Annotated in this window: 43 protein-coding genes and 1 pseudogene (1 of these 44 running past the window's edge); 28 read left to right on the top strand and 16 right to left on the bottom strand. The window is 63.2% G+C overall.

Translation table 11 applies throughout. The features are described from left to right. From K7B09_RS12145 to K7B09_RS12130, 4 genes are all read left to right on the top strand, one after another. Positions 1-329, top strand: partial view of a P-loop NTPase family protein gene (locus tag K7B09_RS12145; RefSeq protein ID WP_223629729.1) — the 3' portion only. The gene continues 1,531 nt to the left of window position 1, outside the view; only the last 329 of its 1,860 coding nucleotides appear in the window; its start codon lies beyond the left edge, outside the window; the stop codon is at positions 327-329. A gap of 1 nt (position 330) precedes the next feature. Beyond that, positions 331-1,326, top strand: coding sequence for a site-specific tyrosine recombinase XerC (gene xerC / locus K7B09_RS12140; protein WP_223629728.1), 996 nt, complete (start codon positions 331-333; stop codon positions 1,324-1,326). A 795-nt stretch (positions 1,327-2,121) separates the two neighbouring features. Then, positions 2,122-2,892: an RHS repeat-associated core domain-containing protein gene (locus K7B09_RS12135; RefSeq protein ID WP_223629727.1), complete on the top strand. Its 771-nt coding sequence runs from the start codon at positions 2,122-2,124 to the stop codon at positions 2,890-2,892. Continuing rightward, positions 2,889-3,290 carry an Imm32 family immunity protein gene (locus K7B09_RS12130; RefSeq protein ID WP_223629726.1) on the top strand — a complete coding sequence of 134 codons (402 nt, stop codon included), beginning with the start codon at positions 2,889-2,891 and terminating at the stop codon, positions 3,288-3,290. The genes K7B09_RS12135 and K7B09_RS12130 overlap by 4 nt, the downstream gene beginning before the upstream one ends. Positions 3,291-3,559: 269 nt before the next feature. Here the strand turns inward: K7B09_RS12130 and K7B09_RS12125 are convergent, their stop codons facing one another. Next, a complete protein-coding gene (locus tag K7B09_RS12125) occupies positions 3,560-4,519 on the bottom strand; it encodes a hypothetical protein (RefSeq protein ID WP_223629725.1) in 960 nt (319 codons plus the stop codon). A 146-nt stretch (positions 4,520-4,665) separates the two neighbouring features. Here K7B09_RS12125 and K7B09_RS12120 point away from each other — a divergent pair, with 146 nt between their 5' ends. The 4 genes from K7B09_RS12120 to K7B09_RS12105 all read left to right on the top strand — a co-directional run bounded on the left by K7B09_RS12120 (position 4,666) and on the right by K7B09_RS12105 (position 12,212). Beyond that, a complete protein-coding gene (locus tag K7B09_RS12120; RefSeq protein ID WP_223629724.1) occupies positions 4,666-5,370 on the top strand; it encodes a hypothetical protein in 705 nt (234 codons plus the stop codon). A gap of 546 nt (positions 5,371-5,916) precedes the next feature. Further along, positions 5,917-7,758 (top strand): autotransporter assembly complex protein TamA, encoded by a 1,842-nt coding sequence (locus tag K7B09_RS12115; RefSeq protein ID WP_223629723.1) that lies wholly within the window; start codon positions 5,917-5,919, stop codon positions 7,756-7,758. Continuing rightward, the gene (locus tag K7B09_RS13265; RefSeq protein WP_223629722.1) at positions 7,755-11,552 is read left to right on the top strand and encodes a translocation/assembly module TamB domain-containing protein; all 3,798 of its coding nucleotides are present in this window, start codon (positions 7,755-7,757) and stop codon (positions 11,550-11,552) included. Before K7B09_RS12115 ends, K7B09_RS13265 begins: the two co-directional genes overlap by 4 nt. Before the next feature lie 96 nt (positions 11,553-11,648). After that, positions 11,649-12,212, top strand: a complete 564-nt coding sequence (locus K7B09_RS12105) for an ECF-type sigma factor (protein ID WP_223629721.1) — start codon at positions 11,649-11,651, stop codon at positions 12,210-12,212. A gap of 14 nt (positions 12,213-12,226) precedes the next feature. On the opposite strand, the gene K7B09_RS12100 is transcribed toward K7B09_RS12105, so the two are convergent. Beyond that, entirely contained in the window at positions 12,227-13,483 is a 1,257-nt protein-coding gene (locus K7B09_RS12100; RefSeq protein WP_223629720.1) for a sialidase family protein, read from the bottom strand. A gap of 242 nt (positions 13,484-13,725) precedes the next feature. Beyond that, entirely contained in the window at positions 13,726-15,615 is a 1,890-nt protein-coding gene (gene mnmG / locus K7B09_RS12095; RefSeq protein ID WP_223629719.1) for a tRNA uridine-5-carboxymethylaminomethyl(34) synthesis enzyme MnmG, read from the bottom strand. Between the two features lie 538 nt (positions 15,616-16,153). Between mnmG and K7B09_RS12090 the strand changes: the two genes are divergently transcribed. Further along, complete coding sequence (locus tag K7B09_RS12090; RefSeq protein WP_223629718.1) at positions 16,154-17,134, top strand: pyridoxal-phosphate dependent enzyme; 981 nt, start codon at positions 16,154-16,156, stop codon at positions 17,132-17,134. Here K7B09_RS12090 and K7B09_RS12085 read toward each other — a convergent pair. The 3 genes from K7B09_RS12085 to bioH are packed head-to-tail and all read right to left on the bottom strand — an operon-like array spanning position 17,131 to position 19,813. Further along, positions 17,131-18,123: a multidrug resistance efflux transporter family protein gene (locus K7B09_RS12085; RefSeq protein ID WP_223629717.1), complete on the bottom strand. Its 993-nt coding sequence runs from the start codon at positions 18,121-18,123 to the stop codon at positions 17,131-17,133. The genes K7B09_RS12090 and K7B09_RS12085 overlap by 4 nt on opposite strands. After that, positions 18,120-19,028 carry a malonyl-ACP O-methyltransferase BioC gene (gene bioC, locus K7B09_RS12080; RefSeq protein WP_223629716.1) on the bottom strand — a complete coding sequence of 303 codons (909 nt, stop codon included), beginning with the start codon at positions 19,026-19,028 and terminating at the stop codon, positions 18,120-18,122. The genes K7B09_RS12085 and bioC overlap by 4 nt, the downstream gene beginning before the upstream one ends. Then, the gene (gene bioH, locus K7B09_RS12075; RefSeq protein ID WP_223629736.1) at positions 19,028-19,813 is read right to left on the bottom strand and encodes a pimeloyl-ACP methyl ester esterase BioH; all 786 of its coding nucleotides are present in this window, start codon (positions 19,811-19,813) and stop codon (positions 19,028-19,030) included. Before bioH ends, bioC begins: the two co-directional genes overlap by 1 nt. 136 nt (positions 19,814-19,949) lie before the next feature. On the opposite strand from bioH, the gene K7B09_RS12070 reads away from it, so the two are divergent. Beyond that, positions 19,950-21,413 carry an NAD-dependent succinate-semialdehyde dehydrogenase gene (locus K7B09_RS12070; RefSeq protein ID WP_223629715.1) on the top strand — a complete coding sequence of 488 codons (1,464 nt, stop codon included), beginning with the start codon at positions 19,950-19,952 and terminating at the stop codon, positions 21,411-21,413. Here K7B09_RS12070 and bioF read toward each other — a convergent pair. Then, the gene (bioF, locus tag K7B09_RS12065) at positions 21,374-22,567 is read right to left on the bottom strand and encodes an 8-amino-7-oxononanoate synthase (protein ID WP_223629714.1); all 1,194 of its coding nucleotides are present in this window, start codon (positions 22,565-22,567) and stop codon (positions 21,374-21,376) included. The genes K7B09_RS12070 and bioF overlap by 40 nt on opposite strands. Positions 22,568-22,716: 149 nt before the next feature. Beyond that, positions 22,717-23,715, bottom strand: a pseudogene (bioB, locus tag K7B09_RS12060) (biotin synthase BioB); the annotation flags it as partial. A 49-nt stretch (positions 23,716-23,764) separates the two neighbouring features. On the opposite strand from bioB, the gene K7B09_RS12055 reads away from it, so the two are divergent. Further along, positions 23,765-24,490 carry a ComF family protein gene (locus K7B09_RS12055; protein WP_223629713.1) on the top strand — a complete coding sequence of 242 codons (726 nt, stop codon included), beginning with the start codon at positions 23,765-23,767 and terminating at the stop codon, positions 24,488-24,490. 78 nt (positions 24,491-24,568) lie between these two features. Here K7B09_RS12055 and K7B09_RS12050 read toward each other — a convergent pair whose 3' ends face one another. Then, on the bottom strand, positions 24,569-24,787 hold the full coding sequence (locus K7B09_RS12050) for a YdcH family protein (RefSeq protein WP_223629712.1): 219 nt from the start codon (positions 24,785-24,787) through the stop codon (positions 24,569-24,571). Positions 24,788-24,838: 51 nt separating this feature from the next. Here K7B09_RS12050 and ttcA point away from each other — a divergent pair, with 51 nt between their 5' ends. The 3 genes from ttcA to K7B09_RS12035 all read left to right on the top strand — a co-directional run bounded on the left by ttcA (position 24,839) and on the right by K7B09_RS12035 (position 27,738). Further along, entirely contained in the window at positions 24,839-25,801 is a 963-nt protein-coding gene (gene ttcA, locus K7B09_RS12045) for a tRNA 2-thiocytidine(32) synthetase TtcA (protein ID WP_223629711.1), read from the top strand. Between the two features lie 77 nt (positions 25,802-25,878). After that, the gene (locus K7B09_RS12040) at positions 25,879-26,781 is read left to right on the top strand and encodes a recombination-associated protein RdgC (RefSeq protein WP_223629710.1); all 903 of its coding nucleotides are present in this window, start codon (positions 25,879-25,881) and stop codon (positions 26,779-26,781) included. A gap of 36 nt (positions 26,782-26,817) precedes the next feature. Continuing rightward, entirely contained in the window at positions 26,818-27,738 is a 921-nt protein-coding gene (locus K7B09_RS12035) for a lauroyl acyltransferase (RefSeq protein ID WP_223629709.1), read from the top strand. Between the two features lie 20 nt (positions 27,739-27,758). On the opposite strand, the gene K7B09_RS12030 is transcribed toward K7B09_RS12035, so the two are convergent. Genes K7B09_RS12030 through def form a run of 5 tightly spaced genes read right to left on the bottom strand, consistent with a single transcriptional unit; the run spans position 27,759 to position 33,221 of the window. Beyond that, a complete protein-coding gene (locus tag K7B09_RS12030) occupies positions 27,759-28,769 on the bottom strand; it encodes a glycosyltransferase (RefSeq protein WP_223629708.1) in 1,011 nt (336 codons plus the stop codon). A 42-nt stretch (positions 28,770-28,811) separates the two neighbouring features. Beyond that, positions 28,812-30,482, bottom strand: coding sequence for an ArnT family glycosyltransferase (locus K7B09_RS12025; RefSeq protein ID WP_223629707.1), 1,671 nt, complete (start codon positions 30,480-30,482; stop codon positions 28,812-28,814). A gap of 24 nt (positions 30,483-30,506) precedes the next feature. Then, on the bottom strand, positions 30,507-31,790 hold the full coding sequence (rsmB, locus tag K7B09_RS12020) for a 16S rRNA (cytosine(967)-C(5))-methyltransferase RsmB (protein ID WP_223629706.1): 1,284 nt from the start codon (positions 31,788-31,790) through the stop codon (positions 30,507-30,509). After that, complete coding sequence (gene fmt / locus K7B09_RS12015) at positions 31,787-32,704, bottom strand: methionyl-tRNA formyltransferase (RefSeq protein ID WP_223629705.1); 918 nt, start codon at positions 32,702-32,704, stop codon at positions 31,787-31,789. The genes rsmB and fmt overlap by 4 nt, the downstream gene beginning before the upstream one ends. Before the next feature lie 4 nt (positions 32,705-32,708). Continuing rightward, positions 32,709-33,221, bottom strand: coding sequence for a peptide deformylase (def, locus tag K7B09_RS12010; protein WP_223629704.1), 513 nt, complete (start codon positions 33,219-33,221; stop codon positions 32,709-32,711). A 177-nt stretch (positions 33,222-33,398) separates the two neighbouring features. Between def and K7B09_RS12005 the strand changes: the two genes are divergently transcribed. From K7B09_RS12005 to K7B09_RS11950, 12 genes are all read left to right on the top strand, one after another. Continuing rightward, positions 33,399-34,565, top strand: coding sequence for a LysM peptidoglycan-binding domain-containing protein (locus K7B09_RS12005; protein ID WP_223629735.1), 1,167 nt, complete (start codon positions 33,399-33,401; stop codon positions 34,563-34,565). 76 nt (positions 34,566-34,641) lie between these two features. Further along, positions 34,642-35,772, top strand: a complete 1,131-nt coding sequence (gene dprA / locus K7B09_RS12000; protein ID WP_223629703.1) for a DNA-processing protein DprA — start codon at positions 34,642-34,644, stop codon at positions 35,770-35,772. Between the two features lie 48 nt (positions 35,773-35,820). Continuing rightward, a complete protein-coding gene (locus K7B09_RS11995) occupies positions 35,821-36,312 on the top strand; it encodes a DUF494 family protein (protein WP_223629702.1) in 492 nt (163 codons plus the stop codon). A 22-nt stretch (positions 36,313-36,334) separates the two neighbouring features. Further along, entirely contained in the window at positions 36,335-36,964 is a 630-nt protein-coding gene (locus K7B09_RS11990) for a DUF4339 domain-containing protein (protein WP_223629701.1), read from the top strand. Beyond that, positions 36,961-37,788: an RDD family protein gene (locus K7B09_RS11985; protein WP_223629700.1), complete on the top strand. Its 828-nt coding sequence runs from the start codon at positions 36,961-36,963 to the stop codon at positions 37,786-37,788. Before K7B09_RS11990 ends, K7B09_RS11985 begins: the two co-directional genes overlap by 4 nt. A 147-nt stretch (positions 37,789-37,935) precedes the next feature. Further along, entirely contained in the window at positions 37,936-40,518 is a 2,583-nt protein-coding gene (locus K7B09_RS11980; RefSeq protein WP_223629699.1) for a DNA topoisomerase I, read from the top strand. After that, on the top strand, positions 40,515-41,066 hold the full coding sequence (tsaC, locus tag K7B09_RS11975; protein ID WP_223629698.1) for an L-threonylcarbamoyladenylate synthase type 1 TsaC: 552 nt from the start codon (positions 40,515-40,517) through the stop codon (positions 41,064-41,066). The genes K7B09_RS11980 and tsaC overlap by 4 nt, the downstream gene beginning before the upstream one ends. Before the next feature lie 178 nt (positions 41,067-41,244). Continuing rightward, positions 41,245-45,702, top strand: a complete 4,458-nt coding sequence (gene gltB, locus K7B09_RS11970) for a glutamate synthase large subunit (protein ID WP_223629697.1) — start codon at positions 41,245-41,247, stop codon at positions 45,700-45,702. After that, the gene (locus K7B09_RS11965) at positions 45,702-47,183 is read left to right on the top strand and encodes an FAD-dependent oxidoreductase (RefSeq protein WP_223629696.1); all 1,482 of its coding nucleotides are present in this window, start codon (positions 45,702-45,704) and stop codon (positions 47,181-47,183) included. Before gltB ends, K7B09_RS11965 begins: the two co-directional genes overlap by 1 nt. Before the next feature lie 54 nt (positions 47,184-47,237). Next, on the top strand, positions 47,238-47,963 hold the full coding sequence (locus K7B09_RS11960) for a DUF4124 domain-containing protein (protein WP_223629695.1): 726 nt from the start codon (positions 47,238-47,240) through the stop codon (positions 47,961-47,963). Next, a complete protein-coding gene (locus tag K7B09_RS11955) occupies positions 47,929-48,636 on the top strand; it encodes a DUF4124 domain-containing protein (protein WP_223629694.1) in 708 nt (235 codons plus the stop codon). The genes K7B09_RS11960 and K7B09_RS11955 overlap by 35 nt, the downstream gene beginning before the upstream one ends. A gap of 31 nt (positions 48,637-48,667) precedes the next feature. Continuing rightward, positions 48,668-50,461, top strand: a complete 1,794-nt coding sequence (locus K7B09_RS11950) for a monovalent cation:proton antiporter-2 (CPA2) family protein (protein WP_223629693.1) — start codon at positions 48,668-48,670, stop codon at positions 50,459-50,461. A 25-nt stretch (positions 50,462-50,486) separates the two neighbouring features. On the opposite strand, the gene K7B09_RS11945 is transcribed toward K7B09_RS11950, so the two are convergent. Both K7B09_RS11945 and K7B09_RS11940 read right to left on the bottom strand, forming a co-directional pair. Continuing rightward, positions 50,487-53,975: an ankyrin repeat domain-containing protein gene (locus K7B09_RS11945; RefSeq protein ID WP_223629692.1), complete on the bottom strand. Its 3,489-nt coding sequence runs from the start codon at positions 53,973-53,975 to the stop codon at positions 50,487-50,489. After that, positions 53,968-54,237, bottom strand: a complete 270-nt coding sequence (locus K7B09_RS11940; RefSeq protein WP_223629691.1) for a YcgL domain-containing protein — start codon at positions 54,235-54,237, stop codon at positions 53,968-53,970. The genes K7B09_RS11945 and K7B09_RS11940 overlap by 8 nt, the downstream gene beginning before the upstream one ends. 144 nt (positions 54,238-54,381) lie before the next feature. Here K7B09_RS11940 and K7B09_RS11935 point away from each other — a divergent pair, with 144 nt between their 5' ends. Further along, entirely contained in the window at positions 54,382-56,763 is a 2,382-nt protein-coding gene (locus tag K7B09_RS11935) for a S9 family peptidase (protein WP_223629690.1), read from the top strand. Positions 56,764-56,772: 9 nt separating this feature from the next. After that, on the top strand, positions 56,773-57,671 hold an 899-nt coding region (locus tag K7B09_RS11930), incomplete at its 3' end, for an NAD(P)/FAD-dependent oxidoreductase (RefSeq protein ID WP_425507866.1).

Genomic DNA, 57,671 nt, shown 5'->3' with positions numbered 1-57,671 from the left:
ACGGCAGCTTGTACACCTACAGTCTGGCGTTCGATGGCCAGAACGACCGTGCCGAACCGCAGTTGATGGGGCTTGCCGCACCGGAAATCACACCGACCTTGCGGGGTAACGACACGACCTTGCGGGGTAAACCGGCGACCTTGCGGGGTCAGACCTCCGACCTTGCGGGTACCTTGCGGCCACCTTGCGGTGACCTTGCGGGTACCTCGCGGGGTGGTCAAATGACCCGCAAAGCCACGCCCGACGCGGCTTCCAGCGTTCCCGCTGCGGTTGTCGCTGCAAAACCGCGTAGCAGGAAGCTCAACGGCCACACGACGGCGGGCCACTGACATGGCCGGCGTTCGCACCGAGCGACTGCGCCTATTGCTGGCTCCGTCCGATCCGGACGGGCTGGCGGCATGGATGCGTCGCTACCTCGATGCACTGGAGACCCAGCACCGCAGCGTGAACGACGTGCGCACGCGCAGGAGCCGGCTGGCGCACTTCCATGCGTGGTGCATGGAGCGCGGCATCGGCAAGCCGCAGGAGGTGACCCACGCGCATTTGCAACGCTTCCAGCGGCATCTATTCCTGTATCGCAAGGCCAACGGCGCGCCCATCGCGGTCAATGGTCAGCGGGTGGCCCTGTTCACGCTGGAGATGTTCTTCCGTTGGCTGGTGCGGCAGCGCGTCCTGGAGTCGAACCCTGCCGCCGATCTGGAGCTACCCAAGCGCACGGACGACCTGCGCGAGCCGTTGACGCTCGATGAAATGGAAACCGTCCTCGCCTTGCCCGACATCGAGACACCGGACGGCCTGCGGGATCGGGCATGCCTGGAACTGTTCTACGCCACCGGCATCAGGCGCGTGGAGCTGACGAACCTGCATCAATCCGACCTCGACCGCACGCGCGGCACGCTGCATGTGCGGCTGGGCAAGGGCAAGAAGGATCGGTTCGTGCCCATCGGCGAACGCGCTCTTGCATGGGTCACGAAATACGAACGCGAGGCCAGGCCGGCGGTGCTGGTCGATCCCACGGTAAAGCACCTGTTCCTGAATCAGTACGGACAACCCCTCTCTCCTGATGGGTTGAGCTGGCGTGTGCGCGATTACTTCAAGCAGGCCGGGATCACCAAGCGCGGCGCGTGCCACCTGTTCCGGCACACGATGGCGACCGCCATGCTCGACAACGGGGCGGACATCCGCCATGTGCAGGAGATCCTCGGGCACGGGCAGATCACCAGCACGCAGCGGTACACACACGTCTCCATTGCGCGCCTGCATGCCGTGCACGCGGCGACGCACCCGGCGGCGCGGCTCACGCGCGATCCCGACGGCGCGGCTTAACGCTTCGCGTTCAAGCCGACGCCGACAAGCAGCATGCTCGCGCGACCGATCACCCCGTTGCGGCCATCCATGGCCGCTGTCGCGCCACGCGGCCCAACCCGCTGCGCGGGTTGCAGTCCCAACATAACGCCGGATTATGCAAACCGCCGGTCTGTCACGGCGCTTGCGCAAGGGCTGCGCGCCAAAGAGCCGATGCGCAGCAAGCGCCGCGCCAGCCCGTCGCTTCGCATAATCTGCGTTGATGTTGGCTGGCCTGCCGGCGCAGTCGCGCCGGGGCCACGTGGCCCCACCACTCTCGCTCACCGGCGCGGCCGTCCTTGGCCGCGCAGTGCGCGTGCTGCGCACGCCCACTCAAGCCGCGTGCGCGCTGCGCGCACACGCAAGAGCACGTCGCACGTTCGCGTACACGAGGCGGCGCGGCTTAACCGCTACGCGGTTCAAGCCGACGCCGCTTCGTGACATCAGAACAGCAACAGCAAAACGAAAAGCGGGTCAGCAGGACGAGACTGAATCGCCTCTCCACCGCCGCCGCGACCCGTGCGATCCCGCTTCGCCACGCCTCCAAGAGCGTCACCGTTGGGGCTCCGCCCCAACACCCCGGAGTACGCTCCTGGTGGGCCGCAGGCCCACGCTGACTGCGACTGGAAGGAGCGCTCTTCCGCACCGACACGCTGGCCACCGCGAGGCGAGCCGGACACGCGACACCATCCGATCAGCGATCATCCACTCCTGCAAAACCGCTCTTGCTCTTGACCTGCGCGCCCGTCTGGGCGAAAAAGTGCATCAAGGGATTTTTTGAGGATCGTCGAACCCGTGTCAGGGCTGCCAGCACTCGCCAAGCCGCGCCGCATCAAGGCCTCGCACCGTCGGCGGTGGAGAATCGCGTCGGGTCAGAGTGTTCAGCGCTATTACGATCCGCAGATCGGACGCTTCCTCTCCGTCGATCCCGTCACGGCTTACGAGAAGCCGATGACGAACTTCAACCGATACGCCTACGCCTTTAACAATCCGTATCGCTTCACTGACCCGGATGGTCGCGATGGAGCGAACTTCTATACGGGCCAGTACCAGATGGCTCCGCCTGACCCAGCAACGGCAAGGGCTACGATTGGGTTGATCGCTGATTTCTTGCCGGTTATCGGCGATATCAAGGGTGTTGTTGAGGCGATCCAGAATCCCACTGTTATCAATGTGGTTGCCGCTGGCGTGGGCTTCGTTCCTATTGCTGGTGATGTTGCTGGAAAGGCCCTCAAACACGCGGACGAAGCAATATCAATGACTAAAGCCGTGGAAAAAGGGGCCGCGCACGTGGGATCAGATGCCAAGGTTGCTTTGACACCGGCTGGCAATGTGCAGTTCTCTAGTTCCACCGTCGATGCCGCTGGAAACACGGTCACAAAGAACGCTCGTTTTGATGTCAACCCAAATAGTGGTCATGTTCAGAAACAAGGCCCACATCTGAATCTTGAGACTCAAATTAAGTCCCCGTCGGGTCAAGTGACGAAGCTCCCTGACCCTCATACCCCAATCAAGCCAGAAACCATTCGGCGGGGTGACTACGAATGAGTACTCATGCACGAGAGCATATTCATGGCATCAGCGCGGCATGGGATGGAGTTGAGCTGGAGTTGACCATGACTGTCGATGCGATCTCTCGCTTCGCTTCAGTACTATCCGCAGCTGATGGCGACGCGTTCGCAATTGATTCTGTTCTCAATGTCGCACTTTCATTGACGATGATTGTCGTTGAAGTCGCCAATGGGCCTGTAAAGATATCCGTGGCCGACAACACGGTGACTATCAAAGGCGACTCCAGTGCCCTCAAGCAAATCGCGAATAATTTGTTGGGGCTAATAGTTCTCGCAGAAACGAAAGGCGTGTCCCATATGCACTTCGACCACGTATCTGACCAAGATTTAATCAGCAGTGATTCGGCAAGTTTGATTGTAAGTATCGAAGGCTAGCGGCGTCCGGGAAAAAAGGGGCCAGAGTAAATTAGCGTTTGACTCTGATCGCCCATAACAACAAAGCCCGCATCGCTGCGGGCTTTGTTGTTTGTGGGGTTGTGATGTAGAAAAACAGAAAAACAAGGACACGCACCATTCCCCATGAGTAAAACGGCACCCGCGCTGAAGTCCTGAAATCGCATCTCCTTACTTGCTACCAAAGCCCCGAACAAACCTGCGCCCACGCGCCATCCTCCCGTCCGGGCGATGGAACACGCGTCAAATCCTCAACCGGCGTTTGCCAGTTGCCTTGCCAGCCCGATCCCCTTCAACCAGCGTTGTCCCAACCGTTCGGCGGTCGCGATCAGGTCCGTCGCATCGCCCACCACCCGCCAGTAGCCAGAGCCCACCGCCTTGACCCGCATGGCCCAGCGATCCGCATCGTCATGGCAAGCCAGAGCGCGCGGCGCATCGTGCGCCATGCTGTGCTTGCCGGGCCGCAGCTGCCGGCCAGTCCATTCCACCAGGCCCACATACGCGCGCAGGCTGAGGCCCAGCGGGGTGCGGGCTGTCGCCTGCCCCAGCACAGGGCGCAGCGGACGATCCAGGTCGGCAGGCGTCAATGTGGCCAGGCGATGCCGGATGCTGGTGTGGTCGGAGACTGCCAGGGTCTCGGCCATGCCTGCCCGGACGGGGTTCAGATCCACGTAGGCCATGGCCGCCAGCAGCGCCCGTTCGTCGCACAGCACTTGGACTTTGAACCGTCCCTCCCAGAACCGGCCTTTGCAGGCATCCTCAGCATTGGCGGCGCGTGCCAGAGGTTCGGCCAGGCATTTCATCAGCCAGGAGAGATTGCTCAGGCGCTCGCGTAGTACCGTCACATAGTCCGGCTGCTGCATCAGCCGGTCGCGCTTGGCGTCACGGGCGGCCTCGGCGTCCTCGCGCGGGGGGAACAGGCGCACCCAGCGGGTGGCGACTTCGGCATCGGACCATGCAGCAGGCAGCGTTGGATCGAGCTGCAGCACCAGATGCAGGTGGTTGCTCATCACCGCATAGGCGTGGATGGCCACCGCAAAGCAGTCGGAGAGCAGGGAGATGCGTTGCTCGACCCAGGCCTTGCGATGCTCGAAGGATTGACCGGTGTAGCGATCCTGCCCGCACAGGAAGGCGCGGCGCACGCAGCGCTGGACGCAGTGGAAGGTGCCGCCGGTACCGGTGGTGATCAGCTGGGAACGGGCCGTGGTCATGGCACCAGTGTCATAGCGCGTGAATTGCGGCACTATCGGGAAACCCTGATCTGAGGGTCAGTGAAAGGGGGATTGGTGCGTGTCCTTGCTCTCCCGATGGATGGAGGGGCTCATCAGATTCAGGGCAGGGCTCGTACACTTGGCAGATGCCACGCCTGCTGCCCTCCAGCACCGAATCCACGCTCGAACGTCAGATCATCGGCGCAGTCACGCTGCTGCTACATGCTGTCCTCGCTTGGTGCCTACTGCACGTCGCAGGCCAAGGCATGACTGGTACGGGGACCGCAGAACAAGGTGATGGTGGTGCGTTGGTGGTGACGTTCATTGCGGTGCCGCGCAAGGAGACGAACCCGCAGCCGAGCCCCACAGTGCCGGTGCCGCCGGCATCCGAGCCGCCCGCCGAACATCCCGCCACCACGACCTCGCACGCCATCATTCCGAATCGTGACCCGAGCCTTGCGCGCACCCTGAGTACGACCGGCGACTACGTCACTTCAAACATGTCATCGGCGGCATCGAGCCTATCGCCTCCGCCCACGACCTCTACGGCCGGCGCCAGCAGTGCCCAAAGCGGCAGCCCAGACAATGATCTACGCGCCAGCTACCATGCCGCCTTGCGGGCCCGGATCGTCACGACCTGGCAAAGCCTCACGACCCGCGCATTTCCCTCTGGCTGCACCCTGACGCTGAATCAGAGTACAGGCGGTGCGGTCACCTCGAGCTCAGCCAATGGCTGCGCCCTATCCAGCGAAGACCGCCTGCAACTGGAGGCTGCAGCCTTAATGGCGCAGCCATTGCCGTACGCGGGTTATGAGGCGGTGTTTGCGCCTGAGCTCCACCTCTCGCTTTGACATGCCCGAGATCCTATAGACGCTTGGACCTTCGACTATTCTCGGCGCGAGGAATGCACCAACTCCACTCAATCGCAGTAGGCATGGATTATCGCTGAGCGAATACACGCGTTCGACTCACCACCCTGAATGGGCTTCTTCGACGAACTCCTGCATCGCAATGGACAACACGCGCTGCGAATCAACCGAGAGCATGTAGGCGGGCGCACGGCAGTCACGCAACGCGTGTGGCCAGTGTAGTGAGCGGTATAGCGAGTCTCTCCGCGATTGCTTCGCCTGCCTCCCACTGCCGAGAAAGCAATCGGCGAAGTGCGGCGGAGGCTTCAGTTTCAATTGGTAGGAATGATTTGCTCAGGCGCGATCCTGAAGACATTGCATGCGTACTCACCTTAGCTCAGCGCGTTGCTTGCAACTCAACTCCTTGTTTAAATTTGGATTAGTACATTCCTTCATAAGGGCGGCGATGTTTATGCGCAAGACCATCATCGCAGTGCCTGCAATGCCAGCAATGATTGCCAACGCAGCAGTCACCGTTATTCTGGAGACATGCCTGTGGTGATCCCCCGCGTGTTGTCCAGCCTTGTGCTCTGTTTGTTGGCGCTGCCGGTATCGGCGGTCACGGTGACGCGTGTCGATTTGCGGGGCACCAGCGACCAACGACTGCTCGACAACGTGCGCAGTGCGTTGTCTTTGCAAGATGCGGTGGGCAAGCGGTTGACGCACCGGCGGCTGGCGTACCTGTTGCAGCAAGCGGATGCGCAGACGCGGCAGGCCTTGGAGCCGTTTGGCTATTACGCGCCGGTCATTCGCATTCAGCGCAGTGATCGTGCCGACCCGCAGACCGTCGGTGCGCCCGACGATGACCCCGCCGCCGCCGACGCGCCGGAAACGTCGCAGGACGACGTGCTCAGCGTCAGCATCAGCATTGACCCCGGCCTCCCCGTGCAGGTGCGGGGCCGGCAAGTGGTGGTGACCGGTGCCGGTGGCGACGATGCGCAAGTCCGCGCGGCACTGGCGGCATTCGTACCGCACACGGGCGAGGTGCTTGATCACAGCCGCTACGAGGCCAGCAAAACCCGGGTCAACCGGGCGCTGGCGGCACAGGGGTATTTCGATGCCGACTTCATCATCCATCAAGTGCAGGTGACCCGCGCCGAGCACGCCGCCGATATTGACCTGCGCTGGAGCAGCGGGCCGCGCTACCGGTTGGGCGAGGTGGTGTTCACGCAGTCGCCAGCGCCGGTGTTGCGCGACGAGCTGTTGCAAAAACTGGTGGGCTGGACGCCAGGCCAGGCCTATGACGCGGCGCAGTTGGAACGCCTGCGGCGCTCGCTGGTGGCGCTGGACTATTTCGGCTTGGTGGATGTCAGCGCCACCCCGGAAACGGCGCAGGACAAACAGGTGCTGGTGCAGGTCAACCTGACCCCGGCTCCGCGCAGTATTTACAGCTATGGCCTCAGTTACGGCACCCGCAGCGGTGCCGGCTTCAGCACGGGCTTTGAGCGCCGCTATTTGAATCAACGCGGGCACAAGGCGCTGGCGCAAATCGATTGGGGCAACCAGCGCAAAACCGCCACCGTGCAATACCGCATGCCGGCGTTTGCGTGGCGGGACGGCTGGTACACCGCCAGTCTGCAAGCGGCCGATGAACAGACCGACTCACTCGACAATCGCCGCCTGGAATTTGTGGTTAGCCGCAGCGGGCAATACAGCGAACATCTGAATCTGGTGGCCTCTGCGCACGTGCTGCGCGAGCGGTGGTCGTATTTCACCGTCAACCAGCCGGTGGGGCTGTATCAATTTGCCAGCTTCGTGTTTCCGGAACTGCGCGCCGACTACATCGATGTGGACAACCGGATGGCCCCGCGCAGCGGCTTTGGTGCTGGTCTCACGCTGCGCGGTGGCAACGGCAATGCCGCAGGCTTCGTGCAGTTGCATGCCAATGCGCAGTGGTTTCATGGCTTCGATGCCGATAGCCGGCTGATCGTGCGCGGCGAAGCCGGCCGCACTTTCACCGGCGACCTGCTGAATCTGCCACCCAGCCTGCGTTATTTCGCCGGTGGCGATCGCAGCGTGCGCGGTTATGGGTGGCGTGAAATTGGCCCGCGCATTCGCAACAGCCAAGGCGATTTGTATGCCGTGGGTGCCTCCAGTGTGCTGACCACCAGCATCGAATACGAACGCTATTTCAACGGCCCGTGGGGTGCGGCGGTGTTTGTGGATAGCGGCAGTGCATTTGATGGCAGGCGCGCCGACCCGCACACCGGCGTAGGCATCGGCCTGCGTTGGCGCTCGCCGGTCGGGCCGGTGCGGATTGATATTGCACGTGGCCTCAACCGCCCCGAATCGCCCTTCACCCTGCATCTGAATATCGGGGCTGATCTGTGATCCGGCGCGTCGTGTTGCGCGTGGGTGGTATCGCACTGGTGTTGCTGCTGCTGATTTCGGCCGGGGCACTGACGTGGTTGCTGGCGACCGTTGGCGGCCGTGACTTCCTATTGCGACACATCACGGCCCAGTTGCCCGCCGGCAGTACGCTGACGTGGACGCAGGCCGAGGGCCATTTGGCCGGCCCGCTGACTTTGCGGGGCGTGCAGCTGCGCATGCCAATGCAGCGGGATGGTGACTGCGTGGCAACTGCGCAGGCGGCATGCGCAATGGGCACCCTCAAATTGGATGCCGGTACCTTGACGCTGGAGGCGGCGCTGCTGCCGCTGTTGACCCGCAGCGTGCGTGTACACAGCCTGCGTCTTGCTGATGCCAGGCTGGATCTGCCGCGCGACGATTCACCTTTCAAGTTGCCGCGCTGGCCGGATGTCCTGCCCATGCTGGATGTGCCCGTGCATGTGCACGTCGATGCCATCGTCATGGATCGCCTCGCCATCGCTGAAGAAGGCGTGCCGCAAATTCTGTTGCAGCGTGTGCGCGGTGGTGTGCGGCTGGATCCGGGCGCGCTGCATATCGAACAGTTGCGCATCGACAGTGATCGCGGCCAATTCAGTGCGCAGGGTGACTATCGCCCACGCGACAACTTCCGCAGCGATGTGCGTGCCAGCGCCATATTCCCCGCCGCCACCGGGCAAACCGCCGCGCAGTTGCGCGTGTATGCCAGCGGTGACTTGGCCGCACTGGTGGTCACCGTGGATGGCCATGCACCCGCCCCGGTGCACGCCATGCTGCGCTTGCAAGGCGATACCGCCACCCCGCGCTGGCGTTTGCAAGCCAACAGCACCGCGTTGGATTTGGCCGTGCTCGCCGGCCGTGGTGAGACGTCCACCCCCTTGGCCGTGCAACTCACGGCTACCGGTGTGGGGGGCCGCGCGAACGTGCAGGGGCAGCTGCAACAGGATGACTTCAATTTGCGCGTGCTGCCTTCACAGCTCAGTTTGGAAGCCCAAACCTTGCGCGCGCACTCGCTGGTGGCGGAGGTGTTTGATGGACGCATCAGCGCCGATGGCAAGGCCGATCTGCGCGATCCCAAGCACGCCGCGTTGGCGCTGAACATCGCCGCGCGCGGTCTGCGCTGGCGTAGTCGGGATGCGCAAACCACGATCAGCGCGGATGGCGACTTCAAACTGGAAGGCACGCTGGCGCGTTGGCTGGCAACTGGCAAGGCGCAGTTGCAACGCGGCCGCGACCACGCCGTGCTGGAGCTTGATGGGTTGGGTAACCGCGACGGTGTGCAGCTGCGTAATCTGCGCATCAGTATGCCGCAGGGGCGTTTGGATGCCAGTGGGCAACTGGCATGGTCACCGGCATTGCAGTGGACGGCCAAGGCGCAATTGGCGGGTTTTGATCCTGGCTATTTCGCGCCCGATTGGCCGGGTGCGGTGAATGGCGATCTGCAAAGCCATGGCGAACTGCGGACAGGCGCGCGCGGCTTGCTGGCGCAATTGGAGGTCACTCGCTTGGGCGGCAGCTTGCGCAAACGTGCTTTGGCCGGCCAGCTGGATGTGCAAATCGATGGTGACCACTACGCGGGCAATGCCGAGCTGACACTGGGGCAAAGCAAGCTGAGCGCGTACGGCAAATGGGCAGACAGCATCGAACTCGATGCGCGTTTTGACCCCCTGCAATTGCAAGACCTGCTGCCCGATGGGCGCGGCAGTGTGCGCGGCAGCGTGCACCTGCGCGGTGCGCGTGACGCGCCCGATATCACCGCCGAGCTTGTCGGCAATGGGCTGGCATTTGCCGACTATCGGGTCGCGCAGTTGAGCGCCAAGGGGCATCTGCCGTGGCGGCGTGGTTCTGGCGCGCTGGTCATCGACGCCCAAGGCCTGCACGTTGGGCTGCCGCTGCACACGCTGCACGCAGATCTGCGCGGCGCGATGGAGCGTCTGCGATGGGGCATCGATGTCAGCAGTGATAGCGGCAGCCTGAGTGCGCGTGGTGATGCGGGCAAACACGGCACGCGTTGGCAGGGGGGGGTGACGGCACTGCAATTGCAGCCCAGCATCGGCCCAGCATGGGCGTTGCAACACGCTGCGCAGTGGACGTGGGATGGGCGCAGCGCAACGCTGGCCAATGCCTGCTTGCAAGCGGTGGGCGGTGGCGGCGTGTGTGCCGACGCCGACTGGCCACGGCGCGGTGTGCAGTTGGCAGGGCACGCTTTGCCACTGACCTTGCTCACGCCGTATCTGCCCGACCGCAGTGATGGCCAGCCGTGGGCCGTACATGGTGTGCTGTCGCTGAATGCCCATCTTCAACCCGTTGGCGGCACATGGCGCGGCACCGCCACGCTGCGCTCGGACGCCGGCGGCCTGCGCAATCGGCCGCGCGCACGCCGGGATGTGTTCAGCTACCGTGCACTGGCGGTGCAAGCTGCGTTTGACCCGCATCGTGTGGAAGCCACGCTGAGCAGCGGGCTCAATGGCAGCGGTCAACTGGATGCGCACATCGTCACCGGTTTTGATGCTTACGCACCGTTGTCCGGCAATTTGAGACTGGATACTGATGCACTGACTTGGGTTGAATTGTTCTCGCCCGATATCGTGTCGCCCACCGGCAATCTGCATGTGGATGTGCAGTTGGCCGGCACCCGCGCGAAACCGTTGTTGGGTGGGCAGGCACGCCTGCAAAAGTTTTCCACCGAACTCCCCGCGCTGGGCATCAGTCTGCACGAGGGTGACGTGCAATTGCTTGCGCAAGCCGATGGCAGCGCCCGCATCCACGGCCAAGTGGGCGCAGGAACAGGCGTGTTGCAGCTCGATGGTCAGCTGGATTGGCGCAGCGATGACACGCCGCTGCAATTGCAACTGCGCGGCAACAACCTGCTGCTGGCCGATACCCACCAACTGCGCGCAATCGCCAGCCCCGACTTGAGCCTGCGTTATCGCGCCGGGCAGCCCTTACAAATACGCGGCAGCGTCAATGTATCGGAAGCCAACATTCAGCTGGAACGGCTGGATATGGGGGTGTCACCCTCGCCTGATGTCGTGGTGTTGGATCCCGCCGATCCCACCCCTGTGGCCGCCGCCACTGCCTTGGACATGGATCTCAATTTGGTCATGGGCCAGGCCGTGCAACTGGATGGCTATGGCCTGAAAGGCACACTGGGCGGCAGCCTGCGCGTGCGTGCCACGCCCCAGCGCGACATGCTGGGCAGCGGCGCACTCGACATCGCAGGCCGCTACCGCGCTTACGGGCAAAACTTGCAGATCACCCGTGGTCGCCTGCGTTGGTCGAACACACCGGTAGATGACCCCTTGCTGGACATCCGCGCCGAACGCCAGGTGGGGGATGTCACCGCCGGCATCCGCGTGGAAGGCCGCGCCAGTGCACCGCAGGCCAGTGTGTATTCCGACCCGGCCAAGAGCGAGTCCGAAGCGTTGGCCTATCTCACCCTGGGCCGACCATTGTCGGCATTGTCCGGCAATGAAGCGCGCCAACTGGGGGCGGCCAAGGCCGCGTTGAATGCCGGTAGTGGCTTGTTGGCAGCCGAGCTGGGCGCACGCATTGGGCTGGACGATGCCGGCGTGAATGAGTCGCGCGCATTGGGCGGCGATGTGCTCAGCGTGGGCAAATATTTATCGCCCAAACTGTATGTGGGCTATGGCGTTTCACTGCTGGGAACAGGGCAAGTGATGACGCTGAAATATCTGTTGCGCAAAGGCTTCGATATTCAGATCGAATCGTCGACCATCGAAAACCGGGCATCGCTGAACTGGCGCAAGGAAAAATAGCGCCGCAACAACCGGAGCAAGATGCGCGAAATAGCCAACGCATGCGACACTCGTGCACGGGGATTGGCCAGTGTTTGAACAGTGCGGAGTCATGTGATGGCAGCAGTACCTGTGGATGCGCCGGTCACGCAATTGCTGGCGCGTGCCCGCAATGGCGATGCGCAGGCGTTGGGCACCGCTTATAGCGCCGTATACGACGAGCTCAAGCGCGCCGCCCGTGCGCAGCTGCGGCGCATGCGCGATGGCTTTCAAACCACGGCACTGGTGCACGAGGCGTATTTGAAGCTGGCCAACGGTGCGGATCTCAAAGCGGTCGATCGCAATCATTTGCTGGCGTTGTCGGCACGCGCCATGCGTCAGGTTCTGGTGGACGACGCCCGGGCGCGCAAAGCGGACAAGCGCGGCGGCGGGCAGGACGCGCTGACCCTGAGTGCAGCACAAGGCAGTGGCGAGGCGGCTGCGGTAGAAGTGCTGGCACTGGATGAATTGCTCACCGGCCTGCACAGCTTGGACGAGCGCGCCGCGCAGATTGTGGAGCTGCGTTATTTCGGCGGTTATGAAGAATCCGAAATCGCGCGGTTGCTCGACATCAGTGAACGCACCGTGCGCCGCGATTGGCGCAAGGCCCGCGCTTTTTTATTGGCGGAAATGCGGAGTTAAGCCGTCAAGTGGTCTCAGTGCGCCACCCGTGCGCCTTTCAGATGGGCCACGCCATCGACCACGTCGGTCCAGGCCAGCCATACGCCACCGGCATCCACCGCCAGCTTGGGATAGCCGCTGGCCATGCCGCGTGCGCCCAGTTTGGCCACGGCAAAGGTCTGCAAGCGTTTGGAGAGGTCACGGGGGTAGCGTGCCAACTGCAAGGTTTGTCCGTGTGCATCTTCGTGCAGCCAGGCCACCCATACCTGCCTGGCATCAATCCCCACCGCGCTGCGACCCAGGACATGGGCGCCGGCCTCCACAGTGACCGGTGCCAGGAAGCTATCGCCAGCGTCATGACTACGCGCCAATTGCAAATGCGGGGTGCCGCCGGCTTCGCTGTACCACAGCACCACCGCGCTATCGCCGGATGCCGCCAATGCCGGCCCGGCCACGGGGCAGCTTTCCACTTTCCAACCATCGGCATGCACCGGCTTGGGCGCTGTCCAGGCATTGTTTTCAAAGCGCGCCAGCGCAATATCGCGAACCTCGTCTGCGCTGCGGTCACGCCATGCCAGCAAGGGTCCTTTGCGGGTCATTGCCACCGCGGTCTGGCAGCAATCGCAGGTGCGCGCATCCACCACGGCATCGGTGCCGCGCTGCAAATCCAGCGTGAACAGATTGCTGCGCAATTGCATTGCGCCCATCGCGTGCTGTGCTGCAGTGCCCGCGCCCATCGCCGCTTGGTCGCGCCCGTCCAGCCACGCAATGCCGGCACTATTGCTGCCATTCGGCCAGAGTGCGGCAAATCCGTGTTCGGCCGGCTTACCATCGCTGTTGACGCGGGTGATCTGGTCCCAGTTCATGCCGCCGTCTTTTGAGCGCGCCAGCACCGTGTCATAGCCAGAGGGGCTGTCAGGTTGGGTCTGCAACCACTGCATCCACAGTGCGCCATCGGGGGTGGCCAGCAGGTGCGGGGTGTCCCCAGCATTGGCCAGCAGCGCATTGCCCACCGCCACGGTGCGCGGTTGGCTTTGCCAGCCGGTAGCTTCGGTGTACGAGGCAAATTGCAAGGCGTTGCGGCGGCCTTGGGTGCGGTTGATCCAACTCAGCAGCACACGTCCGCCGGATGCGGTTTGCAAGTCCGGAGCCATCGAGCCGGCTTCGGCGGGAAGCACCCAGGTCTGCACGCTGTAGCCGGCATTGGCGGGTTTGCTGGGCGGTGTGTCGCGCTTGCAGCCGGTGAAGGCGGTCAGGGCGATGGCGAGGACGAGCAGGTTGCGAAGTGTCATCGGCAAAGAATACGCCTGTCAGCCCGAAATACCGCTGCGTGAATCGACGTGTCGGGGATGGGGTATTCGCTACGCGGCTCGAACTGCCGCTGCGTGAATCGACGTGCCGGGGATGGGGCATTCACTACCCGGCTCGAACTGCCGCTGCGTGAATCGACATGTCAGGGATGGGGCATTCACTACGCGGCTCGAAATGCCGCTGCGTGAACACCCCATCCCTGACATGCCTGTGTGTCGTTTTTTTACGCCGCCCGTTCGCGGCGGGCGCGTTCCAGGTGCACCAACAGCAGCGAAATCGCCGCTGGCGTCACCCCGGGGATACGCTGCGCTTGGCCCACGGTTTGCGGCTGTACGCGCTGCAGCTTTTGCAGGACTTCGGCGGAGAGGCCGCGCACGTGGGCGTAGTCGAAGTGGGTGGGGATGGTGGTGGCTTCGTTGCGCTGTTGGCGGGCGATCTCATCGCGCTGGCGGTTCAGATAGCCGGCATATTTGGTTTCAATTTCGACTTGTTCGGCCACTTTTGCATCGTCCACGGCGGGGCCGAATTCAGGCACGTGCAGCAGGCGCGAGTAATCGAGTTCCGGGCGGCGCAGCAAATCCAATGCATTGTTTTCACGGCTGACTTCAATCCCAAGGTCGCGTGCCAATGCGGCGCCCAGTGCGTTATTGGGTGCTGCCCACAGGCTGGACAGGCGTGCGGTTTCGGCGGCCACCGCGTCACGCTTGCGTGAAAATGCCTGCCAGCGCGCTTCATCCACCAGGCCCAGTGCATGGCCAATGGGCGTGAGCCGGGTATCGGCATTGTCTTCGCGCAATTGCAGGCGGTACTCGGCGCGGCTGGTGAACATGCGGTATGGCTCGCTGGTGCCGTGGGTGATCAGGTCATCCACCAATACGCCCAGATACGCTTCATCGCGGCGCAGAGTGCAGGCGTCTTGTTGTCGCACAAAGCGCGCCGCATTCACGCCAGCCAACAAGCCTTGCGCAGCGGCCTCTTCGTAGCCGGTGGTGCCGTTGATCTGGCCGGCAAAAAACAGCCCGGCCACCGCCTTGGTTTCCAGTGAGGCTTTGAGCCCGCGTGGATCGAAGAAATCGTATTCGATGGCATATCCGGGGCGGGTGATATGCGCGTGTTCGAAGCCGCGAATGCTGCGTACCAGATCCAATTGCACATCGAATGGCAGCGAAGTACTGATGCCATTGGGGTAGATTTCGGTGACCGACAAGCCTTCGGGCTCGACAAAAATCTGATGGCTGGCCTTCTCGGCAAAACGCACGACCTTGTCTTCAATCGACGGGCAATAGCGCGGACCGATGCCTTCGATCTGGCCGGAATACAACGGGCTGCGATGTAGTGCGTCGCGGATGATTTGGTGGGTGCGCTCGCAGGTATCGGTGATCCAGCAACTCACTTGCGCGGGTTGATCGGCATGGCTGCCCATGAACGACATCACCGGGCGTGGGTCATCGCCGGGCTGTTCGCTCATCACCGAATAATCCAGGGTGCGGCCGTCAATCCGTGGCGGCGTGCCGGTCTTGAGCCGGTCCACCACAAAGCGGCCCTCGCGCAGTTTGTGCGCCAATGCGGTGGCCGGTGCGTCGCCCATGCGCCCGGCGGCGTATTGGGTTTGCCCGATATGGATTTTGCCGGCCAAAAACGTGCCTGCGGTCAGCACGACGGCGGGGGCTGCGAAGGTCAGGCCGGTTTGCGTGATCGCACCGCGCACGGCGTCATTGACGATCACCAGATCATCGACGGCGGCTTGAAATACGGTGAGGTTGGGCTGTGTCTCCACCGTGCGCCGGATGAAGCTGCGATACAGCGCGCGGTCGGCTTGGCAGCGCGTTGCACGCACGGCTGGCCCCTTCGACGCATTGAGCACGCGCCACTGGATGCCGGCCGCATCGGCGGCCTTGCCCATGATGCCGCCGAGCGCGTCGATTTCCTTGACCAGATGGCCTTTCCCAATCCCGCCAATCGCCGGGTTGCAACTCATTGCACCCACGGTTTCGATGTTGTGGGTGAGTAGCAAGGTGCGCGCACCGGTGCGGGCAGAGGCCAGTGCGGCTTCGGTGCCGGCATGGCCGCCACCAATCACGATGACATCGAAGGCGTAGAAGGACGTGTTCATCGGGCAATTATCGCGCGCAAATGCGCCTGGGCTGGGTTTTGAAAAGTTGGCACGCTTCCTGCTTTATCCTCATCAGCACTCGCTGTGGCACGCCGCAAGGTGATGATCGGACTGAACAGGGGCCGATCCTGCGCATAACGAGGACGCTACGAGGGCCGGGTGTCGGGGGACATCCGGCCCTCTTTTTTTATGCGTGCTGCTGTTGTTGGTGCGCTGAAGCTGCACCGCCACTGCGTCTGCAAGTGGTCGTCGCTGACATGCATGGGGGATGCGTGCAGGAAAGTGTCGGTGCCCGCAGGACGGGCGGAACAGGGGGGATCCGGAAAGTCCTGCAAGGCACCGACGCGCGTAGAGTAGCGCGATCTGGCGTGAAGTGACGCAGAAAGTCACAGGCTGGCCCAACTTCGATTCAGCTTGTGCAAGCGATCACGTTTTTGTGTTTTCCGTACGCATCGTCGATGCACCGCATTGAAATTGGCGCCGCGCAGATCTGTGTACAACGCGGCCAATCACCAGCTGGCGCGTTAGCATGCGCTGAATGAATGCTTCCGATAGCCGTGCCCCACTTCCCGCGTTTGCCGATGTGCAAACCGCCGCCGCCCGCATCGCACCGTATGCGCATGTGACGCCCGTGCTGCACTCGCGCGCGCTGGATGCGATGACTGGCGCAAGCCTGTACTTCAAAGCCGAACACTTGCAGCGCGTGGGTGCATTCAAGTTTCGCGGCGCGTGCAATGCGGTGTGGTCACTCACCGCTGCGCAAGCCGCATGTGGGGTGGTGACGCATTCTTCCGGCAATCACGGGGCAGCGCTGGCGCTGGCGGCGCAGCTGCGCGGGATTGCCTGCCATGTGGTGGTACCGGACGGTGCGGTGGCGGCCAAGGTGGCGGCGATAGCGCACTACGGCGCTCAGTTGCATCGCTGCGCAGCGACGCTTGCGGCACGCGAGGCGATGTGTGCGCAGGTGCAAGCCACAACTGGCGGCAACAGCGTGCATCCCTATACCGATCCGCGCGTGATTGCCGGGCAAGGCACCGCCGCATTGGAGTTGTTGACCGCGCAACCAGGGTTGGACGCACTGGTGGTGCCATTGGGGGGTGGTGGTTTGGCGGCAGGTACGGCATTGGCGATGCGCGCACTGGCCCCGCACTGCCGCTTGTATCTGGCCGAACCTGCCGGCGCTGCCGACGGTGCACGATCGTTTGCTGCCGGTGCGCTGGATCACGCGGGGATTCCGGACACCATTTGCGATGGCTTGCGTGGCACGCTGGGCGCGATCAATTTCGAAATCCTGCGTGCCTGCGATGCGCAGGTATTGACGGTGGATGATGTCCAGGCCGTGGCCGCGCTGCGCTTGCTGTGGTCGCGCACCAAACAACTGGTCGAGCCGTCATCGGCCACCGTATTGGCGGCGGTGTTGGCGCACCCCGCAGTCTTCGCGGGGCGCAAGGTGGGCGTTATTTTGTCGGGCGGGAATGTGGATTTGGACGCACTGCCGGGATTGCTGGCGGCCGGCTAACGCCCACGCTCGCTACGCAGTGCTTGCACGTCACGTTGATCCCGCGCCGCTTCGTGTGCCACCACCCAAGCAAACAGTGCAATTCCGGCGACCACCAGCAGTCCGCCGAACAAGGCTTGTCCATGCGGCCACGGTTCGCCAAGGAACATCACCCCCAGCAGTGCGGCAAAGACCACTTCCGATGCCTGCATGGCCTCCACTGCGCCCAGCGCGGTGGGATTGCTGCGAACCATGCCACTGGCATGGAAAAACAGAATGGTGGCGGCCACACCGGAGACCAATGCCACCACAAAGATCGCTTCCATTTGCGCAGCAGGCGGTGGCCCCGTTTGCGTCCATGCCCATAGTGCCAGTGCCCACCATGCCGGTTGGCTGGCCAAGGTCATTCCGAAGACGCGCTGGGTGGCATTGAGGGGTTCACCACGCCGTTCCAAATGCAGCAACAGGCCACGGTTGCCCAGTGGATAAGCAAACGCACTGACCAGTACGCAGGCCAGAGCCAGCCATGCGGAAGGCGTCAAGGTCCCATGCGCATTGCCAAATTGCATCAGTAGCACGCCCGTCACAATCAGCACGCCCACCGTAAATCCAGTACGTGGGATGCGCGCCCGTGCATCGCGATACAACAGGGGCGCAGACAACATGCCCGCCACCGCCGTCATCTGGAAACTGCCGGCCACCAGCCACGACGGGCCACTGGCCGCGGCCGCGCTGAGCAGTCCATAGAACAGGGCAAAGCCGACACTGCTCCAGCCCAGCCATGCACCCGGCGCGGCGCGGAGCGAACGCCACACGGGGGCAATGCCGCCCTGCCAATGCATCAGCGGCAACAGTAGCGGCAGCATGAACAAGTAGCGCAGCGCGGCAGTCCATGCCCAATGCCCGCCACCCACCGCCACCGCGCGGTTGAGCACATAGGTACTGGTGAATAACAATGCTGCCAACAGCGACAGTCCTACCGCACGGAGGACGTGGTGTTGCGCGCTCATCCGCGCCTGCGAATCGGAATGTTCGCGACCGGCACCGCCACCAAATCCGCACCGCCTTCGCGGATCGGCGCACCAGGTTCCGGTGCCCACGCCATCGCGCTGATGATTTCCCACGTGGCCGGCAGTCCCGCCGGTGTGCGATGCGCTTCGTAGGCCGTGGCCGCCGCGGCAAACCGCCCGCGCCCGGTCAGGCTGCTGCGGCGGTTGGTCAGCGCATTGGTGGCGCCCAGTGCGCGCAATTCGTGCATCAGGGCCGTCAGCTGCGGGTAGTGGGTGATGTCTTCCTCGCGATCGACCACCGGCTGAAAGAAGCCGGCGTTGACCAGGGCATCGCCCATCCCGGCGATGTCCACAAACGGGCTGACATGCGGCGCGGCATCGGCGTAGGCAAACGCGTTGCGCAGTTCCCACAAGGTTTCCGGGCCAAACGTTGAGAACAGCAGCAAACCCTGCGGCCTGAGCGCCCGCCGGAAGCCATTGAGCACCGCGCCCAAATCTTCCACCCATTGCAGGCACAAGTTGGAGAAAATCACATCCACACTGCCTTCGGCCAACGGCAGCGCACGCGCATCGGCACACAAGGGCTGCGGCACTTGCACAAACGGGTTCCAGCGTCTGCAGGCGGCGCGGGTGTGCTGCAACATCGGCAGCGCCAAATCCATCGACAGGATCTGTGCTTTGGGCCAGCGTTTTTGCAGCGCCACGCTGGCCGCACCGGTGCCGCAGCCCAAGTCCAACACCCGCTGTGGCGGCTTGCGCGCCAGTGCCGGGTCATCCAGATAATCCAGTGACTCCAGCAATCGTGCCTGTGCATTGCGCTGCACATGGGCGGCGGCGTCATAACTGGCGGCCGCACGCGAAAATGCACGCCGCACTTGCTTGGCATCAAATAGCGAATCGTTCATCAGGCGTGCTTCAATGACGCGTGGCCGGCGCTTGCAAGAAACGCCATCAATGCGTCTGCCACTGTATTTGCATGGGTCAGGAATGGCGCATGCCCGGCATGTTCTATGGGTACGAATTGCGCCAACCGGGACTGCGCCGCACTGGCCTGCATCGCCGCTGGGTTGACCAAGCGGTCGCGTCGGCCAGCGAGCCACAGGCTGGGCACCGCCAGTGCCGGCAATGCGTCACGCAAATCACTCTGCTCCAGCAGCTGCAAGCCTTCCGCCAACACCCGTGGTGACGGTTCGCCGCGCGTCAGCACCGCATCGCGCAGCAGCTTGAGTTCTTCGCGCATATGGTCAGAGCCAAACGCTTCCAGTGCGATGAAGCGGTCAATCGTGGCGCGCCAATCACTGCGCAGGCCGGCTTCGAAACCGGTGAACACGTCACGCGCCATGCCGTGTGGCCAAGTGTCACTCAGCACAAACTTGGGGGTGGCGCACAGCATCGCCAGTGCCGGCACACGCGCCGGTTGCGTGGCCGCTGCATGCAGTGCCAACAACCCCCCTAGCGACCAACCACACCACGGCGCAGCTGGCACCACCGCCAGCACCGCCTGCACGCAGGCATCCAGCTGCAAAGGCACACCGCAATCCCGGCTATGCCCGTGGCCGGGCAGATCCACCACGTGCAAGGTGTGGTGTTCACGCAGTGCTTGCACCAACGGCGCGAAAATACCGCCGTGCATCGCCCAGCCGTGCAGCAGGATCAGGGGGGGGCCGTGGCCTGTGATGTCAACGGACAGCTGGGTCATGATGTGGTTTTGCGTTGTGGCCAAAGGCGCAACAGCGTAGATAGCCGATGACGGTAAACGCGCATTATCGCAAGAACCCCGTGCTGCTTGCCGAGTACAGGATGAATCCATGCATGGAGAAGATGTGATGACCACACTGCCATTGACCGATCCGCAGTTGTTGCGCAACCAGGCACTGGTTGCGGGCCAATGGTGTGCGGCCGCGACCGGCGGTACCTGCGAAGTACGCAACCCCGCCACAGGCGCGCTGCTGGGCACGGTGCCAGACATGGGTGCGGATGAAACCCGGCGTGCCATCGATGCCGCGCATGCGGCGTTCCCGGCGTGGGCAAACATGACCGCCAGGGAGCGCGCGCACGTGCTGCGCCGCATGTTCGACCTGATGCTGCACCATCAGGATGATCTGGCCGTGTTGATGACCGCCGAGCAGGGCAAGCCGCTTGCGGAGGCGAAGGGCGAAGTGCTGTATTCGGCTGGCTTTCTGGAATGGTTTGGCGAACAAGCCAAGCGCATGGACGGCGACACGATTCCCGGCCACGCCGGTGACAATCGCATCCTCACGTTGCGCCAGCCGGTGGGTGTGGTGGCGGCCATCACACCGTGGAATTTCCCTTCGGCCATGCTTGGCCGCAAATTGGGCCCGGCGCTGGCAGCGGGGTGCACGGTGGTGTGCAAGCCGGCGATGCAAACCCCGTTTTCGGCGCTGGCGCTGGGCGTGATTGCCGAGCGCGCTGGCCTGCCGCCGGGCGTGCTGAATATCGTCACTGGCCAGGATGCGGCGGCAATTGGCACGCAAATGACAGCACACCCGAAGGTGCGCAAGCTCAGCTTCACCGGCTCAACGGCGGTGGGCAAACGCTTGATGGCACAGTGCGCCGAGGGCATGAAGCGGGTGTCGCTGGAACTGGGCGGCAATGCGCCATTCATCGTGTTCGAGGATGCGGATTTGGATGCCGCGGTGGCCGGTGCGATTGCCAGCAAATACCGCAACACCGGGCAAACCTGCGTCTGCGCGAACCGCTTGTTCGTGCAGGACGCGGTGTACGCCGCATTTGCGGAAAAACTGGTGGCCGCTGTGCGCGCACTGCGCGTAGGCGATGGCTTGCAAGGCCCCACCGAGCAAGGACCGTTGATCGACGCCAAGGCTTTGGCGAAAGTCGAGCAGCATGTTGCCGATGCCACGGCAAAAGGCGCGCGCATTGCCACCGGCGGTAAGCGCCACGCGCTGGGCGGCACCTTCTTCGAACCGACCGTGCTCCTCGACGTTGCTGATCACATGTTGGTCGCGCAGGAGGAAACCTTCGGCCCGGTTGCGCCACTGTTCCGTTTCAACACCGAAGCGGACGTCATCGCAATGGCCAATGCCACCGAGTATGGGTTGGCCAGCTATTTCTACACGCGTGACCTGGCGCGCAGTTGGCGCGTAGCCGAAGCACTGGAATGCGGCATGGTCGGCATCAACACCGGGCTGATCTCGACCGAAGTGGCGCCGTTTGGCGGCGTCAAGCAATCCGGTATGGGCCGCGAAGGCTCGAAGTACGGCCTCGACGATTACACCGAGCTGAAATATATCTGCGTGGGTGGGGTATAGCTGCGCGCCAACGCATCCAGCAAGCCGTCAATCTGCTGCGTGGTATGCGCGGCTGACAAGGTGATGCGCAGCCGTGCGCTGCCTTCCGGCACGGTGGGTGGGCGGATCGCACTGGCCCAATAGCCGGCTGCTTCCAAGGCTGCAGACAGCGTCAGCGCATCGGCATCCGCACCCATCAGCAGTGGTTGGATGGCGGTGTCTGACGCCATCAGCGGCAAGCCCAACTGCGCCGCAGCCCGGCGGAACTGGGCGATATTGGCGTGCAGCTGTGCTCGCAAGGCATCGCCCTGTGCCGACTGCACCACCTGCACGGCGGCGCGCGTGGCGGCGGCTTGCATCGGTGGCAGCGCGGTGGTGTAGATGCCGGGGCGTGCGGTTTGCAACAAGTGTTCGATGAGCTCGTCTGTGCCCACCACTGCCGCGCCCACGCCACCCAACGCTTTGCCGAAGGTGATCAAGCGCAGTGGCGCGTCCTCCACGGTAAGTCCTGCGGCGGCGATGCTGCCGCGCCCGTGTGCGCCCAGTACACCGGCCCCGTGCGCGTCATCGACATACAACAACGCATCGTGTGCGTGCGCCACGGCGGCCAACTCGGCCAGCGGTGCCACGTCGCCATCCATCGAAAACACCCCGTCGGTGGCCAGCACCGCTACCGCTTGCGCATCCACGTGCAACTGGCGTGCAGCGGCCTGCGCATCGTTGTGCGGATAGCGTTTGAGCGTGCAACCGGACAGACGTGCACCATCAATCAAACTGGCGTGATTGAGCTTGTCTTGCACGCACGCATCGCCCTTGCCCAGCAGCGCCTGCAGTACCGCCAGATTGGCCAGATAGCCGCTGCCAAACAGCAGTGCACGCGGTGCTTGCTGCCACGTTGCCAACGCGGCTTCCAACCCGGCATGTTCGGCGCTGTGGCCACACACCAGATGCGAGGCGGTACTACCCGCGCTGGAGGCCGCATGCAGTGCGGCGATCACCTGCGGGTGTTGCGACAGCCCCAAATAATCATTGCTGCAAAAGTTCAGCAGCGTGCGGCCATTCACCACACACTGCACACCTTGCCGCTGCGTCACCACACGGCACATCCGCGTGCGCTGCGCAGCGCTGCGCGCCTCACGCAGCGCCGCAATGCGCTGGCTCAGCAGCCGCTGCATCCGCAGCCGCAGCCATCTTCCGGTGCGCGTTGCGACGCACCACCACAGCAGCCAGCCGCTTGTTCCTTGACGATGGTCAGATTGACCACGCCACCACTGCAACCACAGCCACCACTGCCACAGCCGCCGTCGTTGCCAACGAGGGTGAGACCAGGAACATCGTTCAGTGCGGTTTTGACTTCTTCAACCACCATGGCGCGCAATCCCAAGCGTTCGAACAGGGCATTATCGCGCTCGGTGTCGGGGTTGCCGGTGGTGAGCAATTTTTCGCCATAGAAAATGGAGTTGGCACCGGCGCTGAAACACAACGCCTGCAACTCATCACTCATCTCGGCACGGCCTGCCGACAACCGCACCATCGAGCGCGGCATCATGATGCGTGCCGCTGCAATGGTGCGCACAAATTCAAACGGGTCCAACGCCACTGTGCCGTGCAGCGGGGTACCTTCCACTTGCACCAGCCGGTTGATCGGCACCGAATCCGGATGCGCCGGCAAATTGGCCAGCGTCATCAGCAAACCGGCGCGCTGACGGCGTGATTCGCCCATCCCCACGATGCCGCCACAGCAGGTTTTCAGGCCGGCATCGCGCACCTGGGTGAGGGTGTCGAGCCGGTCTTGCACCTCGCGGGTGTGGATGATGTCGCCGTAAAACTCGGGGTCGGTATCCAGATTGTGGTTGTAGTAATCCAGCCCGGCCTCTTTCAAGGCCACCGCCTGCCCGCCACTGAGCATGCCCATGGTGGCGCAGGTTTCCAGCCCCAATGCTTTCACCTCACGGATCATCGCCGCCACTTTGGGGATATCGCGGTCCTTCGGGCTGCGCCATGCCGCGCCCATGCAAAAGCGCGACGCCCCGGCGGCCTTGGCTTGCCGTGCCTTGGCCACCACATCCTCCACCTCCATCAGCTTGGAGGCTTCCACCCCGGTGTGATAACGCGCTGCCTGCGGGCAGTAGCTGCAATCTTCCGGGCAGCCGCCGGTTTTCACCGACAACAAGGTGGACACCTGCACTTCGCAGGGGTCGAAATGCAGCCGGTGCGCGGTGGCGGCGCGATACAACAAATCCGGCAGCGGCAGCGCCAGCAAGTCTTCGACTTCGCTGCGCGACCAATCGTGGCGAACGGGGAAAGCACTGACGATTTGCATGGGGGTTTTCCGACAGACAAGCCAAAGACAAGTGCGCAGTCTGGAATGCATGGATGCCACCGTCAACCAAATCACCATCAGCAAAGTTGACAGACACCTGCACGCGCCGCTGGGCTGGTTGCTGCCACCCCGCTGCGTGGTGTGCGGTGATGCCGGCATGCCAGGCCGCGATGTGTGCGCGTGCTGCCATGCCGACCTGCCTTGGCAAGGGCTGGCCTGCGGATGCTGTGCGCTGCCGCTGCCCACCACCGGCATCTGCGGGCATTGCCTGCAACAACCCTCGCCTTTGGATGCGGCGCATGCAGCCTTCGATTACAGCTTCCCGTTGGACCGGCTGCTGCCACGGCTGAAATTTCACGCGGATTTCGCCTGCGGGCGCATGCTGGCGCAGTGCATGGCCGAACGCTTCGCCGCATTGCCACGGCCCGCCGCCATCGTGCCGGTGCCACTGCATCCTGCGCGCCTGCGCAGGCGCGGCTACGACCAGGCGTTGGAGCTGGCCAAACCCATCGCACGCGCATTGGCGCTGCCGTTGCGCGGGAATCTGTTGCAGCGCGGCAAACCCACCTCGGCGCAATCACGTTTGCATGCCGATGCGCGGCAACGCAATTTGCGGGATGCCTTTCGTGTGGCCACGTTGCCCGATCTTCCCGCACATATCGCGCTGCTGGACGATGTCATGACCACCGGCGCAACCCTGTACGCAGCGGCACAAGCCTTGCGCAATGCCGGTGTGGCACGGGTGGATGCATGGGTGTGCGCGCGGGTGGCTTAGGGCAACGCTGGTCCAGTTGTGTTTACTCGTGAGACCGGCTGTGTCTTGCGAATAAACGCGGAATCGGCCAGCGGCACCTCAAGCGGGCTGATCCGGGATCAGCGCGTTTTCAATCCAGGCGATCTGGTCTTTGAGCAGCAATTTGCGCTTCTTGAAGCGCTTGAGCATCAACTCATCGGCCCGGATATCGGCCTGCAGGCGCTCGATCGCCGCATCCAGGTCGCGATGTTCCTGCCGCAGCACGGCCATGCGCTGGGACAGGCGGGATTGTTCTGCCGGATTCAGGGGCTGGCTCATTGACTCAGCATAACGCGACGGCAGCCCCCGTGTGGCAGGTAAAATGCACAGATGCACACCATGGATCTGCCCCTCGCCGATGTCCCTGCGCGTACCCCGCGCAGCGCGCCTGTGGCGAACAAATATCAGGCCGATAAACTGGCCAAGCGCCTGCGCCATCAGGTGGGTCGGGCGATTGCCGATTTCGGCATGATCGAAGACGGTGACAAGGTGATGGTCTGCCTGTCCGGCGGCAAGGACAGCTACACGCTGCTGGACGTACTTCTGCAATTGCAGAAAAAAGCACCGGTCAATTTCAGTATCACCGCGGTCAATCTGGATCAGAAACAGCCCGGCTTCCCCGAGCATGTACTACCTGAGTACTTGTCTTCGATTGGCGTGGATTACCACATCATCGAACAAGACACCTATTCGGTGGTCAGCCGGGTGATTCCGGAAGGCAAGACCATGTGTTCGCTGTGTTCACGCCTGCGCCGCGGCGCGCTGTACACCTATGCCGAAACCCACGGCTTCACCAAGATCGCGCTGGGTCACCACCGCGATGATCTGGTCAACACGTTTTTCCTCAATCTGTTCTTCCACGCCAAGCTGTCGGGCATGCCGCCCAAGCTGCTGAGCGACGACGGCAAGCATGTGGTGATCCGCCCGCTGGCCTATGTGCGCGAGGACGACATCGAGGCGTATGCCGAGACCAAGGGCTTCCCGATCATCCCCTGCAACCTGTGCGGCTCGCAGGAAAACCTGCAGCGCAAGCAGGTCAAGAAGATGCTGGTGCAGTGGGAGAAGGACGCGCCCGGCCGCATCGAGACCATGGCGCGCGCGCTGGGCGATATTCGCCCCTCGCAATTGAGCGATCCCAAACTGTTCGACTTTCTGGCGCTGGGCAAACGCGGCGATGATGCACTGCCCAACGCGCACGCCTGGCTGGCCGGCACCGCGGCCGAGGCCGAACCGGTGGCGATGGCGCTGCATCCCGTGCGCAACCACGACGGGCTGGACATCCTCAAGTCCTGAGCCCGCGCCGCGCTTCCCCGCATTTCCACCTGGCCCTGGCCCATCCGCTGGCGAGGGCCTTTCCACAGGATTCCCGAATGTTCTTTCGCAACCTCACTCTGTTTCGTTTTCCCACCAGCTTGAACCTTGCCGATCTGGACGCCCAGTTGGCCGAGTGCGAACTCAAGCCGGTGGGCGCGCTGGAGCTGTCCTCACGCGGCTTTGTGACGCCGCTGGGCCAGCATGGCGATCAATTTTGCCAACGCCAAGGCGATGCGCTGTGGTTGGCCATCGGCGGCGAAGACAAACTGCTGCCCGGTGCGGTGGTCAACGACCTGCTGCAGAAGAAGCTGGCCGCGATCGAGGAGAAGGAAGGCCGCAAGCCCGGCGGGCGTACCCGCAAGCGGCTTAAGGATGAGCTCATCACGGAATTGCTGCCGCGTGCCTTCGTGCGCCCGGTGCGCACCGATGCGCTGATCGACACCCAAACCGGCGTGATCGCGGTGGACACCTCCTCGCGCAAGGGCGCCGAAAGCGTGGTGTCGGAAGTGCGCCGTGCACTGGGCAGTTTTCCGGCGTTGCCGCTGAATGCCGAAGTCGCCCCACGCGCCATTCTCACCGGCTGGATTGCCGGCGACCCGTTACCTGATGGCCTGAGCCTGGGGGATGAATGCGAACTGCGCGACCCCACCGACACCGGTGCGGTGGTGAAAATTCAGCGCATGGATCTGTCCGGCAATGAAATCGCCAAGCATCTGGAAGCCGGCAAACAGGCCACGCGCCTGGCGCTGACCTTGGACGATCACGTCAGTTTCGTACTTGGCGAAGATCTCGTCGTGCGCAAGTTCAAGTTGCTGGATGGTGCGGTGGATCAGCTTGAGGCCAGCGATAGCGATGACATCGTGGCCGAACTGGGCGCGCGCTTTGCGCTGATGGCGGGCGAGTTTAAGCGCCTGTTCAACGTGCTGGAAGCCGCGTTCAAGCTGAGCAAGGCGGAGTAACCCAAGCGCCACCCAAGCGCCCTCTACAATGCCGGAATGAACGCATTTGCCGCCGCTGTGCTATATGCCTTGGCATGGGCCGTCGCACGCCTGCCGTGGGTCGTGCTGCGGGCTTTGGCCGATGGCATGGCGCATGTGTGGCGGCGGCTGGACGCCCGCGAAGCGCGCGTGGCGCGGCGCAATCTGGAGCTGATCCGCCCCGAGCTGGATGCCGCTGCACGCGAAGCACTGCTGGCCGAGATTCTGCGCACCACCACCCGCCAGGCGTTTGAAACCCTGCGCCTGTGGACGCGACCGGCGGCATGCAATCTGCGCGACATCGTTGAAGTCCACGGCGAAGCACTGTTCGATGCGGCAGTACAGTCGGGGCGCGGCTTGATCGTGGCCGCGCCGCATATGGGCAATTGGGAATTGCTCAATCAATGGCTGGCGAAAAAAACGCCACTGGCCATTTTGTATCGGCCACCGGAATCGGCCATCGGTGAAGCCTTCTTGCGCCGTGTGCGTGCCAATGTGGAGGGTGATGTCGAGCAAGTACGCGCCGAGGCCTCGGGGGTACGCACCTTGCTCAAGCGCCTGCAAAAAAATGGCGTGGTCGGCATTCTGCCGGATCAACAGCCCAAGGCGGGAGAGGGTGAATTTGCGCCGTTCTTCGGCAAGCAGGCGCTGACCATGACCCTGCTCGGGCGGCTGGCCAACCGCAGCGGTGCGACCGTATTGCTGTGTTGGTGCCAGCGCTTGCCCGGCAAAGGCGTGCCAAAGTTTGCATTGCATATTGAAGCCGCCCCAGGCGCCATCGCCGATGCCGATCCACAACGTGCAGTGACCGCACTTAACGCCGGAGTGGAGGCCATAGCACAACACGACTTCGCGCAATATCAGTGGACCTACAAGCGCTATACCCTGCGGCCACCGGAAAGCGGCGAAGAAAATCCGTATTGGGATTTGTATCGTTGAGCGCTGCTTGCAACTGTTGATCAGCCCCTGCGCGCAAGCCCCATGCGATAAAACGCGTCGATCTGCGGCAGTTTGGCTTCAATGCGAAAACGTGCCATCGGATACTCAACGCGGGCGGGTGGCGTGGCACACGCAGTGCGAAGTGCCAGCGCCAGTGCAGTGGCATCGTCAATGCCCACCAGCGGGGTGCCGATCTGCGTCGCCAGATGCTGAGCGCCTTCGCTGGCACTGGCCACGATCGGCAGGCCGGCTTGCATGGCTTCCAGCAACACCAAACCAAACGGCTCCGAGCGCGCCGCGCTGACGAACACATCAAACGCGGCCAGCCAATCCTGTGGTGAAGCGGCAAAGCCGGGCATGATGATGGTTGCGTCGGCCAATGCGCGCAAGCGTTTGAATTCACGGCCCTGGCCAATAATGGCAAGCCGGGCATCGGGCAGGTTCGCGCGATGAAATGCGTCGATCAACACATCCAAGCCCTTGCTGCGCTCGATTCGGCCCAAGGCACCGACCAGCACGGTGGTGGCATCAATGCCATAAGCGGCCCGCAGACGCGCGCGCGCAGTGCTGTCAGCGGTATGTGGCATGGTCCAATTGTCGATTTGCACCGACTGTGAGCGCAACGGTTCAGGAATCGCGGCAAGCTGCCAAGGCGCAATGGCAATCAGGCCATCCAGATCGCGGTGTTGCCGCGCTTTGTAGCGGATATGCAGGGTAGCGACGCGTAAGCCATCGCCACGCAGCCGGCGCAGCGCATGGCAGGCCTTGCTCAAATGGGCATGCGCAACGTCCGGCCGCAGGCGTTGCACCACGCGACGCGCCTGCCATGTACTCAGCAAATTCCCCACCCAAACAATCTTTACCTTCGGGTCAACCCGCTGTGCAATTGCATCTGCACGTGGCTGTCCAGCCGCACGGCGCAAGACAAGACTCACGTCGTGGCCGGCAGCCGCTTGTGCCGCCGCCAGCTCCAAAACGTGGCGCTCGGTACCGGCAAAGCGACTGGTCAACAGGAGATGGACGATGCGCATGCAGCCTCGAATGGGGTGAACGGGAGCATCCCCGCGTGGAATTCAGTGCGGCAATGACCGGCGAAGGCAAGGGTTGGTCGCCCCAGCATCCAGTAACCACCAGCGCCGCCCATTGGCCATGCCCATATCGCGTGCCAACGATTTGCCAACGCAGGCCGGCAGGCCGTCGCCTTCTTCCACCAGCAGCCAGCGCGTGGCGGGCTGTTGCAGTTGCCAGCGCATGCCATCGGCAAATTGCTGCGCGGACTCGCGCTTGAAGCCGAAATCGGTGGTGGGGCGGTCGGCCATCAGCATCTGTTGTTCACGCCAGCCGACCAGCCCCAGTTGCGCGTCGGGGCCAATGGCCTGGCCAACATTGCGCATCAGGCCACGTGATGAGCTGCCGTCGTTGAGCAAGGGTGCACCGATCAGCGAATACAGCACCCACAGGGCGGTGAGCATCGCAATCAGCGCGTAATGTGCACGCTGGCGGCCAAACCACAGACAGGCACCCAGCCCGAAGCCGCCACTGGCCACGAACATCCACGCAAGGCCCTGCGCTACCTGTGCATCGCGGCCCTCCATGAAGCTGCGCGCAAACTTGGGGTCACCGGTGAGCATGGCGATCCCTGCCGCCAGCGCCACCAGTGAAAACACCAGCACAAAGCCCAGCAACAGGCGCTGCGCATTGGGTTTGCGCAGCAGGCCCGGCAACAGCGGTGCCAGCGCCAGCGCCAGCATCGGCAGTGCGGGCAGGATGTACATGTCGCGCTTGCCGGAGGGAATGCTGAAGAACACAAACACCAACACGACCCAACCCAGGAGTACGGCATAGCGTGCATCGCGGCGCTCAAGGCGGTGCTTCCACGCCGGGATCGCCCATGGCAGCACCAGCAGGGTCGGCAGCCAGGTGGTCAGCGCAACTTCGATGAAGTACCACCACGGCTGGCCGTGGTGCCAGGAATTGGCATAGCGGGTGACGGTTTGCCGCAGCAAAATGTCATCCACATAGGCGCGGTAGGCATCGCCGCCATTGCCCAATGCCGCAATCAGCATCGGTATCAGCCAAACCCCGCACGCCGCCAGGAAGGCCAGCGGGCCAAGCCAGAATCTTGGATTGCGTGCGTGCACGCGCACATCGGGCCAGCCGCGCAGCGATGCCATGCCGGCTGGAATCAGCATCAGCAGTGCGATCACGCCCACGCCCTTGGTAATGGTGCCCAAGCCTGCCGCCGCGCAGCCCAGCGCCCACATGCGCCAGTCGGGGCCCTTCCACACATGCCGCAGCAGGCCATAGCAAGACAGCGTGATCCAGAACACCACCATCGGATCGATCTGCGCTTTCTTGGCCTGGAAGGTGAACTGGATGGTCAGCAGCACCGCCCAGCCGGCGTAGATGCCCACCCGTGGTGTCCATAGCCGCTTGCCCAGATCGACCACGCACCACAGTGTGCCCAGTGCGGCCAACAGCGAGGGCAGCAGGAAGGCGATACGCAGATTGCCGGTCAGCCACAGCAGGCTGGCCTGCATCCACATGAACAGCGGTGGTTTGTCCGAATACAGTTCGATGCCGCGCTGTGGAAACAGCCAGTGGCCGCTTTCCACCATGTGTTTGGCCACCAGCGCGAAGCGCGGCTCGTCGGCCGGCCACGGGTCACGCAGGCCGAGGCCGGTGGCCAGGATCAGCAGGGCAAACAGCCAAAACAGCCAGAGGTCGCGGCGAGTGAGGGTCATGGCCAATAGTCTGAACGGGAACGGTTAGCGTTTTCTCAGCCGCGCACAGAAAAACCCGTCCATGCCGTCTTCGCCGGGCAGGCGCTGGTGCCCAAAGCCGGTGTCGTGGCCGAAGTGGGCGGCCAGTGGTGCGAGTGCGGCGTCGGCGGTGCGGGCCAGGAAGGCTTCGATTTGCGCGCTGTTTTCGGCACGCACGATGGAGCAGGTGGCATACACCAGCGTACCGCCGGGGGCGAGCAGTGGCCACAGTGCGTCCAGCAACTGCGCCTGGATGCAGGCCAGTGCCACCACATCGGCCTCGCGCCGATGCAGCAGCACATCGGGTTGCCGGCGCACGATGCCGCTGGCGCTGCACGGGGCATCGATCAGGATCGCGTCGAATGGCGTGCCATCCCACCACGCGGCGGGCGATGTGGCATCACCCACCCGCACCTCGATCCCCAAGCGCAAACGGGTGAAGCTGTCTTGCATGCGGCGCATGCGGCGGGCATCCACATCCAGTGCGGTGATGCGCAAGCTGGCATCGCGTTCGGCCAGATGCGCGGCCTTGCCACCGGGGGCGGCGCAGGCATCCAGCACCCGGCTGCCGGCTGCGGGTGTCAACGCATCAGCAATGGCCTGTGCGGCAGCGTCTTGCACCGATACCAGTCCTGCATCAAAACCCGGCAGCTGCTGTACCGGCACGGCGGCATGCAAGCGCAGCGCATCAGCCAAGTATGGGGCGTCGGTTGCCTCGATCCCCGCTTCGCGCAGCAAATTCCAATAATCATCACGCACGATCCAGCGCCGATTGACGCGCAGCCACAGCGGCGGCATTTCAGCGCTGGCTGCAAAAATTGCATCCGCCTGTTGCGGCCAATCGCTGCGGATCTGTTGCGCCAGCCATGTCGGCCAAGCCGCTTCGGGCGCGGCGGGCGGTAGCGCTTCACGGGTGGCGCGGCGCAGCAGGGCGTTGACCATGCCGGCTTGATGTGCGCGCCCCAGTGCGCGTGCGGCATCCACCGTGGCGGCCAGTGCGGCATGCGCGGGCAAACCCATTTCGAGTTGGGCAAGGCCAACCAGCAACATGCTGCGCAAATTGCCATCACGTTGCCCCAGCGGCCGTGCCATCCACGCATCCAGCGCTGCGTTGTAGCGCACGCGCTGGCGCAGTGCCGTCATCGCGATGGCCTCGACCAAGGCGCGGTCGCGCGGGTCGGGGAGTGTCGGCAATGCGCTGCCCAACGCTGCCTTCAGTGAGCGCCCGTGGTGCAAGACGTCTTCCAGCACATTGGCAGCGGTCATGCGGCTGGCAACGCCATCACTCATGGCAGCACATCGCGGCGGGCATTGCGGTAATCCTGTGCACTGATCGGTTTGCCGCCGTCGCGCTGCAAGCTGAGCAGGCGCAGCACGCCTTGTCCGCAGGCGACGTCGATGCCCTCGCGCCCTGCGCCCAGTACGCGTCCCGGTGCGGTGTTGTGGGTCTCATCCAGCGCACAAGCGGCATGGATGCGCACGCGTTCGCCCAACAGCTGCGCTTCGGCCACCGGCCATGGGTTGAACGCGCGCACCTTGTTGGCCAGCACGGTGGCGGGAAGCACCCAGTCGAGCCTGGCTTCAGCCTTGTCCAGCTTATGCGCGTAGGTCACGCCCGCGGTGGCTTGCGGCTTGGGCGGCAACACAATCGTGGCGCGCAGCAGACCCAGCGCATCGGACAGCACGCGCGCGCCGAGTTCGGCCAGGCGGTCGTGCAGCTGGCCGCCGGTGTCATCGGGACCAATGTCGATCGCCTGCGAGAGCAGCACCGGGCCGGTGTCGAGCCCTTTCTCCATTTGCATCAGGCACACGCCGGTTTGGCGGTCGCCGGCTTCGATCGCGCGCTGGATCGGTGCCGCGCCGCGCCAACGCGGCAGCAGCGAGGCGTGCACGTTCCAGCAACCGTATGCGGGAATCTCCAGCACCGATTGCGGCAGCAGCAGACCGTAGGCCACCACCACCATCAGGTCGGGCTTGAGTGCGCGCAGCGTGCGTTTGGACTCGGCGCTGCGGAAATTGTCCGGCTGGAATACCGGAATACCGCGCTGTACCGCCTCCAGTTTGACCGGCGAAGCCGTCAGCCCGCGGCCGCGCCCGGCCGGGCGGTCGGGTTGGGTGTACACGCCCGCCACTTCACCGCGCAGGGCTGCGGCACGCAGGCAGGGCACGGCAAATTCGGGCGTGCCTGCAAAGACGATGCGCATGGGGTCAGGCCGCGCTGCGCTTGGCCTTCAGCAACTTCTTGCGGACCATTTCACGTTTCAGCGGGGACAGGTAATCGACAAACAATTTGCCGTCTAAGTGGTCCATTTCGTGCTGTACACAGACCGCCAGTACGCCATCGGCGTCCAGCGAAAACGCCTGTCCGTGGCGATCCAGCGCCTCCACCGTGACGGTGTCGCTGCGTGTCACGTCCGCATAAATCCCCGGCACCGACAAGCAGCCCTCCTGATAGACCTGTTCGCCCGCCCGGGCACTGATCCGCGGGTTGATGAACACCAGTGGCCGGCTTTTGTCCTCGGTCACGTCAATCACCATGAAGCGCTTGTGCACGTCCACCTGGCTGGCGGCAAGGCCGATTCCGGGGGCTTCGTACATGGTTTCAAACATGTCGTCGAGCAAGGTTTGGAACGCCGGTGTGGCCAATTCCGCCGGGTCAACGTCGGCGGCTTTGGTGCGCAGGCGCGGGTCGGGAAATTCAAGAATCGGGAGCATGGACATGGCGGAAATCCGGTATTTGACAGCCCACACGGCTGTCCGCTGCCGATTGTAGCCGCTCAAACCTGCACCATCGCTTGCCAGACCGATTGGATTGTGAGCTATATTGAGCGGGCGACAGGGGATTTTGCCAAGAGCTGCGGGGAGATAGCGATCATGCTTGAACGGGTTTCCAACCTGATGCGTTCCAATGTGCCGCGCTCTCGCGGGCTGCGCACGATGCTTGCTGCTGCATTGTTGACGGTGGCCACCTATGCGGCGGCGGCACAAATGCGCGGTGACCATCCGGATTCTTACGTGGTGAAGCGTGGCGACACCTTGTGGGACATTTCTGCGCGCTTCTTGAAGAAGCCTTGGCTGTGGCCGGAAATCTGGCAAGCCAATCCGCAGATCAAAAACCCGCATTTGATCTATCCAGGTGACGTGCTGAGTCTGGCGTACTTGGATCGAGTGGCGGTGCAGCCGGGCGCACGGACCGAAAGCCCGGTCAATGCCGTGCCGCTGGCGGAAATCGAGCCGTTCCTGAAAGACATGCGTATCGTGTCCGATATTTCCAGCCTACCGTATGTGGTGGGCTTGGAAGATGGCCGTTTGCACGCATCACGGGGCCAAGTGGCGTATGTGCGCGGCTTGGAAGGCATTGCTGCCGGTCAGCGTTATTTGATAGTCCGCCCGGAAAAGCGCTATCGCATGGTAGAACGCGCCGGGATGTGCTGTGACGTGTTCCAAGGGCAGGAGCTGGATGCGCGTGGCCATTCCGGCCCGGATGACGGCACCTTGTGGAGCAATGCGGTCTTTCCGAGCAAGAACACCGAGTTTCTGGGCTATGAATTGGTGACCCAGACGGTAGGCACGGTGACCCGTGGTGAAGTGGCGGGTATTCAGGCCAGCACGGTGTTGTTGGATGCCGAAGGCCGTGATGTGCGCGCTGGTGATCGCTTGATTCCGGTTGAGGCGCAAACCTACGACCTGCAGTTCTTTCCGCATCCACCCAAGCAGCAGGCCAAGTATGGCCGGGTGACGGTAATGTCGGTGGCCGATCACGACAAGTTCGGCGGCACCCGCGACGTCATCGCCATTTCTGGTGGTGCACGCGAGGGCATCGACAATGGCACCGTGTTCTCGCTGTGGAAGCGTGGCGACGCGGTCACCGACAAGATCAAATCGGGGCTGGATGCCAACGACGACATCACCTTGGCCGAACACAAAGTGCGCCTGCCGGATGAATTTGCCGGTCATGCCATGGTGTTCCGCACCTTCGACAATGTCAGCTACGCCTTGGTGATGAGCAGCGTCAAACCGGTGCGTGTGGGCTACGAGCTCAAGCACCCGGACGCGTCTTACTGAGTTTTCAGGGTTTTCCGACCCAGTACCGCAACGGCACCTGAGGGTGCCGTTGTTGTTTGTGCGTGATGCTGGAGGCATGTCAGATCGTTGCGAACATGAACCTCTTCTGCGCCTGCTGTTTAGTGGCGCGCCGGCCTCAGGGCTGCGCCGCCTGCTGGATTCGCACGCCACCGCGCAGGCGGCTATTGCAGCTGGTGCACGCGATTGGGCCAGCCACGGCCTGGCCGCGCCGGCCTGCAATGCCATCCGCACACCTGATGCGGCGGCGCTGCGCAATGCGGCGGACTGGCTGCAAGCACCCGGGCACCATCTGCTGGGCTGGCGCGATGCCGACTACCCCCCACTACTGCGGCGCATCGGCTCGCCGCCTGCAATGTTGTTCGTGGCCGGCGACCCGGCCCGGTTGTGGCGGCCTGCGGTTGCCATTGTCGGCAGCCGGACTGCCACCGCCGGCGGCTGCGCCAATGCCGGGCAGTTTGCGCGGCAGCTGGCCAACGCCGGGTTCTGCATCGCCAGTGGGCTGGCTGCCGGGATCGACGCCGCCGCCCACAGCGCCACGCTGGAGGCGGGTGGAGTCACCGTCGCAGTGTTGGGCACCGGCCCGGATATCGCCTACCCAACGCGCCACCAGACATTGCTGGAGCGCATCGCGGCCACGGGTGCCGTGGTGTCCGAGCACCCCCCCGGTACCGGCCCGCTGCGCCAGCACTTCCCCAGCCGCAACCGCATTTTGGCGGGATTGAGTCTGGGCACCTTGGTGATCGAGGCTGCACTGCGTTCAGGTGCGCTGATTACCGCCCGTCAGGCCGCCGACGCCGGGCGCGAAGTGTTTGCCCTGCCCGGCTCCATCCACAACCCGATGGCGCGTGGCTGCCACCACCTGATTCGCGAAGGGGCCGCGCTGGTGGAGTCGGCGCAGGAGGTCATCGACGTCCTCAGTCCTTCGGTTCTGGAGTTGGCCCGCGCCCTGCGTGGCGAACTGGATAGCGTACCCATCCAACCATTGGCGGCCCTGCCGGCACCGCATCAAGACAATGCCAACTACAACCGGTTGTGGCCTGCCTTGGGTCATGACCCAACCGGTATGGACGAGCTGGAGGAGCGCACCGGATTGACGGTGGCCGAACTGTCGGCCATGCTGCTGACGCTGGAACTGGAAGGACGGGTGGTGGCCGAGCACGGCCGCTACTGCCGAATCGGCGGTTGAGACCAGCAATCAGCAGCAACAGCGCCTTGGTGGCGCAGGCAGGGGGGGATGAAAGAAAGCATTCTGGACGTCCTGCTGTATCTGTTCGAACACTATTTCGCCAACGACATTGCGCTGGTGCCCGGAAATGCGTCTGGCAGTCAAGACGGTGCGTTGATGGGGGAGTTGATCGAAGCCGGCTTCGCCCCCGATGAAATCCACCGCGCATTTGACTGGCTGGATGTGCTGGTCACCCAACGCCCGGCCGCAAGCCCGGCCCGGGTCAGCGCCCCGATCCGGGTGTTCCAGGGTGCGGAGCTGGACAAGTTGGATGTGGAAGCACGCGGTTTCTTGCTGCTGCTCGAACAGCACGGCGTGCTGGATGCAAACCAGCGCGAATTGGTGCTGGATCGAGCCATGGCGCTTGATCAAGACTCGCTGGATCTGGATGATCTGAAATGGGTGGTGTTGCTGGTACTGTTCAATCAGCCGGGTAGCGAAGCGGCCTACGCCTGGATGGAAACCCAGATGTATCTGGACGATCCCGAACCACTTCATTGAATGATTTGAACACGGAGGTTGCATGACAGAGTGGTATTACGCCGCAGGGGGCACCGAGCAGGTTGGTCCGGTACCGGCAGAGCGATTGGTTGAGTTGTTGCGGGCGGGGACCATTACGCCCGACACCTTGGTGTGGCGTACAGGCTTGGACAGTTGGCAGCCGTTGCAACGCAGCCTTGAAGAATTGGGGGTGCACGCGGTGCCGCCGTTGCCGCCCACGTTGCCGCCAGCACCACCTCCGATGCAGGCCAATGTCCCACAGCCCGGCATTGTGGTGCATCACGCACCCGCGCCCAAGCCACGTGGCATGTCTGGCTGCTTGATTGCGGTGATTGTGGCGGCGGTACTTGCGGTACCGATGATCGCGATTCTCGCCGCCATTGCACTTCCGGCCTACAACAGTTATCGGGTGCGTTCTGCCGAAGGGGCATGTTTGGCGGAAATGAAGGCCTATGCCAACAGCGCGGTGGCAGCCATGAATCATGGCGAATCCCCCGCAGCGCCACCGCATGGGGCGTGCAGTGAGGCGGATGCCGCAGTGGACATGCAAACGCCGATCACCGGCGTCCCCAAAGCACCGGGCAAGAAAACGATTACCTGCGAAATGCAGACGGCCACCTGCTCCATTGATGCTTCCGAGAACACCCCATGACCCAATGGCATTACGCAGATCGCAATCATCAGCAGTGTGGCCCGGTGGACGATGCCGAATTGGTGCGCTTGTTTCGCAATGGCGATATTCGGCTGGACAGTCTGGTGTGGCATTCGGGATTGCCGCAATGGCAGGCGTTGAGTGATTTTTCCGAGGCGTTGGGTCTGCAAGCTGCTGCGCCAGCCTCACCCTATATGCCGCCGGCCAGCGAGGTGCTGGGCGAGGAGGCCGTCGTCAACGGCGGCGAAGTGGTATACGCCGGGTTTTGGAAGCGGGTGGCGGCTTACATCATTGATGGCTTCATTGCCGGCATCGTGGGCGGCATGATCGGCGGAGTCATTGGCGCAATGATGGGCGTTGCCTCCATGGGCGATCCCAGTGGCGGCAAATTCCTCGCCGTACAGCTGCTCAGTAATCTGGTGGGGATGGTCATTGGTGTTGCCTATTTTGCTGGGATGCATGCCTCCAGTGCGATGGCCACACTGGGCAAAATGGCAGTCGGTATTAAGGTGGTTCGCTCGGATGGGCAGAAGATCAGTTTTTTGCGCGGTGTGGGGCGCTACTTTGGACTGATCGTGAGTTCATTGACGCTGTGCATTGGCTTTGCAATGGCCGGCTTCACCGAGCGCAAGCGCGCCCTGCACGACATGATGTGTGACACCCTCGTGGTGGATAAATGGGCATTTACCTCGCACCCCGAATGGCAGCGCAAAGAGCTGGGGGCCGTCACCATCACCATCTTGGTGTTGGGTGGTTTGTTGCTCGTGGTTGGGGTGCTGGCCATTATGGCGGCGGTGGTGTTTGCGGCTCGTGCCAGCCACTAAAGACAGGCTTTGCAATATCGCGGCGCTTGACACGGGGCATACATTCGTGATTCCACTATAAATAGCGCCCGGGGCATCTGCTCCGGGCGTTGGCATCTTCGCCGGCTGCATGCACCGGCTCACTGCACTTCGGAAAACCGCGTCGCCATGGCTAAAAATCTGCTTATCGTCGAATCGCCCGCCAAGGCCAAGACGATCAATAAATATCTCGGCAAGGACTTCACCGTTCTCGCCAGCTATGGCCATGTGCGCGATCTGGTGCCGAAGGAAGGTGCGGTAGATCCGGACAACGGGTTTGCGATGCGCTACGAGACCATCGAGAAAAACGAGCGCCATGTGGATGCGATTGCCAAGGCCGCCAAATCCGCCGACCACTTGTTCCTGGCCACCGACCCGGACCGCGAAGGGGAGGCGATCAGCTGGCATATCGCCGAGATTCTGAAACAGCGCAACCTGCTGCAAGGCAAGAGCTTGCAGCGCGTGGTGTTTACCGAAATCACTCCGCGGGCGATCAAGGACGCGATGACCCAGCCGCGTGATATCGCCTCGGACTTGGTAGATGCGCAGCAGGCGCGGCGCGCGCTGGACTATCTGGTGGGCTTCAACCTGTCGCCGGTGCTGTGGCGCAAGATCAAGGCGGGGCTGTCGGCCGGGCGCGTGCAGTCGCCGGCGCTGCGCATGATCGTGGAGCGCGAAGAAGAAATCGAAGCCTTCATCGCCCACGAATACTGGTCGGTGGAAGCCGAATGCGCGCATCCCGCGCAAGCCTTCACCGCCAAACTCATCAAATTGGATGGCAAGAAGTTTGCGCAGGATACCGGCAAGCTGGAATTCACCCTGACCGACGCCAACGCCGCGGAAGCGGCGCGCCTGCGCATCCAGCAGGCTGCCGCCGGCAAGTTGCATGTGACAGATGTCACCAGCAAAGAGCGCAAGCGCCGGCCGTCGCCGCCGTTCACCACCTCCACCTTGCAGCAGGAAGCGGCGCGCAAGCTGGGCTTCACCACCCGCAAGACCATGCAGGTGGCGCAAAAATTGTATGAAGGTGTGGCCATTGGTGATGAAGGCGCGGTGGGCCTGATCAGCTATATGCGTACCGACTCGGTGAGCCTGTCGCAAGATGCCTTGGCCGATATTCGCGACGTGATTGCGCGCGATTTTGGTACGGCCTCACTGCCCGACAAACCCAATTTCTATCAGACCAAAGCCAAGAACGCGCAGGAAGCGCACGAAGCCGTGCGCCCCACTTCGGCACTGCGCACTCCCACCCAAGTGGCGCGGTTTTTGACCGACGACGAGCGCAAGCTGTACGAGCTGATCTGGAAGCGTGCGGTGGCCAGCCAGATGATTCCGGCCACGCTCAATACCGTCAGTGTGGATTTGAGTGCGGGCAGCGAACACGCCTTCCGCGCCAGCGGCACCACCGTGGTCGTGCCCGGTTTTCTGGCAGTGTATGAAGAAGGCAAAGACAGCAAGAGCAAGGACGATGAGGACGAAGGCCGCAAGCTGCCGCTGATGAAGCTGGGCGATACGGTGCCACTGGATCGCATCCATACCGACCAACACTTCACCCAGCCACCGCCGCGGTTCACCGAAGCCTCGCTGGTGAAAGCGCTGGAGGAATATGGCATCGGCCGGCCGTCCACCTACGCATCGATCATCCAAACCCTGCTGGGCAAGCAGTACGCGCTGCTGGAAGGGCGGGCCTTCAAGCCCACCGATATTGGCCGTGCGGTGAGCAAATTCCTGTCCAACCACTTCCCCAAATATGTCGATTACGACTTCACCGCCAATCTGGAAGACGAGTTGGATGCGGTGAGCCGTGGCGAAGAAAATTGGATCCCCCTGATGGAGAAATTCTGGGGTCCGTTCAAGGAATTGGTGGATGACAAAAAGGTCTCGCTGGACAAGGCCGACGCCGGCAGCGTGCGCGTGTTGGGCGTGGATCCCGCCAGTGGCCGCCCGTTGAGTGCGCGCATTGGCCGGTTTGGCCCGCTGGTGCAAATTGGCACCGTGGAAGACGAGGAAAAACCGCGGTTTGCCTCGCTCAAACCCGGCCAAAGCATCTACAGCATCAGCCTGCCGGAGGCGCTCCAGTTGTTCGAGATGCCGCGCCAGCTGGGCGTTGATGCCAACGGCGAGGAAGTGAGCGTGGGGATCGGCCGGTTTGGCCCGTTCGCCAAGCGTGGCAGCACCTATGCCTCATTGAAGAAAGAAGATGACCCGTATGCCATCACTTTGGCGCGCGCCATTTTCCTGATCGAAGAAAAAGAAGAAATCGCCCGCAACCGGGTCATCAAGCAATGGCCCGACAGCGACATCCAGGTTCTCAATGGCCGCTTCGGGCCGTATCTGTCCGATGGCGTGCTCAACGGCAAAATTCCAAAAGACCGCGAGCCGGCAGCGTTGACCCTGGCCGAAGTGCAGCAGTTGATGGCTGACACCGGCAAGCCTGCGCGCAAGGGGTTTGGCGCGAAAAAGACGGTGGTCAAAAAAGCTGTAGCGAAGAAAGCGACAGCGAAAAAAACCGCCGCTGACAAGCCAGCCAGGAAAGCCGCCGCCAAGAAGCCTGCGGCGAAAAAGGCGGCCCCAAAAGCCGTTGCCAAAAAATCACCGCTTCTGTATTCCAGCGGTATTGCGCCGGCCAAGCCACTGCTCACTGCAGCCAAAGTCGAGCCTGGTAAAAAGCGGGTGGTGAAAAAAACCAACCATGGCGATGCCCCGTTTTGAAATCCATTGACACCATCACCGCGCTACTGCGTCAAGGTGGCGTGATTGCCTACCCCACTGAAGGCGTGTGGGGCTTGGGCTGCGATCCGCACAACGAAGTGGCGGTATTGCGATTACTGGCGCTCAAGCAGCGCGATGTGGCCAAAGGCTTGATCCTGATCGCCAGCGATGAAGCCCAGTTGGCGGCGTTCATCGAGACTTCGCCATTGAGCCAGGCACAGCTTGCGCAGGTACGCGCCAGCTGGCCGGGGCCAAATACGTGGATCGTGCCGGCATCGGCCAATGCACCGCGTTGGATCACCGGTGCGCACACCGGCATCGCCGTGCGCGTGACGGCGCACCCGCTGGTGCGGGCACTGTGCGATACCTTCGGTGGCGCACTGGTGTCCACCAGCGCCAATATCGCCAGCGAGCCCTCGCCGTGCAGCCGCGCCGAACTCGATCCGCGCATCCTTGCGGGTGTGGATGCCATCAGCGAAGGCGAGACCTTGGGCCGCCAGCAGCCCAGCACCATTCGCGATGCGCGCAGCGGCAGCACGTTGCGCTGAAACCCGCAGGGGCCTTGTGTTTGCGGGCCCCGGAAGCAGTTTCAAGCGCAACAAAAATTTTCTTCGCCAGACTACTTGTTGCGTCGCACAAAGTGTGGTTTAGTCGGGTTGTGCACTGCGTCAAACCGGGATTGTTGCCGCGCGGTGTTCTCCACTTTCAATCACATTGGACACTACGATGCGGCGCAGCCCGACTCGGGGTTTGTATGACCCTGCCAGCGAACATGACTCTTGCGGTTTTGGCCTGATTGCACAGGTAGACGGCACATGCTCGCGGTCGATCATCGATGGCGCGTTGCAAGCCTTGTCGAATATGGCGCATCGTGGTGGGGTGGCGGCCGATGGTTTGTCGGGGGATGGTTGCGGGATATTGATCCACGGTGCGCAGGCGTTTGTGTGCAGCTTGGCGGAAGACGCCGGCATCCATCTGCACGCTGCGCAATGTGCCGCCGGCAATGTGTTTTTGCCGCAAGACGAAGCCGCCGCCGCGCACTGCCGCGCCACGCTGGAGACCGCACTGGCGCAGCGTGGGGTGCAGGTGGCCGGTTGGCGTGCCGTGCCGCTGGATATGGCCGTATGCGGTGCACTGGCGAAGGCGACTTGCCCGCGCATCGAACAAGTGTTCGTGGACTGTGCAGGTGGCGATGCCGACGCATTCGAGCGTGCATTGTTCCTGGCGCGCAAACACTGCGAGCAACGTTTGCGCGAGTACCCCGAGTTCTACATCACCTCGTTGTCGGCGCGCTTGCTGGGTTACAAGGGCATGGTGCTGCCCAAGTATTTGCAGCAGCTGTTTCCGGACCTGGCGCGTGCGGACTTGCAGGCACGCGCGGTGCTGTTCCATCAACGCTTTTCCACCAACACGCAGCCGCGTTGGCCACTGGCGCATCCGTTTCGCTATCTGGCGCATAACGGCGAGATCAATAGCATTGAAGGCAACCGTCGCTGGGCGCAGGCGCGCCGGCAGGTGTGGGCATCGCCGGTACTGGATGTCCGTGAATTTGATGAAGTGGTGTCGATGCACGGCTCCGATTCGCAATCGCTGGACAACGTGCTGGAGTGGTTGCTGCTTGGCGGGATGGATTTGCCCAAAGCCATGCGCATCCTGATGCCGCCAGCCACGCAATCACTGGAATACAAGGATGCGGATCTGGCTGCGTTCTACGAGTACTACGCCATCAATTCCGAGCCGTGGGATGGCCCGGCGGGGGTGGTGACCTGCGATGGCAAACACGCCGCCTGCACGCTGGACCGCAATGGCCTGCGTCCGGCGCGCTGGACGCTGACCACCGATGGCCTGTTCATCATCGCCTCGGAGGCGGGTGTCCTCGACATCGCCGCCGAGCGCGTGCAAGCCAAAGGCAAGTTGGGCCCTGGCGAAATGATCGCGGTGGATTTGCAGGCAGGGTGTTTGCTGGACAACGACGCCATCGATGCCATCAACCGCGCGCGCGCGCCGTACAAGCAATGGCTCAAGCAGGGCATGACCTATCTGCACACCGAGCTGATCGACCCGATGCTGGCCGATGTGTCGTTCGATGATGCCACCGTGCACGGCTTCCAAAAACTGTTCCAGCTCACCCACGACGAACAGGAACGCGTGTTGCGGCCGTTGGCCGAGTTGGAGCAGGAAGCAATTGGCTCGATGGGCGATGACGTGCCGATGGCCGCGATCAGCCAGCGCGTGCGGCCGTTGTACGACTGCTTCCGGCAAGCGTTTGCGCAGGTGACCAATCCGCCGATTGACCCGCTGCGCGAAGCCTGCGTGATGAGCCTGTCCACCCAGATCGGGCGTGAAGGCAATCTGTTTGTGGATGCCGCCAGCAATGTCGATCACGTGCTGCTGAATTCGCCGGTGTTATCGCAACGCAAGTTGCATCAATTGCTCACGCTGCCACGGTTTGCCACGGCGTACCGCTATATCGATTTGTATTTCGATGACGAAACCAGTTTGCAACAGGCGCTGGATCGCATTTGCGCGCAAGCCGAAGAAGCGGTGCGTGCCGGCGATGAGTTGCTGATTCTCTCCGATCGTCGGCCACGCCGTGGCGCAGCGGCGGTGCATGCACTACTCGCTACGGGTGCGGTGCATCAGCATTTGGTCAACACAGGGTTGCGCTGCAGCACCAACCTCATCATCGAAACCGGTACCGCGCGTGACCCGCACCACTTCGCCTGCTTGATCGGGTTTGGTGCCACCGCGGTGTATCCGTATCTGGCCTATCAAACCCTGCATGTGCTGGGCCGGCGCGGCATCCTGGGTGGCAAGACCCATGGCGAGCCGGAGCAATTCGGGCGCAGCTATCGGCGCGGGGTGAAAAAAGGTTTGCTCAAGATCCTGTCGAAGATGGGCATCGGCAGTATTGCCAGTTACCGCGGTGCGGGCCTGTTTGAAATCGTCGGCTTGAGTGATGCGGTGGTGGCGCGCTGTTTCGAAGGCACGCCCTCGCGGATTGGCGGTGCGGGCTTTGCGCGTCTGGAAGCCGATGCGCGCAGCTTGGCGGCGCTGGGCTGGGACGATGACGCCGTGCCGGAAGTGGGCGGCTTGTTGCATTACGTGCACGGTGGCGAATATCACCAATACAACCCCGATGTGGTGCAGTCACTGCAACGTGCGGTGATCACCGGCGAGCGCGACGACTGGAAGACCTACACAGATCATGTGAATTTGCGCCCGGCCGCTGCGCTGCGTGATTTGCTGCGCGTGAAGCCTGCCGCCACGCCACTGCCGTTGTCGGAAGTGGAATCGGTGGCTTCGATCGTGAAGCGCTTTGACAGCGCCGCGATGAGTTTGGGCGCACTCTCACCCGAAGCGCATGAAGCACTCGCCATCGCCATGAACCGGTTGGGTGGACGCAGCAATTCCGGCGAAGGCGGCGAAGACCCGGCGCGCTACGGCACCGACAAGCGCAGCAAGATCAAGCAAGTCGCCTCCGGCCGGTTTGGGGTGACGCCCGAATACTTGAACAATGCCGAAGTCCTGCAAATCAAGCTGGCACAGGGTGCAAAGCCCGGCGAAGGGGGCCAGCTGCCGGGTAGCAAGGTGAACCCGATGATTGCGCGCCTGCGCTATGCCAAGCCCGGCATTGGGCTGATTTCACCGCCACCGCACCACGATATCTATTCGATTGAAGATCTTGCGCAATTGATTTTTGACCTGCGCCAGGTCAACCCGCATGCGCTGATCTCGGTGAAGTTGGTCAGCCATGCCGGGGTGGGCACGATTGCCGCAGGCGTGGCCAAAACCGGCGCGGATCTGATCACCATTTCCGGCCACGATGGCGGCACCGGGGCCAGCCCGATCGGTTCAATTCGCTATGCCGGCGTGCCGTGGGAATTGGGTCTGGCCGAAGCGCGACAAGCCCTACAAGCCAACGACTTGCGCGGGCGCGTGCTGTTGCAAACCGATGGCGGCTTGAAGACCGGTCTGGATGTGATCAAGGCGGCGCTATTGGGTGCCGATAGTTTTGGCTTTGGCACTGCACCGATGATTGTGTTGGGTTGCAAATACCTGCGCATCTGCCATCTCAACAACTGTGCGACCGGTATGGCCACGCAAGACGAACGCCTGCGTCGCAATGCCTTCAAAGGCATGCCGGAGCGGGTGGAGTGCTTCTTCCGCAATATCGCCGAAGACGTACGCGAATATCTGGCGCTGCTGGGCCTGCGCACGCTGCAAGACGCGGTGGGCCGTACCGATCTGCTGGAGCAGGTGTTGCGCGCCACCCGCGAAGATGTGGAGGTGGATCTGTCGCGCCTGTTGGCCGCTGATGCCGGGCACGCCCGCAGCTATTGCGGCACCCCCGCGCTGCAAGCGCCACCCGATGGCTTGGCCGCACAGCTGGATGCCGCGCTCACCGAGGTGATTGGCAAGCGGCAAGGCGGCCAGTTCAGCGGTCACATTCGCAACACCGACCGCAGCATCGGCACGCGCTTGTCCGGCCAGATTGCGCGGGTGCACGGCAATACCGGCATGAGTGAATATCCCATTGCGGTGCAATTGACCGGCAGCGCCGGGCAAAGTTTTGGCGCGTTCAATGCGGGGGGCCTGCATTTGCAGTTGATCGGCGAGGCCAATGATTACGTCGGCAAGGGCATGGCCGGTGGTCGCATCGTGTTGCAGCCGCCAGCGGCGAGCTGGTTTGCTTCACAAGACACCCCGATCCTGGGCAACACCTGTTTGTACGGTGCTACCGGCGGTGAGCTGTATGCCGCAGGCCGTGCCGGCGAGCGTTTCGCGGTGCGCAATTCGGGGGTGGTGGCGGTGATTGAAGGTGCGGGTGACCATTGCTGCGAATACATGACCGGCGGGGCTGTGGCGGTGCTGGGCCGCACCGGCTTGAACTTCGGTGCAGGCTTCACCGGCGGGTTGGCCTATGTGCTGGATCTGGAGCGCGATTTCGTCGATCGCTACAACCATGAGTTGATCGACATTGCGCGCATCACGCCAGAAGGGTTGGATGGCTACCGCCAGCACCTGACCGATTTGATCGACGCGCACGCACGCCTGACCGGCAGCGCGTGGAGCGCACGCATTCGCGACAACTTCCGTGATTTCGTCGGCAAGTTCTGGCTGGTCAAACCCAAGGCGGCAAGCCTGGAAGCGCTGGCCAATGAATTGAAGAGGGCGGCGTGATGAGCCAGAAAAACCTGTTCCAATTTCTGGATGCCGCGCGCGAGATGCCCGCCAAGGTGCCACTGGTGCAGCGCACGGCAGGCAGTTTTGATGAGCTGTACGGGAAATTTGGCGAAGCCGAAGCCAAGCATCAATCCGGCCGCTGCCTGGACTGCGGCAATCCGTATTGCGAAGCCAAATGCCCCGTGCACAACTACATCCCGAACTGGTTGGAGTTGGTGCAGCAGGGGCGCGTGATTGAAGCGGCCGAGTTGTGCCACGAGACCAACCCGCTGCCGGAAATGTGCGGCCGCGTGTGCCCGCAAGACCGCCTGTGCGAAGGCGCGTGCACGCTCAACGAAGACTTCGGTGCGGTGACGATTGGGGCCGTGGAAAAATACATCACCGATACCGCATTCGCGCAAGGCTGGCGGCCGGATCTGTCCAAGGTCAAACCCACCGGTAAGCGGGTGGCAGTGATTGGCGCCGGCCCTGCGGGCTTGGCCTGCGCCGACCGCTTGGCGCGCAGTGGCATTGCCGTCACCGTGTTCGACCGCTACGAACAAATTGGCGGGCTGCTGCAATTTGGCATCCCCAGTTTCAAGCTGGACAAAGCCGTGATTGCCACCCGCCGTGCGGTACAAGAAGGCATGGGCATCCAATTTCGCTTGGGCGTGGAAATTGGCCGCGACCTGACTATCGACGCCTTGCTGCATGACTTTGATGCGGTGTTTCTAGGCTTGGGCGCGTATCGCTATACCGATGGCGGACTGCCCGGCCAAGACTTGCCGAACGTGCTGCCCGCATTACCGTTCCTCGTGCAAAACGGGCGCGTGGTGACCGGCGGCGAGCCCAATGGCAAACCCATTGCCGGTTGGGAAGACACCTTGAAATTGCCAGATATGCACGGCAAGCGGGTGGTGGTATTGGGCGGCGGCGATACCGGCATGGACTGCGTGCGCAGTGCGGTGCGCTTGGGCGCGGCCAGTGTCACCTGCGCGTATCGCCGTGACGAGGCCAATATGCCCGGCTCGGCGCGGGAAGTGGCCAACGCCCGCGAAGAAGGCGTGCACTACCGCTTCAATTGCCAGCCGCTGGAGATCCTCGCCGATGCGCAAGGCCAGACCAGCGGTGTGCGGGTGATTGAAACCCGGTTGGCCGCGCCGGATGCGCAAGGACGACGTACCGCGGAACGTATCCCCGGCAGCGAGTCGGTAGTGGACGCCGATGTGGTGATCATCGCGTTTGGGTTCTCGCCACAGCTGCCGGCATGGTTGGCGCCACTGGGCGTGCAAGCGCATGCCAATGGCCGCTTGCAGGTGGGTGGCAATGGCCGTTTGCCGTATCAAACCGGCCACGATCAATTGTTCGCGGGCGGCGATTGCGTGCGTGGCGCAGACCTGGTGGTGACCGCCGTGCAAGAGGGCCGCGATGCGGCGGTCAGCATGGCGCGCGCACTGCGCGGGATGAAAGCCATTCCGGTGGCATTGGCGGCAGGCTGAATGCAAAAAAACGGCGGGGTTCCCCCTGCCGGCATTCGCGGCGAAGATAGGCGCATGCGCGCTGTCTTCGTCCTTGCCATCTGTGTGCTTGCGTTTGCAGGCAGCGTGCCTGCGCAAACAGTTGCGCCAGCCGCGCCAGCCGCGCCAGTCGCGCCAGTCGCGCCAGTCGCGCCAGTCGCGGCCACGGTCACCGTGTACCGCTGCACCGATGCCGGCGGCATGGTGAGCTATTCCAGCACGCCGTGTGCGGCGGGCAGCAAGCAGCAAATCCGCAGCTCCGTGCGGCCGGTGGATGCGCCGCCACGGCTGGCCGTGCCACAAGTGGCGTCACCACCAGCCAAGCCCGAGGCTGCGCCACAGGGAGTGCAGCGCACGGTGTATCTGGTGCCGCCCAGGCCGATGTTCGAGTGCACCACACCCGATGGCAAGCGCTATACCAGTGACGATGACCGTGGCAACCCGCGCTGGGTGCCGCTGTGGACACTGGGCTATCCCACGGTGCGGCCCACGTCATCGCTGGGCAGCAATATCGGCCACCCGGAGCGCGTGATGCATCCACATCCGCGCGATGTGAATTGGCCGGTGGCCACGGGAGGTGGCACGTGGATTCGCGACGCGTGCGTGCAGCTGCCGCCGGCGGATGTCTGCGCACGCTTGCGTGACCGCCGCGACGCGATCCGCACCCGCTTTTTCAACGCGCAGGAAAAAGAACGCGACACCCTGCGGATTGAAGAACGCAGCGTCAATGCGCGCTTGGACAATGATTGTGGTGGGCATTGAGATGGGCCGAGTCATTTTCATCGTATTGCTGATGCTATGCGCGGCGCGGGTGCACGCACAGGAAACGGTTTTTTACAAATGCACCGATGCCAAGGGCACGGTGTCGATGCAAAACGGCACGCCGTGTGCGGCCGGCATGCAGCAGGAAGTGCGCAAAGTGGGCGAGGTGAAAACCGTGCCGGTGCCTGCAGCAAAACCGAAAGCCGAGGCGCCACCGACGCCGCCACCGCTGTATGGTGAGTTTGTGCAGGTGGGCGGTCCACGCACGCAGCGCACGCCGGCGGCAGAGGCCGCAACGCTGCCCGCGGCACCCGCCTTGTATCAATGCACGACCTGGAAGGGCGATACGTATCTGGGTGACACCGCAACACCGGAACCCCGCTGCGCGCCCTTGCAAGTGGTGGGCATCGACGGCAGCGCCGCACTGGGAATGGGTGAAGCCTGCGAGATGAAGCAAGACAGTTGCACCGAAATTCCCGCCGACCAACTGTGCAACGCTTGGTATCGGCGGCTGGATGAGGCCGACTTCAAGCTGCGCTATGCCGATGCGCAAAGCCGGCACGAGCGGCAAGCGGCATTGGATGCCATCAATACCAAGATCAAAGCCAGCCGTTGTGCAACATCGGTGGCTTCCGACAAACCCGGCGCGCCGGCTCCATCCAGGAAGCCGTAAGCTTTGCGCAACGCAACGATATTGGATGTGAATGGATAGCGGCGGTCTGGAACTTGCGTTGGTGTTTTTGCTGGCAGCGGTGCTGGCGGTGCCGTTGTTCAAGCGGTTCGGCTTTGGCGCGATCTTGGCGTATCTGGCCACCGGCGTGTTGCTGGGCCCACATGAACTGGCACTGGTGCGTGACCCCACAAGGGTGTTGGCGGCCAGCGAAATTGGTGTGGTGATGTTGCTGTTCGTGATTGGGCTGGAGCTATCGCTGGCGCGACTGAAGCTGATGCGGCGGCCGATTTTTGTGGTGGGCGGGTTGCAAGTGTTGCTGTGTGGAGCGGCCTTGGGTGGCTTGGCACTGCTGGCAGGCCTGGCCTGGAAGGCCGCGTTGGTGGTGGGCGTGGGTTTGGCATTGTCTTCCACTGCGGTAGGTTTGCAACTGCTGGCCGAGCGCAAGGAGTTGGCGGCCGAACATGGCCGGTTGGCGTTTGCGATTCTGCTGTTTCAAGATCTGGCCGCGATTCCTTTATTGGCGGCCATTCCATTGTTGGGCAAGGCCAAAAGTGCCGGCCTGGAATGGACCGACGTGCTGCGCGCAGTGTCATTGATCGCAGCACTGGTGGTGGGAGGGCGCTACCTGTTGCGGCATTTGTTCCGCGTCATTGCCCGCACCGATCTGCCGGAAGTGTTTACCGGCGCCGCCCTACTGGTGGTGCTGGGCAGTGCGTGGGTGATGGAATTGGCTGGCTTGAGCGCAGGTCTGGGTGCGTTTTTGGCCGGGGTGTTGCTGGCCGAATCCGAATACCGGCATGAGTTGGAAGCACAGATCAAGCCGTTTGAAGGCCTGCTGCTGGGGCTGTTCTTCATGGCGGTGGGAATGGGGATTGATGTGCAACGCATCCTTGCGGAACCGTTGCTGATTGCCGCTGGTGTAGCCACCTTGATGATGGTCAAATCCGGCTTGTTGTTCGCGCTGGGCCGCAGCTTGGGGCGTTTGGATACGCGTGGCGCGTGGTTGCTGGCGGGGGTATTGGCGCTAGGTGGTGAATTTGCCTTTGTGGTATTTGGCGAAGCGTTTCGTGCCAAGTTGGTGGATGCTGCTACCCGCGATCGTTTGATCGCGATTGTTGGCTTGTCGATGGCGCTGACGCCGTTGCTGTTGATGATTGCGTCCAAATTGATGCCGCCACCCGCCAAGACACCGCCACGCGAGTTCGACACCATTCCTGCGGATCGCCACCCGCAGGTCCTGGTGGCGGGCTTCGGCCGGTTTGGCCAGATCGTGGCGCGCTTGTTGCGGGCGCAGGGCATTCCCTATATCGCCATCGACCCGGATATCGAACAGGTCAATTTGTCGCGCAGCATGAGCAGCGATCAGATTTACTATGGCGATCCCACCCGCTTGGCGCTGCTGCGCTCGGCCGGTGCGGCGCGGATCAAGGTGTTTGTGGTCGCCATCAATGGCGTGGAAGCCAGCCTGCGGATGGTGCGGCTGGTGCGCAAGCACTACCCGCAAGCCAAGGTATTTGCCCGTGCGCGTGATCGTCGGCATGCCTGGCAATTGATCGATCTTGGCGCGCAGGTGCTGCGTGAAACGTTTGGCAGCAGCTTGGAAATGGGCCGCGATGTGCTGATGGCCTTGGGGATGTCGCGCGAGCAAGCGGATGACCGCGCGCATCGATTCCGCGAATGGGATGAGTCGTTGTTGGAGTCCCAACGCATGTTGCAGGATGATGAAGATGCGTTGTTGCAGGCCACTCTGGATGCTCGTGATGAGCTGGAGAGCCTGTTCGAAGCCGATGCCGGGGCTGCTATCGCGCAAGTCAAGGTTGAGTGAGCATTGCCTGGATTGTGCCGAGCGCTTAGTCCTTCAAGAACCGCGCCATCGACAGCGGGCCTGTCGTCGGGGTTGCCGTTGGTGCCAACTGTGCGGCGATTTCGACATAGCCACGCAGTTGCGCCACTTCCCGTGGCGTGCGCCCGGCGTTGTCGCGCAGTTGCGGGTCTGCTCCGGCGTGCAGTAATCGTTGCGCCACGCGCTGCAGACCATGCATGGCAGCCAGATGCAGGGGACTCAGCCCACGCGCATCGCAGATATCCAAGCGTGCATCTTCGTCCAGCAGGCGCTCTACACCCGCCAGCAGTACGTCTTGGTTACTGGGGGTGCCAGGTTCGGTACGTGCGCCCAGCAACAGCAGCAGTGGCGTCGCGCCATTATTGGCGCGGGCCTGAGCATCGGCGCCGGCCAATAGCAGGGCATCCAGCAGCGCCATCAGACGGCTGCGGTCGCGCTCGGTGAAGCCATACATCGCCGCGCAATGCAGAGGGGTGTAGCCCTGCGCATCGCGTGCATGCAGATCCGCGCCAACCTGCAGTAGCCGGGACACCACTTCAGGCAGGCCCAGTGCCGCTGCCAGCATCAGCACGGTGACGTCGCCGGGCAGGCGGTGTTCAGTGCTGCAACCAGCCTGCAACAGCAAATCCACGATCGCCAATTGCCGCTTGCTGACTGCGGCCGACAGCGGGGTGGCCCCGGTACTTGCCGCCAGATCGGGATTTGCCGCTTGCGTGAGCAAGTAACTGACCAACTCGTGATGCCCGCTACCGGCCGCGCGTAGCAGGGCGGTACAACCCTGCGCATCCACCGCATCGACGGCAAAGCCCAGCGCTAACAGCCGCTGCACCGCAGGCAGGTCGCCGGCGATGGCCGCAGCTGGCAGATCGGATGCCTGCAAGCGACGATGTGGCAGCCGCCAGTTGGACCAATCCAGCCATTCCAGCAACGCACGTTGACCGCTGGCCAGGGCGATGCCGAGCGGCGTTTGGCCGTCGGCAGCGCGCCGATCCGGGGCTGCACCATGCGCCACCAGCAGCTTCAGTGCGTACTGTCGACCCAACGTAGCGGCATGGTGCAGGGCCGCCATGCCACGGTTGTCGCACACTTCCGGATCCACGCCCAGCAGCAGTAACCGCTGCAGCAAGCCATCCCAACCCAGGCGCACCGCATGCAACAACGGTGCAGAGGCGGTCTGCCCAGCGGCGAATGGATCAGCGCCGCGCTCCAAAAGTTCCAGTGCAAAGGTTTCGCCTGGATGGGTGGGGGTGGCACTGGTACAGGCGGCGAGGAAGCTGGCCAGCCCGCCGGCACCGGCCGGCGATGCGCCAGCGGCAAACAACAGCTGCAGCACCGGGATCGCGGTAATGCCTTGTTGCAACCCTGCGGGTACCGGCATGGTATTGGCGGGAAGGCGTGCCTCGGGATTGGCCCCGTGCTGTAGCAGCCAGCGCAGGCGTGCGGGTTCCGCTGCCACCTCATCATCCAGCAGCAGGGCATCGAAATCGCGCGGTGCCAGCTGCGCGGCCAATGCTTGTAGCCGCTGCGCTGCGGCGTTTTCCAACAGGCCTTCGCGCAGGAGCAACAGCGGTGGGCGATCGGACGTTGTACTGCCATCGTCAGTCAGCGCCACCGGCAGGGCGCGGCGCGGGTCGAGCAAGCCCACCAGGTTCCAGCGCCCGGTCGCTTCGGCCATGTCCAGACTACTGCGACCGTGGGCATCCAGTGCGTGCGGATCCAACCCGAGGTCACGCAAATCAGCAACCAGATCCATCACCGGGGTTTCGGCGGCGCATGCCAAATGCAGGGCGGTGTTGCCACTGGCATCGCAGGCATGCACGTCGGCACCGGCCGCGATCAATACCTCCAAGGCGTGCATGGCGCCGTTGCGAACCGCATCCAGCAAAGGGGTGCGGCCGTCGGCGGCCTTGGCATTGACCTCGGCACCGGCTTCCAGCAAGGCGCTGCAGACTTCGGCGTGATCGGCAGCGGCCGCTTCATGCAGTGCGCTGCGGCCATGTGCATCGCGGGCGTTGACCCGCGCCTTGTGCCGCAACAGCAGTTGCACGCCGGCGGCATCGTCTTCGTCACTGGCTGCTGCCGACAACAGGGCGGGCTGGCCGCCGTCGATTTCGGCGTGCGCGCCACGTTCCAACAGGAACCGTGCCAAGCGCCAGTTGCCGGCGGCGCAGGCACTTCCCAAGGGCGATATGCCCTCATGATTGAGGGCATCGAGATTGGCCCCTGCATCACGTAACAAAGCCGCCACGCCGGGATCAGAGCTGCGTGCGGCGTGGTGCAGGGGGGTATTGCCGTCGGTATCGGTAATGTGCGGGTCGGCGCCGTTGGCGAGCAAGGTCATTACCGCCTCGGGCCGCCCATGCCAGCTATCCCGGGTGGCGGCCAACAACGGATTGATGCCGTCCTGCAAGGCATTCACGTCAACCTTGTGCTCGATCAACGCACGCAGCAGGCGCAAATCGGGAAGCACGGCAGCCAGTACGGCCAAACTGCGGCGGTCGCGGGTCGTGGGGTCGGCGGGTGCCAGCGGGTCGGCTCCCGAGGCCAGCAGCGCCAGTGCCCGATCCACCCGGCCATTGCGTGCCGCCTGTTGCAATTGCCGCGACAACATCGAGATTTCGGCGGCAGCCGGTGCCGGTGCGATGCCGGATTGGGCGGGAGTTGGAAACAGCGTTGTCACAGGGTTGGGCGCTGGCAGTGGTGGCTGCAGGTTGGGAGCGTCCTCAAGGACGATTTCGATGGCATCGTCCGTGTCGGCGACTTCACTCTCAAATTCAGGCGCTGCGGTGGCCCCATGCGTGGCCATATCCACCACCGGCAAGCCGTGCAGTTGGGGGTGGATGGTCGCGGCGCGGGGTACAGCCACCTTGGTTCCCGCTTGCACCAGCAGATGCGCCAGTGGTACCAGACAGGCATATGCGGCCCCGGCGAAGAGTCGCGCCGGCCCGGTCAGCAGTTCCGGCCAAGCCAGGCACAGACCACCGGCCAGGAGCGCGGTGATCGGCGTGGCGACTTGCAGCAACCCGCGCCAACTTGCACGCGTTGCAGCTGGCGGGTGCGCATCAGGGGGCCGGGCGGCGTCGCCATAAGCCTCCAGTCGTTGCCATTGCGGCCACTGCCACCACACCCCGATCAGCAACAGGCCTGCCATGCCGCTGAGCAGCAGGCTGTGGCCAAGCGAAGGTGCACTTTGCAGCAAGGCCAATGGCCCGCCGATCAGCAACAGGCAGGCGAGTGCAGCCCCGCCCCAGCGCAACGCCAAGTGGCCACTGTCGCTCCATAACCCGGCATTGCCACGGCTGCCACGCAGCAGCGCGACGCCAAGCGCTGCTGCGGTTTGCGCGCACCACGCCAGCACGCCGGCAACACTCGGTTTGATCCAGCCTGCACCGGCCAACAGCGAACCGGCAAAGTGTTCACCCACCAGCAACAAACCCGGCAGTAGTAGGCTCAGAACCAGGAATGAAGCGCCGGCCAAGGGTGAACGCTCAGGCATCTGTGCCCCAGTCCTCGCTCATTGGGTCGGCCATGCTGGGCGGAAATTGCACATGAAAGCCGCGAGCGGCCAAGTTGTTGCGCACCACTTCGACGTTCCCCCGCGCCAGCCGGCGTTCCGGTGTCAGCGCCACTTCCAGCACAAACTGCAGGCCACCCAATTGCGCACGCAGGGGCTCGGGCAGGCAGTCGAATGCATCGCGACTGGCCAGATAGACATAGGTGTCAACCTTCTTCAGGCTCTTGTAAACAAAGGCAAGCATCGCGTTGCAGCGGCCGCATCCAGAGGAATCAACCACAGATTGTGCGGGAAACTGCGCCGCTCGTGAACCTGCACGGGACTTTGGGCACAGGTTTGATGCTGGCGGGCTGCTACCCTGCCGCCTTTGTCTGCATCGGATTTTGCCATGCGTTGTGCTCCGCTCGGGTTTGCCGTTCTCACCATCGTCGTCGCCAGCCTTCCTGCAAACACCGTGGCACAGGTGGCGGGCACCGCTACAGCAGGCAAAATCACCCTGACCCAAGCCATGGCCGACCCCGACTGGATCGGCCCGCAAGTGGAAGGTGGTTGGTGGCGTTGGGATGGCAAGGCCGCGCAATTCCTGCTCAAGCACAAGGGCGAAACCTACCGCGATACTTGGCAGGTGGGCCTGGAGGGCGCAGCGCCAGTGCAATTGGACAATGCCGCGCGCGCCAATATCGACGCCGGCAACATGGTGGTTGCCGATGACGGCAACCACAGCGCATTTGTGCGCAGTGGCGATGTGTTCGTGCGCGATCTGCGCAGTGGTGCGCTGACCCAACTTACCCGCGACACCACTCCCGCCACGCGCCTGCAATGGAGTCACGATGGCGGCCTGATCTGGGCGCAGGGGCCAGCGTGGTATCGCTGGGATGGGCGCAGCGTGGCGGTGGCGGCGCAGCTCAAAACCGAAGACGCACCGGGCACTGCTCCCAAGGCCGACGATCTGCGGGATCGCCAGCTGCGCTTGATCGACACCCTGCGCGATGACCGCGCCCGTCGCGAGGCCAACCGCGAGCAGATGGACGCGATGCGCAAGGCCGACCCCACCCGCGCACCCGCGCCGGTGTATCTGGGCAAGGATGTGGAGGTGGCCGATTCCGCGCTATCCCCCGACGGGCGCTGGCTGCTGGTGGTCACCACCGCCAAGGGTGCCGATGCCGGGCAGGCCGGCAAGCTGCCCAAATACGTCACCGAATCGGGCTATGAAGAGTTTGAGGATGTGCGCACGCGGGTAGGCCGCAATGCGCCAGTGCCGCAGCGGTTGTGGCTGGCCGAGCTGGCCAGTGGCAAGCTGACTGAACTGCATGTCGATCCGTTGCCCGGCATCCACGACGACCCGCTGGCCGCGCTGCGCAAAGCCGCCGGCAAGGATGCGCTGAAAGGTAATCGTCCGCTGCAAATCACCGGCGATAGCAGCGCCCTGAAATGGTCCAGCGATAGCCGCAATGCTGCAGTGATGTTGCGTGCCATCGACAACAAAGACCGCTGGATCGCCAGCGTCGATTTGGCCAAGACCACCCTGCAACCGCGCCATCGCTTGCATGATGACGCGTGGATCAACTGGGGCTTCAACGAATTTGGCTGGATGCCGGACAACCACACGCTGTGGTATCTGTCCGAAGAAAGCGGCTTCTCGCATCTCTACACACTCGATGGTGGCAAACGCGTGCAACGCACCGATGGCCCCTGGGAAACCTCGCAAGTGGTGGTCTCCCGTGACGGTACGCGTTTCTATTTCCTGTGCAATCGCAGTGCACCGATTACCTACGAGGTGTGCACAACGGCTGCGCAAACCGGCAGCGTGCAAGCGGTGACGGCGCTGCATGGCGTGGAAGATTTTTCGCTATCACCCGATCAAACCAAGTTATTGGTGCGGCACTCTTCGGCCTATGTGCCGCCGCAATTGTCGGTGGTCAATGCCAACGGTGGTGCGGCGCAAGCACTCACCGATACCCGCACGGCGGACTACAAAGCGCGTACCTGGATTCAGCCGCGATATGTGCAAATCCCCAGCAAGCACGGGGCCGGCACGATCTGGGGCAAGTACTACGGCCCACCAACACCCGAGCCGGGCAAGACATATCCGATCGTGATGTTCGTGCATGGTGCCGGGTATTTGCAGAACGCCTCGCAGCGCTGGCCCGCTTATTTCCGCGAACAGATGTTCCACAACCTGCTGGTGGACGAAGGCTACATCGTGCTGGATCTGGATTACCGTGCCAGTGAAGGCTATGGCCGTGATTGGCGCACCGCGATCTATCGCTGGATGGGCAAGCCCGAGCTGGAAGATTATCTGGATGGTCTGGATTGGTTGGTTGAAACCAAGCAAGGCGACCGTGGCCATGCTGGTATCTACGGCGGCAGCTACGGTGGGTTCATGACCTACGTGGCGTTGTTCAAGGCGCCGGGTGTGTTCAAGGCCGGCGCCGCGTTGCGCCCGGTGGCGGATTGGTCGCAGTACAACCACGAATACACGTCCAACATCCTCAACACGCCCGAGCTCGACCCCGAAGCGTACACGCGCTCGTCGCCGATCGAATTTGCGGCCGGCCTGCAAGATCATTTGCTGATCGCGCACGGCATGATCGACGACAATGTGTTCTTTCGTGATTCGGTGGTGATGACGCAAAAACTCATCGAGCTGCGCAAAGACAAGTGGGAACTTGCGCCGTATCCGCTGGAGCGACATGGCTTCACCCATCCCGACAGCTGGTATGACGAATACCGTCGCATCCACGCATTATTCGAACGCACCTTGAAGTAAGTCCTGCCCATGCTGCGCATCACCGACCTCAAATTGCCGCTGGATCACACCGACGCCGCACTCAGTGCGGCGATCGTGGCGCGGCTGGGCATCGCGGCAACCGAATTGACCGGCTATCGCATCGCCAAGCGCAGCTACGATGCACGCAAACGCGGCGCAATCGTGCTGATTTATGCGCTGGATGTGGACACCCCGCGGCAAGCCGAGCTGTTGCAGCGCGCCCGCGAGAACGCAGACAGCAAGCTGCACCCCACCCCGGATACCACGTACGCCTTCGTGGCCAAAGCCCCGCCGCAACTACCGCTGCGCCCGCTGGTGATCGGCATGGGGCCGTGCGGGTTGTTCGCCGGGCTGGTACTGGCGCAGATGGGGTTCCGCCCGATCATCCTCGAGCGCGGCAAGGCCGTGCGCGAACGCACCAAGGACACCTGGGGCCTGTGGCGCGGCAAGGTGCTGACGCCGGAATCCAACGTGCAGTTCGGCGAGGGCGGCGCGGGCACGTTCTCCGACGGCAAGCTGTACAGCCAGATCAGCGACAAGCAGCACTATGGCCGCAAGGTGCTCACCGAATTCGTGGCCGCCGGCGCGCCGGAGGAAATCCTCACCGTCAGCAAGCCGCACATCGGCACCTTCCGGCTGGTGTCGATGGTGGAGAAGATGCGCGCCACCATCGAATCGCTGGGCGGCGAGATCCGCTTCGGCCAGCGCGTCGACGACCTGCTGGTCGAGACCGATGCCGCCGGTACCCGCCACCTGCGCGGCGTGGCGCTGGCCAGCGGTGAACAGATCCGCGCCGACCACGTGGTGCTGGCCTTGGGCCACAGCGCGCGCGACACCTTCGCCATGCTGCACGCCCGCGGCGTGTATCTGGAGGCCAAGCCGTTCTCGCTGGGTTTCCGCATCGAGCA

It is taken from the genome of Thermomonas beijingensis, assembly GCF_020034655.1.
In the GTDB taxonomy this organism is placed as follows: domain Bacteria; phylum Pseudomonadota; class Gammaproteobacteria; order Xanthomonadales; family Xanthomonadaceae; genus Thermomonas; species Thermomonas beijingensis.
This window is presented reverse-complemented; position numbering and strand designations above follow the sequence as displayed.

Excerpts from the sequence above, each read along its gene's own strand:
- xerC (WP_223629728.1), top strand. The coding sequence starts at position 331 with ATGGCCGGCGTTCGCACCGAGCGACTGCGCCTATTGCTGGCTCCGTCC.
- K7B09_RS12130 (WP_223629726.1), top strand. The coding sequence starts at position 2,889 with ATGAGTACTCATGCACGAGAGCATATTCATGGCATCAGCGCGGCATGG.
- K7B09_RS12125 (WP_223629725.1), bottom strand. The coding sequence starts at position 4,519 with ATGACCACGGCCCGTTCCCAGCTGATCACCACCGGTACCGGCGGCACC.
- K7B09_RS12120 (WP_223629724.1), top strand. The coding sequence starts at position 4,666 with ATGCCACGCCTGCTGCCCTCCAGCACCGAATCCACGCTCGAACGTCAG.
- K7B09_RS12115 (WP_223629723.1), top strand. The coding sequence starts at position 5,917 with ATGCCTGTGGTGATCCCCCGCGTGTTGTCCAGCCTTGTGCTCTGTTTG.
- K7B09_RS12105 (WP_223629721.1), top strand. The coding sequence starts at position 11,649 with ATGGCAGCAGTACCTGTGGATGCGCCGGTCACGCAATTGCTGGCGCGT.
- K7B09_RS12100 (WP_223629720.1), bottom strand. The coding sequence starts at position 13,483 with ATGACACTTCGCAACCTGCTCGTCCTCGCCATCGCCCTGACCGCCTTC.
- mnmG (WP_223629719.1), bottom strand. The coding sequence starts at position 15,615 with ATGAACACGTCCTTCTACGCCTTCGATGTCATCGTGATTGGTGGCGGC.
- K7B09_RS12090 (WP_223629718.1), top strand. The coding sequence starts at position 16,154 with ATGAATGCTTCCGATAGCCGTGCCCCACTTCCCGCGTTTGCCGATGTG.
- K7B09_RS12085 (WP_223629717.1), bottom strand. The coding sequence starts at position 18,123 with ATGAGCGCGCAACACCACGTCCTCCGTGCGGTAGGACTGTCGCTGTTG.
- bioC (WP_223629716.1), bottom strand. The coding sequence starts at position 19,028 with ATGAACGATTCGCTATTTGATGCCAAGCAAGTGCGGCGTGCATTTTCG.
- K7B09_RS12070 (WP_223629715.1), top strand. The coding sequence starts at position 19,950 with ATGACCACACTGCCATTGACCGATCCGCAGTTGTTGCGCAACCAGGCA.
- bioF (WP_223629714.1), bottom strand. The coding sequence starts at position 22,567 with ATGCAGCGGCTGCTGAGCCAGCGCATTGCGGCGCTGCGTGAGGCGCGC.
- K7B09_RS12055 (WP_223629713.1), top strand. The coding sequence starts at position 23,765 with ATGGATGCCACCGTCAACCAAATCACCATCAGCAAAGTTGACAGACAC.
- K7B09_RS12050 (WP_223629712.1), bottom strand. The coding sequence starts at position 24,787 with ATGAGCCAGCCCCTGAATCCGGCAGAACAATCCCGCCTGTCCCAGCGC.
- ttcA (WP_223629711.1), top strand. The coding sequence starts at position 24,839 with ATGCACACCATGGATCTGCCCCTCGCCGATGTCCCTGCGCGTACCCCG.
- K7B09_RS12040 (WP_223629710.1), top strand. The coding sequence starts at position 25,879 with ATGTTCTTTCGCAACCTCACTCTGTTTCGTTTTCCCACCAGCTTGAAC.
- K7B09_RS12035 (WP_223629709.1), top strand. The coding sequence starts at position 26,818 with ATGAACGCATTTGCCGCCGCTGTGCTATATGCCTTGGCATGGGCCGTC.
- K7B09_RS12030 (WP_223629708.1), bottom strand. The coding sequence starts at position 28,769 with ATGCGCATCGTCCATCTCCTGTTGACCAGTCGCTTTGCCGGTACCGAG.
- K7B09_RS12025 (WP_223629707.1), bottom strand. The coding sequence starts at position 30,482 with ATGACCCTCACTCGCCGCGACCTCTGGCTGTTTTGGCTGTTTGCCCTG.
- rsmB (WP_223629706.1), bottom strand. The coding sequence starts at position 31,790 with ATGAGTGATGGCGTTGCCAGCCGCATGACCGCTGCCAATGTGCTGGAA.
- fmt (WP_223629705.1), bottom strand. The coding sequence starts at position 32,704 with ATGCGCATCGTCTTTGCAGGCACGCCCGAATTTGCCGTGCCCTGCCTG.
- def (WP_223629704.1), bottom strand. The coding sequence starts at position 33,221 with ATGTCCATGCTCCCGATTCTTGAATTTCCCGACCCGCGCCTGCGCACC.
- K7B09_RS12005 (WP_223629735.1), top strand. The coding sequence starts at position 33,399 with ATGCGTTCCAATGTGCCGCGCTCTCGCGGGCTGCGCACGATGCTTGCT.
- dprA (WP_223629703.1), top strand. The coding sequence starts at position 34,642 with ATGTCAGATCGTTGCGAACATGAACCTCTTCTGCGCCTGCTGTTTAGT.
- K7B09_RS11995 (WP_223629702.1), top strand. The coding sequence starts at position 35,821 with ATGAAAGAAAGCATTCTGGACGTCCTGCTGTATCTGTTCGAACACTAT.
- K7B09_RS11990 (WP_223629701.1), top strand. The coding sequence starts at position 36,335 with ATGACAGAGTGGTATTACGCCGCAGGGGGCACCGAGCAGGTTGGTCCG.
- K7B09_RS11985 (WP_223629700.1), top strand. The coding sequence starts at position 36,961 with ATGACCCAATGGCATTACGCAGATCGCAATCATCAGCAGTGTGGCCCG.
- K7B09_RS11980 (WP_223629699.1), top strand. The coding sequence starts at position 37,936 with ATGGCTAAAAATCTGCTTATCGTCGAATCGCCCGCCAAGGCCAAGACG.
- gltB (WP_223629697.1), top strand. The coding sequence starts at position 41,245 with ATGCGGCGCAGCCCGACTCGGGGTTTGTATGACCCTGCCAGCGAACAT.
- K7B09_RS11965 (WP_223629696.1), top strand. The coding sequence starts at position 45,702 with ATGAGCCAGAAAAACCTGTTCCAATTTCTGGATGCCGCGCGCGAGATG.
- K7B09_RS11960 (WP_223629695.1), top strand. The coding sequence starts at position 47,238 with ATGCGCGCTGTCTTCGTCCTTGCCATCTGTGTGCTTGCGTTTGCAGGC.
- K7B09_RS11955 (WP_223629694.1), top strand. The coding sequence starts at position 47,929 with ATGCGCGCTTGGACAATGATTGTGGTGGGCATTGAGATGGGCCGAGTC.
- K7B09_RS11950 (WP_223629693.1), top strand. The coding sequence starts at position 48,668 with ATGGATAGCGGCGGTCTGGAACTTGCGTTGGTGTTTTTGCTGGCAGCG.
- K7B09_RS11945 (WP_223629692.1), bottom strand. The coding sequence starts at position 53,975 with ATGCCTGAGCGTTCACCCTTGGCCGGCGCTTCATTCCTGGTTCTGAGC.
- K7B09_RS11940 (WP_223629691.1), bottom strand. The coding sequence starts at position 54,237 with ATGCTTGCCTTTGTTTACAAGAGCCTGAAGAAGGTTGACACCTATGTC.
- K7B09_RS11935 (WP_223629690.1), top strand. The coding sequence starts at position 54,382 with ATGCGTTGTGCTCCGCTCGGGTTTGCCGTTCTCACCATCGTCGTCGCC.